The organism is Streptococcus parasanguinis, assembly GCF_015556095.1.
Taxonomy (GTDB): domain Bacteria; phylum Bacillota; class Bacilli; order Lactobacillales; family Streptococcaceae; genus Streptococcus; species Streptococcus parasanguinis_Q.
The window spans coordinates 1-57,546 of sequence record NZ_JADNLT010000006.1; the positions used below are offsets into that span (position 1 = coordinate 1).

The following is a 57,546-nucleotide window of genomic DNA, read 5'->3' on the forward strand; positions in this document are numbered from 1 at the left end:
TCTGGGAGTTTAGCTCAGCTGGGAGAGCATCTGCCTTACAAGCAGAGGGTCAGCGGTTCGATCCCGTTAACTCCCATAGGTCCCGTAGTGTAGCGGTTATCACGTCGCCCTGTCACGGCGAAGATCGCGGGTTCGATTCCCGTCGGGACCGTTAAGATAATGAAAATTATTTTAAGACTCGTTAGCTCAGTTGGTAGAGCAATTGACTTTTAATCAATGGGTCACTGGTTCGAGCCCAGTACGGGTCATATTTTGCGGGTTTGGCGGAATTGGCAGACGCACCAGATTTAGGATCTGGCGCTTTACGGCGTGGGGGTTCAAGTCCCTTAACCCGCATAAGAGAATAATAATGAGCCGGCTTAGCTCAGTTGGTAGAGCATCTGATTTGTAATCAGAGGGTCGCGTGTTCAAGTCATGTAGCCGGCATTTTTTTATATAAAGAAAGCGATGCGAACGTAGTTCAGTGGTAGAACACCACCTTGCCAAGGTGGGGGTCGCGGGTTCGAATCCCGTCGTTCGCTTGAGGAGGCCGGGGTGGCGGAACTGGCAGACGCACAGGACTTAAAATCCTGCGATTGGTAACGATCGTACCGGTTCGATTCCGGTCCTCGGCATAGACAAAGGTTGAAAGAAGCACCCTTAGCTCAACTGGATAGAGTACCTGACTACGAATCAGGCGGTTAGAGGTTCGACTCCTCTAGGGTGCATGGTCGCAAGGCTATGTAATAATTGAATAGGAACGAGCACCCTTAGCTCAACTGGATAGAGTACCTGACTACGAATCAGGCGGTTAGAGGTTCGACTCCTCTAGGGTGCATAAAGCGGTAGCTTTAGATCGGGAAGTAGCTCAGCTTGGTAGAGTACTTGGTTTGGGACCAAGGTGTCGCAGGTTCGAATCCTGTCTTCCCGATATTATGGCGGTGTAGCTCAGCTGGCTAGAGCGTCCGGTTCATACCCGGGAGGTCGGGGGTTCGATCCCCTTCGCCGCTATATTGTTGATCTTGTTGGACCTTTAGCTCAGCTGGTTAGAGCTCTCGGCTCATAACCGAGTGGTCGTAGGTTCAAGTCCTACAAGGTCCATTGTTATCTTGGAGGATTACCCAAGTCCGGCTGAAGGGAACGGTCTTGAAAACCGTCAGGCGTGTAAAAGCGTGCGTGGGTTCGAATCCCACATCCTCCTTAATATTAACGCGGGATGGAGCAGCTCGGTAGCTCGTCGGGCTCATAACCCGAAGGTCGTAGGTTCAAATCCTGCTCCCGCAATTTGGCTCGGTAGCTCAGTTGGTAGAGCAATGGATTGAAGCTCCATGTGTCGGCGGTTCGATTCCGTCTCGCGCCATTTCTTTTAATAATAAGCGGGTGTAGTTTAGTGGTAAAACTACAGCCTTCCAAGCTGTTGTCGCGAGTTCGATTCTCGTCACCCGCTTTGAACATAGGTTCAATTTTTACCAAGTTGTTTAACTTGGGCGCGTAGCTCAGGTGGTTAGAGCGCACGCCTGATAAGCGTGAGGTCGGTGGTTCGAGTCCACTCGTGCCCATTTTGGAGAATTACTCAAGAGGCTGAAGAGGACGGTTTGCTAAATCGTTAGGTCGGGTAACTGGCGCGGGGGTTCGAATCCCCCATTCTCCGTATAATTTCGAAGTTTGAGATATCATCTCAAACTATTTTTTATATTTTTGAAGGTTTTGTCTATGTTCTTGAATCGATTCTTTAAAATTTTTAGTTTTGTGTTTGTTTTAACTGTTTCAGGAATTTTATTTCTTTTTCCATCTGTTAGAACTTCGATTGTTTTAAAATCTTCTGATCTATTAGCTATTGTTGATAAGGCAGTATCGGTACCATTTGTTGTTGTGGAATCTAAGGCAAAGGATTTAAAGGATTTATCTGAATTAAATGATGAAAACCGTTCGTTAAAATCACGTCTTTATCAAAAGGATATAGACCAATCAAAACTTAACCGTTTGGAATCAGAAAATAGAGAATTAAAGGATTTGATGTCAATCAAAAATTCTGTATCGGGTTCTAAACAAATCGTTAGTGAGATTATTGACCGTAAATATGGTTCTTGGGATCAGGAATTTGTTATTGATAAAGGTAGTTCAGATGGAATTTCTGATTCCATGTTTGTTCTTTCATCTGGTGGTGTCATTGGTGTGGTAGAAAGTATAGAGAAAAATTCTAGTAAAGTAAAATTATTAGTCGAAGATACTATTTCTTCACAACACCTGACGTTTAAAATAGAGAGTCAAGGTCAATCTATTTTTGCCTTATTAAATGGTTATGATGAGAAGACGGGTGAGTTTCGGTTGTTGCAAATTGGAGATCCAGTTGAAATTAAAAAAGGATCTCTGGTTTCAACAAGTGGTTTAGGAAAATATAAGAGTAGTGACTTACCTCTTGGTACAGTGACTTCTACTCAAAAGGCATCTGATCAGTTAGGGCAAGAAATTCGTGTGAAACCAAAGGCTAATTTAGATGTCAATCGTTATGTACTATTGATTGGAGAGTAGTGTGAAAGTCATACGTAAGTACCATTTTTTCCCTTTAATCTTATTCTTATCTTTATTTGTTGACGGGCAGATCTCTTTTCTTATTTCTCGTTTCTGTCCAAGCTCCTTTGAATCTACTTCATTTTTATTTCTATATGGTTTTATGTTATTGAGTCTCTATTTCTCTGAGATAGCTAGTATTTGGTGGGGAGTCTTCTTTGGTTTTTGTTTTGATGTGTATTTTTTACACACTCTAGGAATTACCTTCCTAGTATTTCCTTTACTACAGGTGATTTTTTATCAGTGTAATCAGATTATTTTGGTCAATCGCTTGACTCGTTTTTTTACATTTTTATTAACGATTCTATTATCTCAGATTTTAACAAATCTACTTTTGATTCTTTTTGTTGGTATAAAATTTAACTGGATTACACTAATTATTTACCAGATTGCCCCAAGTTTAATTTTGAATGTGCTTCTATTAATAGTATTACAGCCTTTACTTGAAAAGATTTATTTATAAACTCGAAATAAAAATGTAACAATAGCGTAATATAAATTTTTAAAAAATTTGTTATACTAGTTAGTGTCTTATTAGAAAGGGAAAATTTATCTAATGAAGAAAAAATTATTTGCCACAATCTTATTGAGTACAGTTGCTTTATCACAAGGTGCTGTTGTAGCTGGTGTATCAGCTGATTCAACAGATGATAAGATTGCTGCTCAAGATAACAAAATCAATAGTATTAATCAACAACAACAAAGCGCACAAGCTCAGGTAGATCAAATTCAAGGTCAAGTATCTGAAATTAAAAAACAACAAGAAAATCTTCAAGCTGAAAATGACCGTTTGAATGAAGAATCTGAACGATTGTCAGCTGAGATCGATGAGTTGTCAAAAAATATTGTTGCTCGTCAAGAATCACTTGCAAATCAAGCACGTAGTGCTCAAACAACTGGGACTGCAACAAGCTATATTAATGCGATTGTTAGCTCTGGATCTTTGACAGAAGCTATCTCACGTATTTCTGCTATGAACGAAATTGCAGATGCTAACAACAAAATGTTGCAAGAGCAAAAACGTGATAAAGAAGATATTGCACAAAAACAAAAAGAAAACAACGACGCAATCAACACTGTCATTGCAAACAAACAGCAATTAGAAGATGATGCGCAAGCTTTGTCAACTAAAGAAGCTGAGTTGAAAGTGGCACAATTGAATTTGGCAGCTGAAAAATCAACTGCTGAAAACGAAAAGAACGCTTTGTTGCAACAAAAAGCTGAAGCTGAAAAAGCTGCAGCTGCAGCTGCAGCAGCCGAAGCAGCTTACCGTGCAAAACAAAAGGAACAACAAGCAGCTGTGAAAGCTTCTGCAAATACTACCCTTCAAGCACAAGTTCAGGCAGCAGCTCAAACACCTGCTGCAACACCAGCGGCAGCACAAACATCAGCAGCAGCACAAACATCAGCAGTAGCTCAACCTGCTGTTCAAACTCAAGCAGTGGCTGCACCGGTAGCAACTACTTCTCGTCCAACTTATAGTACATCTGCATCATCTTATCCAGTTGGTGAATGTACATGGGGTGCGAAGACATTGGCTCCATGGGCTGGTGATTACTGGGGTAATGGTGGACAATGGGCAGCAAGTGCAGCAGCAGCAGGATTCCGTACAGGATCTCAACCACAAGTTGGTGCCATTGCATGTTGGAATGATGGTGGATATGGACACGTAGCAGTTGTTACAGCCGTTCAATCTACAACAAGCATCCAAGTTTCTGAGTCTAACTATAATGGTATCCGTAGTATTGGTAACTACCGTGGTTGGTTTAACCCAACAACAGCACAAGGTACTGTTACTTATATCTATCCAAACTAAGAATTACACTGAAGCAGAACATTTGTTCTGCTTCTTTTTTTGATAGAATTTAGGTAGTGATAGATTTTGTAGTTTCCATAAATTAATATTTGAATATTTGCTTAAAAAGCGATAAAATGATTACAGGAGAAATTTGTGCTGACTGTACAATATGGTTTTAGATTTTACTGGAGGAAATCATGTCATTTTCTGATTTAATGCTCTTTGCTTTGTCGTCAAATCAAGAATTGGCTCAACGTGTGTCTCGTGAAATGGGACTACCGCTTGGAAAGTCAACGGTTCGTCAATTTTCTGATGGAGAAATTCAGGTTAATATTGAAGAATCAATCCGTGGGAAAGATGTTTATATTTTACAATCCACTAGCTCACCGGTTAACGATAATCTAATGGAAATTTTGATTATGGTAGATGCGTTGAAACGTGCTAGTGCACAATCCATTAATGTGGTGATGCCATATTACGGTTATGCTCGTCAAGACCGGAAGGCTCGAGCTCGTGAACCAATCACTTCTAAGTTGGTAGCCAATATGCTTGAGGTTGCTGGTGTTGATCGCCTCTTGACAATTGATTTGCACGCCGCTCAGATTCAAGGTTTCTTTGATATTCCTGTTGACCACTTGATGGGTGCGCCTTTGATCGCCGACTTTTTTGAACGTCGGGGGATGATTGGGAAAGACTATGTTGTTGTCAGTCCAGACCATGGTGGTGTGACTCGTGCTCGGAAATTAGCTGAATTTTTGAAGACACCGATTGCGATTATTGATAAACGTCGAAGTGTCGATAAGATGAATACGAGTGAAGTGATGAATATCATTGGGAGTGTTGAAGGCAAGACTTGTATTTTGATTGATGATATGATTGATACAGCTGGTACAATTTGTCATGCGGCGGATGCCCTTGCAGAAGCAGGTGCTGTTGAAGTTTATGCGAGCTGTACTCACCCTGTATTATCAGGCCCAGCGATGGATAACATCCAAAAATCAGCCATTAAGAAGTTGGTAGTGTTGGATACGATTTACCTACCGGAAGATCGATTAATTGATAAGATTGAGCAAATTTCGATTGCGAAACTCCTTGCAGAGGCCATTGTTCGCATTCACGAAAATCGTCCTCTTTCCCCTCTGTTTGAAATCGGAAATGCCAAAAAATGTTAATAATAAGGAGGCTGAAAAACAGCCTCTTTTGTTTAGGAGGAAATACAAATGGAAATCAGAAAATGGTTGGAAAATCTAAAAAAAGAAAAGAAACGGAAAAAACTGGTTCGAGCAGCTAAAGAACTAGAAGCAAAGGCTGATCCTAGTTTGCCCAAGAAACGATTACCTAAAAATGGGGTGGTGAAATAGGATTCGTTTAGAAATGTTACGCATTCGTAATTTTATCTTTCAAATAGGTCAAAACCTTAAACTTTTTTTAAAAATTTAAAGAAAAAGTCTTGACATAGGAAGAATATCCTAGTATACTAATTATAGTTACGAAGTAACGAATAATTTTTGAAAAGAAAAAAGGAGATAAAACAATGAAAAAAGTTTTATTATCATCAGTAGCAGCTCTTGCAGTATTTGCTGCAGCAGCACCAGCAGTTTCTGCATATACACGAACAGATCCAGGAATTAAGTATGGACCAGATAACCAAAACGGAAAAGTTTTGGATAAAGATGGAAACGTTGTAGATACTACAGATCCAAAACAATACAGCCATACTGACAATACATCAAAAACTGATAAGTATACACCAGGTACTGCTGCAACAAACCCTTATGATGCTCCAAACGTACCAGGTAACACTTCACGTCCTGTAACTGTTGAAGCTAATGTAACATATGTACGTGTAACTGTTAAAGATGTTCAAGGTAACCCTGTAGCAGGTGTTGTAGTTGACATTTTTGATGGAGAAAACTACCATACAGGTACAACTGATGCAAATGGTGACTTTGCGGTTCGTGCAAAAGCTGGTTTGGTTGCAAAAGCTCGTGTAGCAAATGCTCCTGCTGGATATTTCGTACCAGGTTACTTGTCAGCTCCTAAATCTGCAACTGTTGCCCCAGGACAAATGTTTACAAATATTGAACTTACAGTTGAAAAAACAGCTACTTATAACATTCCTGGTCAAAAGACTGTAACTCCAGGTAGCGATAACGGTTCTTCTGTAGAAGCTAAATCAGAAGCTCAAAAAACTGAAAACAAAGGTGGAGAAGCAGCTAAAGCTGGTAAAGCTGATTCAAAACAAGCTGGTAAAGCTCTTCCAAAAACAAGCGCAGCTAAATAATTTGATTATTAATTAGCTCGTAAAATATCACTGGACCTTCGGGTTCAGTGTTATTTTTTAGAAAAAATCATCAAGAGGAGATCAATCAATGAAAAGAGCTGGGGAAAAAAGTTCAACTAAATTAGGTGTTGTGATTGCTGCTCTTGTTGCAGTTGTTGTGCTTGTTGCTGGATTTATTTTCTTTAATCCTTTTGGAGGAAGTAAGTCATCTAGCACGGCTAAAAAGACAACTGGAACAAGTTCAACCAAGCAAGAAACTAAATATGAACCAAGTCAAGAAGAAAAAGATTACCTGAAAAATCGTTTTGCTCAGTTAACAGCTGTTAACCCTGAAGCAATTGCTTATGTCTACGCACCGGGTACTGAATTGGATGAACCTGTCGTACAAACTACTGATAATGAAACTTATTTGAATAAGACGTTTGATGGTGGGAATGAGCCATACATGGGAACAGTCTTCATGGATATGGACAACAAGAAAGACTTCAGTGATCGTTTGACTTGGCTGTTTGGTCATGCTCGTGGTAGTAAGGTCGGCGATCATCGCATGTTTAATGATGTCAACTACTATGACAAACAAGAGTATTTGGACCAACATCCGTATGTTGTGATTGAGACACCAGAGCGGAAATACTACTATGAAGTAATGGGCTTGGTTATTGTCCCTGAGGATACTGCTTTCTACCGTACAAGCTTTAAAGATGATAAAGATTTCACCACTCAGTTGAAGAATATCTATGAGTCAGCTCGTACGAAGAATCCTAATATCAAGATCAAAGCATCTGATAAGTATTTAGTATTGTCAACTTGTCGTGAAGAGGATGAAACGATTCGTTCTAACCTCTACCTTCGTCGAATTCCTGATTCAGAAATGAAGGATTTTGTGGCAAAACATGCGGATCAATTGAAATATGTGGCAACACGTGGTCAACAATAATGGCTTGAAAGACTTAGCATTGCTAAGTCTTTTTTGTATGGAAGAATTATTGAAATGTCCTTTGATGGTGAACAAAAGATGGGGATCTGGCTTGTTCTTTTGCGATGGGGTCCTATTTATAGTATAATGAATGTAAGTGTTTTTGGAGGTGTTCTATGGATTTAACGAAACGTTTTAATAAAAATCTGAATCGGATTGAAGTTTCTTTGATTCGTCAGTTCGATCAATCAATTTCTTCCATTCCTGGTGTCTTGCGTTTGACGTTGGGGGAACCGGATTTTACAACTCCTGAACATGTAAAAGAAGCAGGAAAGGCTGCTATTGATGCAAATTTTAGCCATTATACTGGGATGAGTGGCTTGCTAGCTCTGCGTGAGGCTGCGAGTCAATTTGTGGCTGATAAATATGGTATTCACTACCGTCCTGAGGATGAGATATTGGTGACGATCGGTGCGACTGAAGCCCTATCTGCAACCTTGACAGCGATCTTGGAACCTGGAGATGTAGTGTTACTCCCAGCACCGGCCTACCCTGGTTATGAACCCATTGTGAATTTGGTTGGGGCGGAGATTGTCGAAATTGATACGACAGCAGATCGTTTTGTCTTGACTCCTGAAAAGTTGGAAAAGGCGATTCTAGAGCAGGGTGAAAAATTGAAGGCTGTTATTCTTAATTATCCAGCTAATCCAACGGGTGTCACTTATTCGCGCGAACAGATGGCAGAATTAGCTGCTGTCTTAAAAAAATATGAAGTCTTTGTGATTTGTGATGAAGTCTATTCAGAGCTGACTTATACTGGAGAAGCGCATGTCTCTATGGCCTCCTTTATTCCTGAGCAGACCATTGTGATTAATGGCTTGTCCAAATCTCATGCCATGACAGGCTGGCGGCTTGGCTTTATCTTTGCTCCGGCTGTATTGACAGCTCAACTCATCAAGAGTCATCAGTATTTGGTAACAGCTGCTGGAACGATGAACCAGTATGCTGCGATTGAGGCCTTGACTGCTGGTCGGGATGATGCAGAGCCGATGAAGAAGGAATATGTGAAACGTCGGGATTATATCATCGAAAAGATGTCTGCGCTTGGATTTGAGATGATTAAGCCAGATGGAGCCTTTTATATTTTTGCTAAAATCCCAGCTGGTTATAATCAAGATTCCTTTGCTTTCTTACAAGATTTTGCGCGTGAAAAAGCGGTTGCTTTCATTCCTGGTGCTGCTTTTGGACAATATGGTGAAGGTTATGTGCGCTTGTCGTATGCAGCCAGCATGGAGGTTATCAAGGAAGCTATGAAACGCTTGAAGGAGTATATGGAAGAACATGCTGGAGTCAATTGAGACCCGGGGAATTGTACTGTATAATCGGGAGTTTCGTGAGGATGACAAGCTGGTCAAAATCTTCACGGAGAAGTCAGGTAAGCGGATGTTTTTTGTGAAACATGCGGGGAAATCACGGTTGAATCCCATGTTACAACCATTGGTAACGGCGAATATGTTGCTGAAAATCAATGATGATGGGTTGAGTTATATTGATGATTTTCAAGATGTGCAGGTTTATAAGAAAATCAATGCAGATCTTTTTGCCCTTTCTTATGCGACCTATGTTTTGGCGCTTGCGGATGCCAGTATTCAGGATAATCAGGTGGATCCGGCCTTGTTTACTTTTTTGGAAAAGACCCTGTCTTTGATGGAAGAAGGCTTGGATTATGAGGTTTTGACCAATATTTTTGAGATTCAGATTCTATCGCGGTTTGGGGTTGTCTTGAATCTGCATGAATGCTGTTTCTGCCATCGGGTTGGCCTTCCTTTTGATTACTCTTTTCGCTATAGTGGGGTCCTTTGTCCGGATCATTATGATCAGGATGAGAGACGCGCTCACTGGCATCCAAATGTTCTCTATTTATTGGATCAGTTTCAAGCAGTGCGATTCAGTGAGCTAGAGACGATTTCTCTACAAGCGGAGATGAAAGCAGCTCTACGTCAGGCAATTGATCAGTTGTATGAGGAGTATGTAGGGATCCATTTAAAAGCTAAAAAGTTTATCGATTCCTTAAGTGATTGGGGAGCGATTATGAAAGATTCATCTGGAGGTGAAACATGAAAAAAATTGCAGTAGATGCAATGGGGGGCGATAATGCACCTCAAGCCTTGGTAGAAGGTGTGAATCAAGCTATTCGTGATTTTGATGATATTGAGATTGTCTTGTATGGTGATGAGGCAAAAATTAAAAACTATTTAACCGCTACAGAGCGTGTATCAATTGTTCATACGGAGGAAAAAATCGATTCAGATGATGAGCCGGCACGTGCTATTCGTCGGAAGAAACAGGCCTCTATGGTCTTGGCTGCCAAGGATGTGAAGGCTGGTGAGGTCGATGCCATGCTTTCTGCAGGGAATACAGGTGCTTTGTTGGCAGCAGGCTTCTTTATTGTTGGCCGTATCAAAGGGGTGGAACGCCCTGGATTGATGTCCACACTTCCGACAGTTGATGGTCGCGGGTATGACATGTTGGACTTAGGTGCCAATGCGGAAAATACACCAGAGCACTTGCATCAGTATGCTGTGATGGGGTCTTACTATGCGGAAAACGTTCGTGGGATTCAAAAACCACGTGTGGGTCTATTGAATAATGGGACAGAAGCTAGTAAGGGAGATCCTTTGCGCAAGGAAGCTTACCAATTGTTATCTGAGGATGCGTCGATTCATTTTGTTGGAAATGTGGAAGCGCGTGATTTGATGGATGGTGTTGCAGATGTTGTTGTGGCGGATGGTTTCACGGGAAACGCTGTTTTGAAAACGATGGAAGGAACAGCTTTTGGAATCTTGAAGCAACTGAAACAAGCGATTGCTACTGGAAACTGGAAGGCGAAACTAGGAGCTTTTCTCCTCAAGGACCGGTTGAAATCATTGAAACAAACCTTGGATTTCTCAGATGTTGGAGGAGCGGTTTTATTTGGCCTTCAAGCACCTGTTGTTAAAACGCATGGTTCGAGTGATGCAAAAGCAGTCTATAGTACCATTCGTCAGATTCGGACTATGTTAGAGACAGATGTTGTTGGAAAATCAGTGAAGGAATTATCGAAGGAAGGGTAATGTATGAGTAAACAAAACGAAATTTTAGTTACAATTGAGGAATTTCTCAAAGATCGCAAGGGTCCAGACTTTCAAGTATCTTTGGAATCTGACTTACGTAAGGATTTACAGGCGGATTCTGTTGAATTGATGGAATTTATTATCAATCTTGAAGATGAATACCAAATTGAGATTCCGGACAAGGCTATTGATGAATTTAACACAGTAGGGGATGTTGTCGACTATATCGAAAAACGAACTGCTGGTCACTAATGAAAAAGAGATCGTTCAGAGATTATTCTGGATGATCTTTTTTTCTGTCCTTTTTATTCGGATTCTGCTTATATTGTACGGAATTTTATTGAAAATACACTTTGTATGTGATAGAATGAAGGTGATAAAATACGAAAGGCGAACAAAGTCATGACCAATCAACTGATTTATACTGGAAAAGCTAAGGATATCTATACTACTGAGGACGAACATGTGATTAAGTCGGTCTATAAGGACCAAGCCACTATGCTAAATGGGGCTCGTAAGGAGACTATTAAAGGAAAAGGTGTGCTAAATAATCAGATTTCGTCTCTTATTTTTGAAAAATTGAATGCTGCGGGTGTTGCGACTCACTTTATAAAACGTATTTCTGATACAGAACAACTCAACAAGAAAGTAAAAATTATTCCTTTGGAGGTGGTTCTTCGTAATGTGACTGCTGGTTCTTTCTCTAAACGTTTTGGCGTTGAAGAAGGTTTGGACTTGAAGACTCCAATCGTTGAATTTTACTACAAGAACGATGATTTGGATGACCCATTCATCAATGATGAGCATGTGAAGTTTTTGGATATTGCCAATGATGAGCAAATTGCCTATATCAAGGAAGAAACACGTCGTATCAATGAATTGCTGAAAGATTGGTTTGCACAAATTGGTCTTCGCTTGATTGACTTCAAATTGGAATTTGGTTTTGATAAGGATGGCAAGATTATCTTGGCGGATGAATTCTCTCCAGATAACTGCCGCCTTTGGGATGCTGAAGGGCACCATATGGACAAGGATGTTTTCCGTAGAGATTTGGGCAGTTTAACGGATGTATATCAGGTTGTGTTGGAGAAATTACAGGGCTTGAAATAAGTTGTTTGAAAGGGAAAACCTTCGTCTTCGATAACATGTTTGAATAGAAATAAAGGAAATAAAATGGATAAACGTATTTTCGTTGAGAAAAAAGCTGATTTTCGTGTGAAATCGGACTCTTTAGTAAAAGAATTACAGCATAATCTTCAGTTGAAAACCTTGAAGGATCTTCGGATTGTTCAGGTTTACGATGTTTTTGGTTTGGCAGAGGACTTGTTTGCGCGTGCGGAAAAACACATCTTCTCTGAGCAAGTGACCGATACTGTTTTGGATGAAGCTGCGGTTAAGGCTGATCTTGAGAAGCATGCTTTCTTTGCGATCGAAAGTTTGCCTGGTCAATTTGACCAACGTGCGGCATCTTCACAAGAAGCTTTGCTTTTGCTTGGTAGTTCAAATGATGTAACGGTGAACACAGCGCAACTGTACTTAGTTAACAAGGATATTGATGCGAATGAGTTGGAAGCTGTCAAAAACTACCTCTTGAACCCAGTGGATTCTCGTTTCAAAGACATCACTGTTGGCATTGCGAAACAGGATTTCTCTGAGTCTGACAAGACCATTCCAAGTTTGAATTTCTTTGAAACTTATACGGCAGAAGATTTTGCACAGTATAAGGCTGAGCAAGGATTGGCCATGGAAGTGGATGACCTTCTTTTCATTCAAGATTACTTCAAGTCTATTGGACGTGTGCCAACTGAGACTGAGTTGAAGGTGTTGGATACTTACTGGTCTGACCACTGCCGTCACACGACTTTCGAGACTGAGTTGAAAAACATCGACTTCTCAGCTTCTAAATTCCAAAAACAATTGCAAGCGACTTATGACAAGTATATTGCCATGCGTGATGAGTTGGGACGTACCGAAAAACCTCAAACCTTGATGGATATGGCGACTATTTTTGGTCGTTATGAGCGTGCCAATGGTCGTTTGGATGACATGGAAGTGTCTGATGAAATCAATGCCTGCTCTGTTGAAATTGAAGTGGATGTCAATGGTGTGAAAGAACCATGGCTTCTCATGTTCAAAAACGAAACTCACAACCACCCAACGGAAATTGAACCATTTGGTGGAGCGGCTACTTGTATCGGTGGTGCCATTCGTGACCCATTGTCAGGTCGTTCCTACGTTTATCAAGCCATGCGTATCTCAGGTGCTGGTGATATCACAGCTCCGATTTCAGCGACTCGCGCTGGTAAATTGCCACAACAAGTGATCTCCAAAACAGCGGCTCATGGTTATTCTTCATATGGTAACCAAATTGGTCTTGCGACAACTTATGTCCGTGAATACTTCCACCCAGGTTTCGTTGCTAAGCGTATGGAGCTAGGTGCTGTTGTCGGTGCGGCTCCTAAGGAAAATGTGGTCCGTGAAAAACCTGAAGCTGGTGATGTGATTATCTTGCTCGGTGGTAAGACTGGACGTGACGGTGTCGGTGGTGCGACAGGTTCTTCTAAAGTTCAAACGGTTGAATCTGTTGAAACAGCTGGTGCTGAAGTTCAAAAAGGGAATGCCATCGAAGAACGTAAGATTCAACGTCTTTTCCGTAATGGTGAAGTAACACGTCTGATCAAGAAATCAAATGACTTTGGTGCTGGTGGTGTCTGTGTGGCCATCGGTGAATTGGCTGATGGACTTGAAATTGATCTGGATAAAGTGCCATTGAAATACCAAGGTTTGAACGGTACAGAAATTGCCATCTCTGAATCTCAAGAACGGATGGCCGTTGTAGTTCGTCCAGAAGATGTAGACGCCTTCGTTGCAGCATGTAATAAAGAAAATATTGATGCTGTGGTTGTTGCAACAGTAACGGAGAAACCAAATCTTGTCATGCACTGGAATGGTGAAACCATCGTTGATTTGGAACGTCGTTTCCTTGATACAAATGGTGTACGTGTGGTTGTAGATGCTAAGGTGGTTGACAAGGATGTCAAGCTTCCAGAAGAACGTCAAACATCTGCCGAAACCCTTGAAGCGGATACGCTTGAAGTCTTGGCTGATCTGAACCATGCTAGTCAAAAAGGGTTACAAACGATCTTTGATAGCTCAGTTGGTCGTTCTACAGTCAATCACCCACTTGGTGGTCGCTACCAAATCACACCAACGGAAGCTTCTGTACAGAAATTGCCAGTTCAACATGGCGTGACAACAACTGCCTCTGTCATGGCGCAAGGCTTCAACCCTCATGTGGCAGAATGGTCTCCATATCATGGTGCTGCCTATGCAGTCATCGAAGCAACAGCTCGTTTGGTTGCTGCTGGTGCCAACTGGTCTAAGGCTCGTTTCTCTTATCAGGAATACTTCGAGCGTATGGATAAACAAGCAGAGCGTTTTGGTCAACCAGTAGCTGCTCTTCTTGGATCCATCGAAGCTCAGATTCAACTTGGTTTACCATCTATCGGTGGTAAAGACTCGATGTCTGGTACCTTTGAAGAATTAACCGTACCACCAACCTTGGTTGCTTTTGGGGTAACAACTGCAGATAGCCGTAAGGTTCTTTCTCCAGAATTCAAAGCTGCTGGTGAAAATATTTACTACATTCCTGGTCAAGCTTTGGCACAAGAAATTGACTTCGATCTTATTAAATCTAACTTTGCTCAATTTGAAGCCATCCAAGCTGACCACAAAGTGACAGCCGCATCAGCTGTTAAATATGGTGGTGTGGTTGAAGCTCTTGCGCTTGCAACATTTGGTAACCATATCGGAGCAAATGTCGAATTAGCGGACCTTGACACTAGCTTGACAGCCCAATTGGGTGGATTCGTCTTCACATCGCCTGAAGAAATTGCAGGTGTTGCTAAGATCGGACAAACAGTAGCTGACTTTACACTTACTGTCAATGGTGTAACGCTTGATGGACACAAACTTGACAGTGCTTTCCAAGGTAAATTGGAAGAAGTTTACCCAACGGAATTTGCACAGGCAACGGAGTTGGAAGAAGTACCAGCTGTGGTATCAGATGCTGTGATCAAAGCTAAAGAAACAGTTGATACACCAGTGGTTTACATCCCAGTATTCCCAGGTACTAACTCTGAGTACGATTCAGCTAAGGCCTTTGAAAAAGAAGGTGCAAAAGTCAACTTGGTACCATTTGTCACACTGAATGAAGAAGCTATTGTCAAGTCTGTTGACACTATGGTTGACAATATCGAAAAAGCTAACATTATCTTCTTTGCAGGTGGCTTCTCAGCAGCGGATGAACCAGATGGATCAGCTAAATTTATCGTTAACATCTTGCTTAATGAAAAAGTACGTGTAGCCATTGATAGCTTCATCGAACGTGGTGGTTTGATTATTGGTATCTGTAACGGATTCCAAGCCCTTGTCAAATCAGGTCTTCTTCCATATGGTAACTTTGAAGATGCAAGTAGCACCAGTCCAACCCTCTTCTACAACGATGCCAACCAACACGTGGCTAAGATGGTAGAAACACGGATTGCCAACACCAACTCACCATGGCTTGCAGGCGTGAAAGTTGGTGATATCCATGCCATCCCAGTATCACACGGTGAAGGGAAGTTTGTCGTGACAGCTGAAGAATTTGCAGAGCTTCGTGACAATGGTCAAATCTTTACCCAATATGTTGACTTCGAAGGTAAACCAAGCATGGATTCAAAATACAATCCAAATGGTTCTGTCCATGCGATTGAAGGGATTACCAGCAAGAACGGTCAAATCATCGGGAAGATGGGACACTCAGAACGTTTCGAAGACGGTCTCTTCCAAAATATTCCAGGAAATAAAGACCAACATCTCTTTGCATCAGCGGTTAAATACTTTACTGGAAAATAAAAGGTATACAAAATGACATACGAAGTTAAATCTCTTAATGAAGAATGTGGTATTTTTGGGATCTGGGGACACCCAGATGCTGCAAAACTGACTTATTTCGGATTACACAGTCTTCAACACCGTGGTCAAGAAGGGGCAGGGATCCTTTCGAATGATGCGGGTCAATTAAAACGGTATCGTGACACGGGGCTTCTCTCAGAAGTATTTCGAAATCCTGCTAACTTGGATAAGTTAACAGGAACGGGAGCGATTGGCCATGTTCGCTATGCGACAGCTGGGGAAGCTTCGGTGGATAACATCCAACCCTTCCTCTTTCGCTTTCATGATACCCAGTTTGGACTGGCCCATAACGGGAATTTGACCAATGCCAAGTCCCTTAAACGGGAGTTGGAAAATAACGGAGCGATCTTTAGCTCAACTTCTGATTCAGAAATCTTGGCCCACTTGATTCGTCGGAGCCACAACCCTTCTTTCATGGGTAAGGTGAAAGAAGCCCTGAATACGGTGAAAGGTGGATTTGCTTACCTTCTCATGCTGGAAGATAAGCTGATTGCGGCCTTGGATCCAAATGGTTTCCGTCCTCTTTCGATTGGGAAAATGGCCAATGGCGCTATCGTAGTTTCCTCTGAAACCTGTGCCTTTGAAGTGGTTGGTGCTGAGTGGATCCGCGATGTGAATCCAGGTGAAGTCGTGATCATCGATGATAACGGCATCACTTACGATAACTATACAACGGACACCCAATTGGCTGTTTGTTCGATGGAGTATATCTACTTTGCCCGCCCGGACTCCAATATTCAAGGGGTCAATGTCCATACAGCTCGTAAACGTATGGGGGCTCAATTGGCACGTGAATTTAAACATGAAGCAGATATTGTGGTCGGTGTACCTAACTCCTCACTTAGTGCAGCTATGGGATTTGCGGAAGAATCCGGCCTACCAAATGAAATGGGCTTGATTAAAAACCAATACACCCAACGGACCTTTATTCAACCGACACAAGAATTACGTGAGCAAGGGGTTCGGATGAAGCTCTCTGCCGTATCCGGTGTCGTGAAAGGCAAACGGGTTGTCATGATTGATGATTCTATCGTACGTGGGACAACATCACGTCGGATTGTGAAGTTATTGAAAGAAGCAGGGGCTACAGAAGTCCATGTGGCAATCGCAAGTCCAGCTCTGGCTTATCCATGTTTCTACGGGATCGATATTCAAACACGTAAGGAATTGATTGCTGCCAATCATACAGTAGAGGAAACACGCGATATCATTGGTGCAGATAGCTTGACGTATTTGTCAATCGATGGCTTGGTTGATTCTATTGGAATTGATACAGATGCCCCAAATGGCGGTCTTTGTGTGGCTTACTTTGATGGAAAATATCCAACGCCTTTGTATGACTACGAAGAACGCTATGTGGAAAGTTTGAAAGAACATACTTCTTTCTATTAAGAGCAGTGCAAAAGAAAAGGAATGAAACAAATGACAAATAAAAATGCTGATGCTCCACGTCTCACTACTGACTAAAAGCTAAAGCATTTGTCAGTAGACGCTTTGCCCTATTGGACCAAAGCTAGAGACCTGACTAGTATTTTTAGATAAAATAATTGTTTATCTAAAAATACGTCGCACTCTTTCTCAAAAAAAGAAAAGGATTAAAAAATGACAAATAAGAATGCATACGCTCAATCTGGTGTAGACGTTGAAGCAGGTTATGAAGTTGTTGAACGAATCAAAAAACACGTGGCTCGTACGGAACGTGCAGGTGTTATGGGAGCTCTCGGTGGCTTCGGTGGTATATTCGATCTTTCAAAAACAGGTGTCAAAGAGCCTGTTTTGATCTCAGGTACAGATGGTGTCGGTACTAAACTCATGCTTGCTATTAAGTACGACAAACACGATACGATCGGTCAAGATTGTGTTGCTATGTGTGTTAACGATATCATCGCTGCAGGTGCTGAGCCCCTTTACTTCCTTGACTATATCGCAACTGGTAAAAATGAACCAGCTAAATTGGAACAGGTCGTTGCTGGTGTTGCAGAAGGTTGTGTGCAGGCTGGTGCAGCCCTTATCGGTGGGGAAACAGCTGAAATGCCTGGTATGTATGGGGAAGATGACTATGATTTGGCTGGATTTGCTGTCGGTGTTGCAGAAAAATCACAAATCATTGATGGTTCAAAAGTAGCTGAAGGGGATGTGATTCTTGGACTTGCTTCAAGCGGTATCCACTCAAATGGTTACTCACTTGTTCGTCGTGTCTTTGCAGATTACACAGGTGAAGAAGTTCTCCCAGAATTGGAAGGCAAAAAACTTAAAGACGTTCTTTTGGAGCCAACTCGTATCTACGTCAAAGCAGCTTTGCCACTCATCAAAGAAGAATTGGTCAACGGAATTGCCCACATCACAGGTGGTGGTTTCATCGAGAATGTACCACGTATGTTCTCAGATGACTTGGCTGCTGAAATTGATGAAAGCAAAGTGCCAGTTCTTCCAATTTTCAAAGCCCTTGAAAAATATGGCCAAATCAAACATGAAGAAATGTTTGAAATCTTCAACATGGGGATTGGTCTCATGCTTGCAGTGAAACCAGAAAATGTGGAACGTGTCAAAGAACTTCTTGACGAACCTGTTTATGAAATCGGTCGGATTGTGAAGAAAGATGGCGCAAGTGTGGTGATTAAATAATGGCTAAAAGGATTGCTGTATTTGCCTCTGGCAACGGCTCAAACTTTCAGGTGATTGCAGAACAATTTCCAGTAGAATTTGTCTTTTCAGATCATCGTGATACCTATGTCTTAGAACGTGCCAAGAACCTTGGTGTGGCTAGTCATGCCTTTGAACTCAAGGAATTTGACAATAAAGCAGCTTATGAAGAAGCTATCGTCAAACTCTTGGATGAATACCAGATTGACTTGGTTTGTTTGGCCGGCTATATGAAAATCGTCGGTCCAACCTTGCTAGCAGCTTTTGAAGGCCGTATCATCAATATTCACCCGGCTTATCTCCCTGAATTTCCAGGTGCTCATGGTATTGAGGATGCTTGGAATGCAGGTGTTGCTGAGAGCGGTGTGACCATTCACTGGGTGGATTCTGGTGTTGATACCGGTAAGGTAATTAAACAAGTCCGTGTGCCGCGCCTTGAAGGGGATACCCTTGATACTTTCGAAACTCGCATCCATGAAACAGAGTACAAACTCTATCCAGAAGTCTTGGAACGTTTGGGAGTAGCACGAAAATAAGGAAGCCATTGATCGGAAAGAACCTTTTCGACTGTAGCTGATAAAGAACTTTTTTAAAAAAGGAAAAGAAAGAAAATGACTAAACGCGCACTAATTAGTGTTTCAGACAAAGCGGGCATCGTTGAATTTGCCCAAGAACTCAAAAAACTCGGTTGGGACATCATCTCGACAGGTGGGACCAAAGTTGCCCTTGATAATGCTGGGGTAGATACCATTGCTATCGACGATGTGACTGGTTTCCCTGAAATGATGGACGGTCGTGTGAAGACTCTCCACCCAAATATCCACGGTGGTCTCCTCGCTCGTCGTGACCTCGATAGCCACCTTCAAGCGGCTAAAGACAATAATATCGAATTGATTGACCTTGTTGTGGTCAACCTTTACCCATTCAAGGAAACCATCCTTAAACCAGACGTGACTTACGCGGATGCGGTTGAAAATATCGATATTGGTGGGCCATCTATGCTTCGTTCAGCAGCTAAAAACCACGCTAGCGTAACAGTTGTGGTAGATCCGGCTGACTATGCTGTTGTGCTTGACGAATTGGCAGCAAACGGCGAAACAAGTTACGAAACTCGTCAACGGTTGGCAGCGAAAGTCTTCCGTCATACAGCAGCCTATGATGCTTTGATCGCAGAATACTTCACTGCTCAAGTGGGTGAAGAAAAACCTGAAAAACTCACATTGACTTATGACCTTAAGCAACCAATGCGTTATGGTGAAAACCCTCAACAAGACGCAGACTTCTACCAAAAAGCTTTGCCAACGGATTACTCCATCGCTTCAGCAAAGCAGCTGAACGGGAAAGAATTGTCCTTCAACAATATCCGTGATGCGGATGCCGCTATCCGGATCATCCGTGATTTCAAAGACCGTCCAACCGTTGTGGCCTTGAAACACATGAACCCATGTGGGATTGGTCAAGCTGACGACATCGAAACTGCTTGGGACTACGCTTATGAGTCTGACCCAGTATCCATCTTCGGTGGGATCGTGGTTCTCAATCGTGAAGTTGACGCTGCGACAGCTAAAAAGATGCACGGTGTTTTCCTTGAAATCATCATTGCACCAAGCTATACAGATGAAGCGCTTGAAATCTTGACAACCAAGAAGAAAAACTTGCGCATCCTTGAATTGCCATTTGACGCTCAAGATGCTAGCGAAGTGGAAGCAGAATACACTGGTGTTGTTGGTGGTCTCCTCGTTCAAAACCAAGACGTGGTGAAAGAAAGTCCAGCTGACTGGCAAGTGGTTACCAAACGCCAACCAACTGAGACAGAAGAGACAGCTCTTGAGTTTGCTTGGAAAGCTATCAAGTACGTCAAATCAAACGGAATCATCGTAACTAATGACCATATGACACTTGGTGTTGGCCCAGGTCAAACCAACCGTGTGGCTTCCGTCCGTATCGCTATTGACCAAGCTAAAGACCGTCTTGACGGCGCTGTTCTTGCTTCCGATGCCTTCTTCCCATTTGCGGATAATGTGGAAGAAATCGCCAAAGCAGGTATTAAAGCGATCATCCAACCAGGTGGATCAGTCCGTGACCAAGAGTCGATCGAGGCTGCTGACAAATATGGCTTGACTATGGTCTTCACAGGCGTGAGACATTTTAGACATTGATGGGTATTTTAAAATTAGCTCATTATCAACTGTGATAAAGGATTTATCGCTAACAAAAAGAGAAGACGTAAGTTGTCTTCTCTTTTTGTATGTCTAAAACAATAAGCATTTTAGTGTTAGAAATTATTAAAATGATTTGTTAGAGCTGTTCATGACGAATCTCGAAAAACTCAGTTTCTCACTTAGCTATTTTTTATACGTTTTATGGTGTTTAAGGTTGTTGTGACTAGCTCGTTAATAGGCATGGCTTTATAATCTCCTTTTAACCATTCATCAAAAATATTGTAGAGACCGCCGGTAATGAATCTAATATCATAGTTGATTTGTCTTTGATCACTATTTGTGATGTGCCAAGGTGCCATGACAGTGGTATAAGTAGCAGTAAGCTTATCGTAAGACCTTTGCAAGATAAGCACGAGTAAGTTTGCGTCTTGCAAAATTTTTAATGGCTCAGTGTACTGGCTCCAATACTGAAAGAAAAGGTTCACTAAATCTTCAAAATTAGTCAGTTTTGCTGTTTGAAGTTCGATAATATAGTATTGGATTAAGCGGTCTAAATAGTTCGTAAGAACTTCCTCTTTTGAATGGTAATAACGATAAAATGTTCGTCTGGCAATCTGAGCATGCTCGCTGAGTTCAGCAATGCTGATATTTTGGAGAGACTTCTTAGTTGCTAATAAATCGAACAAGGCTTCCTCCAGCCATTGTCGCGTTTGATATTCCATGGTATTTTTCCTTTCCTGTCACACTTTTGGTCAAACTGTGCCAATTTATCTTAACCTCTTGTTTTTGTAACAGTTTATCTTTATACTAAAAGTGTTGCGCGTGATATATGATGATCATTTATTCTTAACATTGTACAATTGTTAGTTGTTATTAAGGAGGTAAAGGTATGAGCATTCTTTTTAATGTTTGGATGCTGCCTATTTTATTTATTTTACATGATTTTGAAGAAATAATTTTTATGCCCTTGTGGAAAACACGGTATCATCAAAAGTTAGAAACTTTTAAGAAACCGTTCTTTGGTTCCGTTACGCAAGGTTCCGCTTTTGCAGTGGGTGTGTTCGAAGAATTTATCATCCTGGTGTTTATTTCTGGATTCTGCCAAATAACTCACAACAGTTTACTCTATTTATCTTTTGTAATAGCTTATACAGCTCATTTTATAATCCATTATATCATGTGCCTGAAATTTAGGGGCTATGTTCCTGGAGTCGTCACGGTAACCCTAGAATTGCCAATGGTTCTAATGATTGTTTTCCACTATTGGCCTTCTGACATTTCTTTGTTATCAGTCGTTGTCTATCTTTTATTGGCCATGGTAATAGCTTTTACGAATCTTAAAATCATGCATCTCATCATGCCAAAAATTCAAACACATCTAGAAAAATACGCGAAATGAAAAACGATTAAACGAGAGCTACTTTTTAACCTTTCTGATATAACTGGTTAATGAGCGACCAAGAATCTATCGAAGTAGCGGATAAATACGGTTTAACCATGATCTTTACAGGTGTTCGTCACTTCCGTCATTAATCAAAGAGAGTGGGACAGAAATCGGTAATTCGTTAGAATTCGATTTCGTCGTCCCACCTCCGCACAGTTGAGTAGGGCTGTAAAAGCTGATGAAATCAGCGTAGTAGAGCCCACTCAACCACTGCGTCTTGCTTGACAATTCAACATCAAAAAGAGGCTAGGACTTTTGTCCCAGCCTCTTTGGTTGTCATGAAGACCTTAATCGGGATAGATATAGGTGACGGTTCCCCAGATGGGGTTGGTCGGATCAAACCAGCCACGGAAGTTGTCGATATAGCGATGGCCGTTGTAATTAGCCTCTTGGATCTGAATTTTTTGGTCATGTTCGACATCCGTAACCAAGGCGACATGACCATATCCCCCATTGTCCCAACAGGCGATGGCACCGACCTCTGGGATGTCTCCTGTCCGGAATCCCGCAGTGCGTGCACTAGCTGCCCACATACCACCGTTTCCCCACCAATTGTGGGCCCAAGGGGCTAATTCTTTGGCTCCCCAGGTGCACTCACCAATGGGGTAGGTGTTTCCCGGATGTGTCGCGAGTGGAGTGAGCTTTGGCTTTGCCTTTTCCACTTGAAAGGTAGTGGGGAATAGTCCTTGTAGTTGCCCCTTCTTTTTCTGATAGACGTGGAGATGAAATAGCCCACTTCCCTTGTGTTTTTGAGCCTGAAAGCGCAGTTGGAAATGTCCAGGTGCGATCTTCTTTGCGGGATACCAGACCAGATCATCCTGCCCATTTTCTTCAGACCAGATGGGGAAGACAATCTCGTCAACGTCTTCGAACAACTTTAGGTCTACCTCAAATTCTTGTGAGGAGATGGGTGTGATCGTAATCTTGGGTTGGGAAGAAGCCAGGTCTTTTTGCTGGACGCTGGTCGTGAGAGGGTAAAGACCGGTTAACTGTTCATTTGCCTCCATCCCATAGACATGAACATGATAAAGTCCAGCTTGATCAGAATGGTTGGTCAATGGCACTTGTAGATTAAATCCAGTGTCACTTCGCTCCACAGGATACCAAATCAGGTCATCTTGGCCATTTTGGTCAGACCAGATGGGAACTTGGATCTTATGATACTTATCCGGGACATTTCCAAGATGAATCATCAGCTGCCCTTTTTCGGCATAGATAGCATTGGTCGCTTGATCTGCATGAGCAAAAGAGGTTTGCATCCCCCATGTCGCACAAGTCAGTACGATAATTTTTTTGATCGTTTGCATAATACTCCTTTTCGTCAATTAGTAGGTCTCACCTATACTATTCGGAAAAAAATGAGAAATAGGAGAAAATAGCAAAAAATGTTTGGATTCTACTGAAAATAGGAGACTTTTGCTGAAATCATTAGAATAAAACGAACGATTATGATATAATTTAATAAAATAATTCGCAAAAGAGGTTCAAGATGAAACTTTTGGTTGTTGGTTCTGGTGGTCGTGAACATGCGATTGCCAAGAAATTATTGGAGTCTAAGGACGTTGAGCAGGTTTTTGTGGCTCCTGGTAATGACGGGATGCGATTAGATGGTCTAGATTTGATCAATATCGGAATTTCCGAACATTCTAAGCTGATTGACTTCGCAAAAGCGAACGATATTGCTTGGACCTTTATCGGTCCAGATGATGCCCTTGCAGCTGGTATCGTGGATGATTTCAATGCAGCTGGTCTCAAGGCCTTTGGTCCGACCAAGGCTGCGGCTGAGCTGGAGTGGTCTAAGGATTTTGCTAAGGAAATCATGGTCAAATACGACGTTCCGACAGCAGCCTATGGCACATTTTCAGATTTCGAGGAAGCTAAGGCCTACATCGAAGAAAAAGGCGCTCCAATCGTCGTTAAGGCAGATGGTTTGGCTCTCGGGAAAGGTGTCGTCGTTGCAGAGACGGTTGAGCAAGCAGTAGAAGCCACTCACGAGATGCTTTTAGACAATAAATTCGGTGACTCAGGTGCGCGTGTGGTCATCGAGGAATTCCTTGATGGGGAAGAGTTCTCTCTCTTTGCTTTTGTCAATGGGGACAAGTTCTATATTATGCCAACGGCTCAGGACCACAAACGTGCTTATGATGGTGACAAGGGTCCTAACACTGGTGGGATGGGTGCCTATGCGCCAGTTCCTCATTTGCCACAGAGCGTGGTTGACACGGCGGTTGACACTATTGTCAAGCCAGTTCTTGAAGGCATGATGAAAGAAGGTCGTCCCTACACTGGTGTCCTTTACGCGGGGCTTATCTTGACAGCTGATGGACCGAAAGTCATCGAGTTCAACGCTCGTTTTGGAGATCCTGAAACGCAAATCATCTTGCCTCGTTTGACATCTGACTTTGCACAAAACATCACTGACATTTTGGATGGAAAAGAGCCAGCTATCACTTGGACGGACAAGGGTGTGACATTGGGCGTGGTTGTAACATCAAACGGCTATCCACTCGCTTATGAGAAGGGTGTCAAGCTTCCAGCCAAGACAGAGGGCGACATCATCACTTACTATGCTGGTGCCAGATTTGCTGAAAATGGCCAAGACCTCCTCTCAAACGGCGGACGCGTCTACATGCTGGTTACCACAGCAGACACCGTCAAAGACGGCCAAAACATCATCTACAACGAACTCAACAAACAAAACACAGAAGGCCTGTTCTATCGTACGGATATCGGTAGCAAGGCGATAAAAGATTAACAGATACTATATTTGTCAATGGCGAGCGAAAGCGAGCCAAAGTAAGATAATGGTCGCCGTGGTGAAAAGACCAGAACAGCATCTGTTCTGGTCGGAGGAAACTTTGAGACCTTAGGCTCAAAGTTTAGGAATGAAACCGAAGGTTTGCTTCCGTCCCCACCACTTAAGACCATTATCAAAAAAAGAAAAAGGAAAAATTATGACTAAACCAGTAATTTCCATTATCATGGGCTCAAAATCCGACTGGGCAACCATGCAAAAAGCTGCTGAAGTCCTCGACAACTTCGGCGTCGCTTACGAAAAGAAAGTTGTCTCTGCTCACCGGACACCAGACCTCATGTTCAAACATGCGGAAGAAGCACGTAGCCGTGGCATCAAGGTCATCATCGCGGGTGCGGGTGGCGCTGCTCACTTGCCAGGTATGGTTGCTGCTAAAACAACCCTTCCAGTTATCGGGGTACCCGTCAAATCACGTGCCCTTAGCGGTGTGGATTCGCTCTATTCTATCGTTCAGATGCCGGGTGGCGTGCCTGTGGCAACAATGGCCATTGGTGAAGCAGGAGCGACAAACGCAGCCCTCTTTGCCCTTCGTCTTCTTTCAGTAGAGGACCAGGCTATTGCGACAGCGTTAGCGGATTTCGCAGAAGAACAAGGAAAAATCGCAGAGGAGTCTACCAATGAGCTCAACTAAAACCATTGGCATCATCGGTGGCGGTCAGCTTGGTCAGATGATGGCCATTTCTGCTATTTACATGGGTCACAAGGTCATCGCCTTGGACCCAGCAGCTGATTGTCCAGCCTCCCGCGTGGCGGAAATCATCGTGGCCCCTTACGACGACGTGGATGCCCTTCGTCAGTTGGCAGATTGCTGTGATGTTCTCACTTATGAATTTGAAAATGTGGATGCTGACGGTTTGGATGCTGTTATCAAGGAAGGACAACTCCCTCAAGGAACAGACCTGCTCCGCATTTCTCAAAATCGATTCTTTGAGAAGGATTTTCTTTCTAACAAGGCCCAAGTCACTGTGGCTCCTTACAAGGTCGTGACCTCAAGCAAAGACTTGTCAGCTATCGACCTGTCGAAAAATTATGTCCTCAAGACTGCGACCGGTGGTTACGATGGCCATGGTCAAAAGGTTATTTGTTCAGAAGCAGACTTGGAAGAAGCATACACTTTAGCCGATTCAGCAGACTGTGTCTTGGAAGAATTTGTCAACTTTGATCTTGAAATTTCGGTCATCGTGTCTGGAAATGGCAAGGACGTGACGGTTTTCCCCGTTCAGGAAAATATCCACCGCAACAACATTCTTTCAAAAACCATTGTGCCTGCTCGCATTTCAGAAAGTCTAGCTGAAAAAGCCAAGGCCATGGCAGTGCGAATCGGCGAACAACTGAACCTCTCTGGTACGCTTTGTGTAGAAATGTTTGCGACAGCTGATGACATCATTGTCAATGAAATCGCCCCACGTCCACACAATTCAGGGCACTACTCAATTGAAGCCTGCGACTTCTCTCAGTTTGATACCCACATCTTGGGTGTTCTCGGAGCACCACTCCCAGCAATCCACCTTCATGCGCCTGCTGTCATGCTCAATGTTCTCGGCCAACACGTCGAAGCTGCTGAAACATATGTGACAGAAAATCCAAGCGCTCACCTCCACTTATATGGTAAACTAGAAGCAAAGCACAACCGCAAAATGGGACATGTGACTTTGTTTAGTGATGAACCAGATAAGGTTGAAGAGTTTGGAAAAGGGATTGATTTTTAAAATGGTAGAAGAATTCGATGATGTATTCGAAGATGATATTACTACTCTAACATTTACTTATGCGGACGATGTAGAGATTCCAGAAATTCCTGATACAGAAGGGATTCATGTTGTAGAGATAACAAATAATCGACTAGTTATAAAGCATATCCTCGATGATGATGAGGTCTATGATTATATAAAGACTTGTGGATTAACAAGTCGCCCTATAAAACTTTCGATTGAATTTTGTGTTTACGAAGATTCTGAGGAAGAATAGTATTTATATTGAATGGGGGGGAATATATGATTCAACTCATTTCTTAAACAAGAGAATCCAGACAACTACTGAAGGAAAGGAATTGATTTTTAAGTGAAAATAGCGATTCTAGGACTTGGAGTCATCGGGACCACTTATGCCTACGCCTTTCAAAAAGCAGGCCATCAAGTGGAACACGTACTGAGAGATAGTAAGAAAAGTACAGCTCCGAAGGAGTTGTCGGTTGATCTACTAGATGGTCGCTATCATTCCAAAGGTGAAAACAAACACGACACCTATGAGGTTCATGTGGCAGAAGCTGATTCAGAATATGATTTTATTTTTCTGAGTGTGCGCCATGGGCTTGTCAAAGAAGCTGTGGAGACCTTGCGAAAAAATAATATCAAAGGCACTCTCGTTTTCTTCTGCAATTTCTGGAATACACGAAAAGATGTCCAAGAGTGGGCAGGAGATTACGACTATATTCTGGCTTTTCCAATAGCTGGAGGTCACATGCAGGAGGACCATTTGGATGGTGTCTTGTTTGACCATTTAATGCTAGAAGGTGAGCAAAAAGCACAGATTTCTAACTATACTGATCTGACGACTTTACTGACTTCTGCAGATTTGAAGTGGGAAGTGCCTCATGATATGGTCGAGTGGATTTGGATTCACATGGCGATTAATGCGGGTGTCACTTCGACAGCTGCACGTTCGGGAAATCTGGAAAATCCAGAAGAATTGGCTCTGAACTTGATGAATAGTTCTTCAGAATTATCATTGGCCATCAAGGCCATTCGAGAGGCTTTGAAAGTCGTAGAAGCGCGTGGTGTGAATTTGAAGCTTTACAAAGCAGAACTATTGCCATACAAAATCCCGGCTTGGATAGCAGGAAAAGCCATGAAAGTCATGTTTGCGAAAAATGAGCTGACCCGAAAAATTATGACCTTGCACAATGATAAGCAGGACATTTTCTACTGTTGTCAAAGTGTTTATCAGACAGGTCAGGAGTTAGGTGTTGAGATGCCCATTCTGGAAGCAAATATGAAGGGCATTTCGATTTAGGAGGTTTTATGATTCAACTCATCGTCAACGCATTTGTTGAAAAAGATAAGACGGGGGCAGTCGTCGAAGTTTTGTATGCTAGTAGCGATCACGAAAAAGTGAAAGCGAAGTATGAAGAGCTAACGGCTCAATATCCTGAAAACTATTTAGCTATCTATGATGTCCCACTGGATACGGATTTGAATACGCTGGATCATTATCCATCTGTGTGGATTGGGAAAGAAGAATTTGAATAGGGAGCTTGATATGGTAGATTTTAATAGCCTTGAATATGAACGAATGATTGGTGATTTGATTCACGATACTTTTTATATTGAAAGCTCAAAAAGAGGGAAAATAAGTGGAATTAGGCAGTTTTCAGAAATCTTAGTGAGAAAGATTATTAATGTTGGAAGTGATAGAAAATTAATGTTAGGGACAATTCAAAGAGATTTCAGAGACGAATTAGATAGGCTTCAAGAAAACAGGAAAGAAGATTTACTAAAGATAATTGAAAGAATACGTCCATTAGGAAACGAGGGGACACATACTCAACATACAGAAGAGTTTTCTAATAATGAGCTCAATCAAGTAAAAGATGGCTTATTTGATTTATATGCTTATCTGTTCATTGATTACTTTTTGAAGTATCCTATGAATTTATTATCTCCCTCTCAGGTTATGCGTGAATTTTCGTTGTTGCCCCCAATTATAAGATATAAGACTTTAAAGTATTTGTATGATAGTGAAGCTAATCTACAAATTGCAAATAGATATTGTTTATCAATTATTAAAACTTTTAATAAATCGACTGCTTTGAATTGGTTAGAGAATGAGAAAAGTAAACTTCTCCAACTACATTATCCTAATCAAGAGGAAGCTGAGGAATACTATGTTAAAAGAGGAGTTCCTGTTTCTGCAACCCAATTTACAGTGAGTATTCAATTGTGGAAGTTCGATAATGTTTATGATTTATTACTTGACAAAATTAGTGATAGTAGAACAGATAAAAATGAATCGGGCAAACTATATTCTAATTTCGAACAAGCAAAAAAATATTATGAAAATAATAACGTTCTTACTTCAAGTAATATAGAGGAAGCTAAACAGTATTATAAGGCTGTGAAAAATAAGTTCTCTAACGATATTGAAAAAGTTAAAAAATACTATAGATTAAATAATTTATATTTTCCTGAAAACGATGAGCGTACTTTTGATGAATTCAGAGATTTTGGAGAATTAATGGAATTCGTATTTATGGGAAGGAGTAGAAATAACTAAGGAATCGTTAGCTCATTTATTGGAATAGTTCGATGAATACAAGTTTCGATACCTGAATATTCGGAAATTATTTAGACATCTATAATATATCTATGGATACGGATTTAAATACAGTAGAAACTCTTCATCTTTTTTGATTAGGAGAGAGGATATTGAGTGAGAAAAAATAATGGCTAAGTGTGTAGTTTGTGGGGAAAAAGGAATATTCTTAAGAGTCAATCAAGAAGGTATTTGTTTTACTTGTGAGTCAAAAAATTCTTCTTTATTGTATAGAAATAATATTCAAATTGAAGAAACGGACAGAAACAATCCGCTAACTTCTTTTAATAACGAGTATTATGTTTATGCCTGGAAAATCAAGGATACTGGAGAAATATTCTATATTGGTAAAGGGAAAGGCGATAGAGCATACGGCAAACACGATAGAGCGTACGAAGCAGAGAAAATAAGATCTCAGTATGAGACAGTTGTAGAAATTCTAAAAGATAATTTATCAGAAGAAGAGGCTCTTGAGTACGAGTCTACAGAAATCAAAAGAATCTTAAATGAAACAACGCATAGATTAACAAATAGAATTATTCCGTTTGATACTAAACGTGATAATGGATACGGACCTGCTTTGTCAACGCCGCCTTATAAATTTGAGACATCGCCTGTACTATTTGCAAGCGAAATTGATGAACATTATTTTAAAGCCCAGTACAGGCCTTTTGATGAAGTTGAACTAGCTATGCTACAAAAAGTATATTTTGTTGAAGGAAGTATTTCACAACAAGAGGCTACAATTGTTTATGGCGGAGAATTCAATAAATATTTATCAGATGTCCAAAGATGGTTAAAACAAATTAATTCAACTATTTTGAAAACTCGCTTTGCTAAATCAGTTACTTCTTGGATTTATCTATCTGATGACTCTGTTGTCAATTATGAAGTAAATATGAAAAATGCAGAGGAAAGAATTGGTTGCAAAATCCCATGTTATCATTTAATTGATGTATGGAAATATTTAAAACAATTAAGTTTACCTAGTCATGAGGGTTTGTCGTATAGTTTTAATTCTTTACGTAGTTCATATAATAGAATTCCAATTGAGAAAATTAATAATTTGAATGATTTTGATAAGGCATTTGACCAAGGATTCCCTTTGTTTCAGAAAGGTCAAAAACTAAGAAAACAAGGTGAAATAGAGCAGGCTATAGCTTTATATGATAGAGCTCGAGTTTTAGGATATGACGCGCCAGCCTTATATAATGAATATTCAAAAGCTTTTCGTAGTTTGAAACAATATGCAGATGAGATTTTAATTTTAGAAGAAGCAATCTTAAGGAGTTCACAAGAGGATAAAAAAGCAAGTTGGCAATTGAGGATAGAGAAAGCTAAAGAGCTTTTGAATAGAAGTAGATAATATTTGTAAATTTTTTAAAAAGAAAGGAAAATAATAATATGATCGAACGTTACTCTCGCCCAGAAATGGCGAACATTTGGACTGAAGAAAATAAATACCGTGCTTGGCTTGAGGTGGAAATCTTGGCTGACGAAGCCTGGGCTGAGTTGGGGGAAATCCCTAAGGAAGATGTGGCTTTGATTCGCGAAAAAGCGGACTTTAACATCGACCGTATTCTTGAAATCGAGCAGCAAACGCGTCACGATGTGGTGGCCTTCACACGTGCGGTTTCTGAAACGCTTGGTGAAGAACGTAAGTGGGTTCACTATGGTTTGACTTCTACTGACGTGGTAGATACGGCCTATGGTTACCTATACAAACAAGCCAACGACATCATCCGCAAGGACCTTGAAAACTTCCTCAACATCATCGCTGACAAAGCGAAAGAACACAAGTTCACTATCATGATGGGTCGTACCCACGGTGTGCACGCTGAGCCGACAACATTTGGTTTGAAATTGGCGACTTGGTACAGCGAAATGAAGCGCAACATCGAGCGTTTCGAGCATGCGGCTGCTGGCGTGGAAGCTGGTAAGATTTCTGGTGCGGTTGGGAACTTTGCCAACATCCCACCATTCGTTGAAAAATACGTCTGCGATAAATTGGGTATCCGTGCTCAAGAAATCTCTACACAGGTCCTTCCTCGTGACCTTCATACTGAGTACTTTGCAGTTCTTGCGAGCATCGCAACTTCTATCGAGCGGATGGCAACTGAAATCCGTGGTCTTCAAAAATCTGAACAACGTGAAGTGGAAGAATTCTTTGCCAAAGGTCAAAAAGGATCTTCAGCAATGCCTCACAAACGGAATCCTATCGGTTCTGAAAACATGACCGGTCTTGCGCGTGTGATCCGTGGTCACATGGTCACAGCTTATGAAAACGTAGCCCTTTGGCATGAACGTGATATCTCTCACTCATCAGCTGAGCGTATCATTGCACCAGACACAACCATCTTGATTGACTACATGCTCAACCGTTTCGGAAATATCGTTAAGAACTTGACGGTCTTCCCAGAAAACATGATCCGCAACATGAACTCTACATTTGGTTTGATCTTCAGCCAACGTGCCATGTTGACTTTGATTGAAAAAGGGATGACACGTGAGCAAGCTTACGACCTTGTTCAACCGAAGACTGCTCAATCATGGGATAACCAAGTAGACTTCAAACCACTTCTTGAAGCAGATCCAGAAGTGACTTCTCGTCTCACTCAAGAAGAAATCGACGAAATCTTCAACCCAAGCTACTACACCAAACGGGTGGATGAAATTTTTGAACGCATCGGTTTGGGTGACTAATCGCAACGAAAAAGGGAATTTGAAAAATAGACGAAAGAGGCTGGGACAAAAGTCCTAGCCTCTCAATTATTTTTGGATTGTCGAGCAAGACGCAGTGGTTGAGTGGGCTCTACTACGCTGATTTCATCAGCTTTTACAGCCCTACTCAACTGTGCGGGGGTGGGGAAGACGAACTCTTTTTAACTAGTCGGAGTTCTTTCCCACTCCCTTTTTAAACTTTTTATAGCTAAACTATCACTAATTATATATATTTTTAAAGAGGTCTTTAGAAATCGTTTTCAACATGCTATACTGGAGCTATAAAAAAGACCGAGATGTCTCAGTCTTTTTGGTTCTTAGTGATCGCGGTCACAGGAGATAAATTTAATCTTGTAGTAGTCACCGCGTTTATAGGTTTCCGTGTATTCAAGGATTTGGCCAGTCGCTTCTAGCTTGGTCGTCTTCACTTGTTTGACCGTTGGGAAATTTTCGTCGATCTTCAATACTTTAGCAACCTTGCTTGGTGTAGGAAAGACGATTTCGTTGACTTCTTCGAAGTGCTCGTCATTCATATGAATGTGGTAGTCTTCTTTGAAGCGATCATAGATAGAGCTGTAGTATTCCAAATTTGGATAGTTTGGATTGATGTATTGTTCAGGAACATAGGTTTGGTGGAAGATATAGGTATCATCCCCTGTCTGGCGAGTCCGTTCGATCTTATAGTAGAATTGCGTTGGGTTGAGGCCTAGTTTGTCTAGGATGCTTAAGGTATTTCCACGTTTAATAGAGAGAACTTTGACTTTGGCCTTTTGGATTGGGAAGGTTTCAACATCTGAAAATTCAACCAGTTTGTGTTTTCGAGCACGAGAAACAAAGGTTCCTTTTCCTTGCTGGCGGACAATGTAACCATCAGCAGCGAGGTCGTTCAAAGCACGGACAACGGTGATAGAGCTGACATCATAAATTTTAATGAGTTCAGCTTCAGTATAAAATTTATCTCCATTTTCAAATTTTCCGGAGATAATTTGCTGCTTCAATTCATCTTTGATGTGTTGGTACTTTGGAATTGCCATAGTGCTACCTCTCTTTAGATTTCTCTTATTTAACCCTATTTTAACATATTTTTTATAAAAGTGTTGACATTTTTTAAATAATTTATTATATTAATAAATGAAAAGGGTTACATATAAGAAAGGGGGGCGTTTATGGGAGTTTTTGAGATTCGCGATGCTTTCTATTTAAAAGATCAACCCTTCAAGATTTTATCCGGAGCGATCCATTATTTCCGAATTGACCCAGCAGACTGGTATCATTCCTTGTATAATCTAAAGGCATTGGGGTTCAACACGGTTGAGACCTATGTTCCTTGGAATGCGCATGAACCCCGCAAAGGGCAGTTTGACTTTAGTGGCCGATTGGATCTAGAGCGTTTCATTCAAACAGCCCAGTCCCTAGGACTTTACATGATTGTAAGGCCGTCGCCCTTTATCTGTGCAGAGTGGGAATTTGGTGGATTGCCAGCTTGGCTCTTAGAAGAAGACCTGCGAATCCGCTCATCAGACCCAGCCTTTATCGAAGCGGTGGATCGTTATTATGATCGCTTGCTTGGGTTGTTGACACCCTACCAAGTGGATCGGGGTGGTCCAATCCTTATGATGCAGGTGGAAAATGAGTACGGCTCTTATGGAGAAGATAAGGATTATCTTCGTGCCATTCGGGATTTGATGAAGGGAAAAGGCGTGACCTGTCCTCTCTTTACATCAGATGGTCCATGGCGAGCAACGCTAAGAGCAGGAACCTTGATCGAAGAAGACCTCTTCGTGACAGGAAACTTCGGTTCCAAAGCAGCCTATAACTTTGGTCAGATGAAAGAATTCTTTGACGAATACGGCAAGAAATGGCCCTTGATGTGTATGGAATTCTGGGATGGCTGGTTTACCCGCTGGAAGGAACCCGTGATTCAAAGGGACCCAGAGGAGTTGGCAGAAGCTGTCCATGAGGTCTTGGAGCTCGGCTCCATCAATCTCTATATGTTTCATGGCGGAACCAATTTCGGCTTCATGAATGGTTGCTCAGCTCGGGGAACGCTCGATTTGCCACAGGTGACATCCTATGACTATGGGGCTTTGCTCAATGAGCAGGGCAATCCGACAGAGAAGTATTATGCTATTCAAAAAATGATGGCGACCTATTATCCGGAATACCCACAGCAGGAACCGCTCATCAAAGAGTGTTTGCCAGAGCAAACCTTGCAATTGGTAGCCAAGACTAGTCTTTTTGGGAATCTGGACAATCTGGCTCAGGTCAAAACCAGTCTCTATCCGGAAAAGATGGAAGGGTTGGGGCAAACCACAGGTTATCTCCTATATGAGACAGACCTTGAGTTGGATGCGGAAGAAGAAAAATTGCGCATCATTGATGGTCGGGATCGGGTACAGATTTACCTGGATGATCAACATGTAGCAACACAATACCAAACAGAGATCGGTGAAGATCTTTTTATCAAAGGAAAAAAGAAAGCGGTTACGAATTTAAAAATCTTGCTTGAGAATATGGGACGTGTCAACTACGGGCACAAGCTCTTAGCTGATAGCCAGCACAAGGGCATTCGCACAGGTGTCTGTGTGGATTTGCATTTCCACCTTCATTGGAAGCAGTACCCACTGGATTTACAAGATCTCAGTCAGCTCGATTTTTCAAAGGAATGGCAGGCAGGTGCTCCAGCCTTTTACCGATATGATTTTCAGCTGGATCACACCCTTGACACTTATCTGGATATGACAGGATTTGGGAAAGGGGTCGTCTTTGTCAACGGCCACAACCTTGGCCGCTTCTGGGAGGTCGGACCGACCACTTCACTTTACGTGCCTCATGGTTTCCTCAAAGAAGGAGCCAATAGCCTGATCGTCTTTGAGACAGAAGGGCGTTACCAAGAGACACTTGAACTTGTTCAACAACCTACATTCAAAGAAGTAAAGGGGGAAAATTTATGACTATTGTAGGATGCCGTATCGATGGACGTTTGATCCACGGGCAGGTAGCCAATCTTTGGACTACCAAACTAAATGTTTCACGTATCATGGTGATCGATGATGAAGTCGCTCAAAATGATATCGAAAAAAGTGGCTTGAAACTAGCGACACCACCTGGTGTTAAGCTCAGTATCTTGCCAGTCGCAAAGGCTGCGGAAAATATCTTGGCTGGAAAATATGATAGCCAACGACTCTTTATCGTAGCTCGCAAACCTGATCGTTTCCTTCGTTTGATCGAAGCAGGCGTTCAGCTTGAAACGCTGAATGTCGGCAATATGTCTCAATCTGATGAGACACGTGCGATTACCCGCTCGATCAATGTGGTGGACGCGGATGTGGAAGACTTCAACAAGATCCACGAAAAAGGTGTAAAGATTACGTCTCAGATGGTGCCAAACGACACTGCAGAAGACTTTATGAAGTTATTAAAGTAAAAGAAAATTTTTAGGAGGAAATTGTCATGATACAATGGTGGCAAATTTTACTACTTACTTTGTACTCAGCTTATCAAATCTGTGATGAGTTGACGATTGTTTCATCAGCAGGATCACCAGTCTTTGCTGGTTTCATTACAGGACTTGTCATGGGGGATTTAAAGACAGGTCTCTTTATCGGAGCTTCTCTTCAATTGACAGTGCTCGGTGTAGGTACTTTCGGTGGAGCTTCTCGTATTGACGCAACATCTGGTGCCGTTCTTGCGACTGCCTTCTCAGTAGCAAAAGGGATTGATCCAGAGATTGCTATTGCTACAATCGCTGTGCCGGTAGCAACTTTGTTGACCTACTTTGATATTCTTGGTCGTATGACTACAACTTACTTCGCTCACCGTGTAGATGCTGCGATCGAACGTTACGACTATAAAGGAATTGAACGCAACTACCTTCTTGGTGCTGTTCCTTGGGCTCTTTCTCGTGCCCTTCCAGTCTTCTTCGCTCTTGCCTTTGGTGGTTCTTTCGTAGAAACTGTTGTTACAGGTCTTGCTAATGTACAATGGTTGGCAAACGGTCTGAAACTCGCAGGTCAAATGCTTCCAGGTCTTGGATTTGCGATCTTGCTTCGTTACCTTCCTGTTCGTCGTAACCTTCACTACTTAGCACTTGGCTTTGGCTTAACAGCAATGTTGACAGTGCTTTATAGCAATGTTCAAAGCCTTGGTGCTGCAGTGTCTAGCATTGTTGGTTCTGATGTGTTCGCTAAACTTCCAAAAGAACAAGCTATTACTTTTGTTAACAACTTCAAGAGTGTATCTATGATTGGTATTGCCATTATCGGTATCTTCCTTGCAGTACAACACTTCAAAAACAGTCAACGTACAGTCGTAGCTGCTCCAGCAAGCAATGTAGAAAGCGGGGAAATTGAAGATGACGAATTCTAATTACAAACTAACAAAAGAAGATTTTAAACAAATCAACAAACGTAGCCTCTTCACCTTCCAATTGGGTTGGAACTACGAACGGATGCAGGCTTCTGGTTACCTTTATATGCTTTTACCTCAGTTGCGTAAAATGTATGGTGATGGCACTCCAGAATTGAAAGAAATGATGAAATTGCATACGCAATTCTTCAATACTTCACCATTCTTCCACACCATTATCACTGGTTTTGACCTTGCTCTGGAAGAAAAAGATGGTGTCAAATCAAAAGATGCGGTGAACGGGATCAAGACAGGTCTCATGGGACCATTCGCTCCTCTTGGGGACTCAATCTTTGGATCATTGGTACCAGCTATTATGGGTTCAATCGCAGCAACTTTGGCTATTGCAGGAAACCCAGCCGGTATCTTCTTGTGGATCGCTGTGGCAGTTGCTTATGACATTTTCCGTTGGAAACAGTTGGAATTTGCCTATAAAGAAGGGGTTAACCTCATCAACAATATGCAAAGTACCTTGACAGCTTTGATCGACGCAGCTGCCGTTCTGGGTATCTTCATGGTTGGTGCCTTGATTGCCAGCATGATTGGTGTTGAAGTTTCTTGGACTCCACACATTGGGGACAAAGCGATTGAAATTCAAGATATGCTCAACCTTATCTTCCCATGTTTGGTACCAGCTATCATCACAGGTGTAATCTACTGGTTGCTTGGACGTAAGGGTATGAACTCTACAAAAGCTATCTTGCTCATCATCCTTGCAGCAATCGCATTCTCAGCATTTGGCCACTTCTTCTTTGGAATGGCATAATGGAGTAAGGTATGGCAAAAGAGTTAGTATTGGTCAGCCATGGTCGCTTTTGTGAAGAGCTCAAAGCGAGCACAGAGATGATTATGGGGCCACAAGAATCCATCCATACGGTTGCACTCTTACCAGAAGAAGGGCCAGAAGACTTTACCGCTAAATTTGAAGCAACAGTCCAAGGTCTAGAAGACTATATTGTATTTGCCGATCTCTTGGGAGGAACTCCTTGCAACACTGTGAGTCGCTTGATCCTTGAAGGACGTGCGATTGACTTATACGCAGGGATGAATCTTCCGATGGTCATCGAATTCATCAATAGTAGCCTGACTGGTAATGAAGGGGACTACCCTGAACGTGCAAAAGAAAGTATTGTCAAGGTCAATGACCTCTTGTCAAACCTTGATGATGATGAAGATGAGTAGGTTGGTAGGGAGTCTGGGAGTATCATCTCAGGCTCCTTTCCCATTTATCAATGTTAGATTGTAGAAAGGAACAACAGTTTCTATGTTAGACTATACAAAAGAAGACTTGCAGGAGCTAGGAGCAGAGATCACAACACGTGAGATTTACCAACAACCAAGGGTTTGGAAAGAAACGGCTCGCTTGTACCAAGAAAGAAAAGCGGAAATAAAAGCTTTCTTAGAAAAGATTGGACAAGAGCATGACTATATCAAGGTCATCTTGACAGGGGCAGGGACCTCAGCCTATGTGGGGGATACCTTGGTTCCTTACTTGCAGGAAGTGCATGATGAACGCCACTGGAATTTCCAATCCATTGCGACGACGGATATCGTAGCTCATCCTCAAACCTATTTGAAAAAAGAGGTTCCGACGGTTTTAGTATCCTTTGCACGAAGTGGCAACTCGCCTGAAAGTGTTGCGACAGTTGAGTTAGCTCAAGACTTGGTCGATGAACTCTATCAGATCACCATTACTTGTGCGGAAGAAGGGAAGCTGGCCCAGCAGGCCTACGGAGATGAGCGCAATCTCTTGCTTCTCCAACCTAAAGAAACCAACGATGCTGGCTTTGCCATGACTTCGAGCTTTACCTCTATGCTCCTGACAGCTCTCTTGGTCTTTGATCCAAGTGAGGAAAAAATCAAAGAAAAACGGGTGGAAGAATTGATTTATCTGTCAGAGCAGATCTTGGAGAAGGATCGTGAGGTCAAGGAAGTGGTCGATCTAGACTTTGAGCGCGTGATCTATCTAGGAGCGGGACCTTTCTTTGGGCTAGCTCATGAAGCCCAGCTCAAGATTTTGGAATTGACTGCAGGTAAAATCGCGACCATGTACGAGAGTCCTGTCGGCTTCCGTCACGGTCCAAAATCCCTCATCAATGAGCAGACTCTGGTCTTGGTCTTTGGCTCCATTGATCCTTATACGCGCCAATACGATTTGGATTTGGTTGGAGAAGTGGCTGGGGATCAGATTGCCCGTCAGGTCGTTCTCTTGTCCGATCAAGCTGCAGGCATTGAGCATGTACGAGAAGTGTTGGTGGAAGCATCAGCAGACTCTCTAGATATCTACCGTGCCTTCCCATACATTATCTACGGTCAGTTGATTTCTCTCTTGACTTCGCTCAAGGTTCAAAATCGCCCAGACACACCTTCACCGACTGGTACCGTCAATCGGGTTGTACAAGGGGTGATCATTCATCCATTTGATAAAGAATAGCCATTAATTTTCTATAAAAAGTGGAGTGTTTCATCTTGTGAAACTGATATAATGGAGAAAAACAGTGAGAGGAGAAGATTTGTGAAACAGTATCAAGAAAGCGTGTTTGGGGAATGGAAGAATCAGGAAGTTCGTGCTTATCGCTTCGAAAATGACAAGGGCTACCAATTGTCTGTCATGACTTATGGTGCGACGATTTTAGAATATGTGACACCTGATAAAGAAGACCGGTTTGCTAATATTATCCTAGGCTTTGATCGCTTTGAGGACTATGTAGGCAACAGCCCTAAATATGGGGCTAGTATTGGTCCAGTAGCAGGTCGGATTGCAGGGGCCAATTTTGAACTCAATGGAGAGACCTACCACTTGGAAGCCAATAACGGTGCCAACTGCAACCACAGTGGACCGACGGGTTGGGACAGCGCTTTGTTTAGCGTGGAGTCGGTAACGGACCAAGAAATCACTCTCTACACAGAGCGGGCGGATGGGACCGGCGGTTTCCCTGGAAATCTCAAGATCTGGGTGACCTATGGTTTAACGGAAGATGGTGAATTCGAGATTGCTTATCGGGCAGAAACGGATCAAGACACCTTGGTCAACCCGACCAACCACAGCTATTTCAACCTATCAGGTAACTTCACTCAGCCGATAAATGACCATGTCTTTCAGATCAATCATCAGGGGCTTTACCCTATCCACCCAGATGGCGTCCCTCTTCAGACCTTGGATAGAGAAAGTCCGATCGTTCAGCATCTTTACCAAGCTATGCTGTTAGAGGATCTCTTTAAGGATGCTGATCCACAAATTCGCCTGGTAGAAGGATTAGATCATCCATTTGCTCTTCCAGAAGGGCATGAAAATGCCGGCTTTCTTTACCATCAGCCATCTGGACGCTTTTTGACCTTCAAGTCAGAAGCTCCAGCCTTGGTGGTGTATTCAGCTAATTTCGTAGATGAAACCGTTCGTCTGCAAGGCCAACCAATGGTTCAACACAATGGCTTGGCCCTCGAATTTCAAACAGTGCCAGATGCCATTCATAGCGACCAAGATGAAAAAGTCATCTTGAGAGCAGGTCAAGTCTTCACTAGCAAGACTAGCTACCATGCTATCGCTAAGAAATAAAGAGGAAAGGGGAGAGGCCAAACAAGGATGTGAAATTCTTGCTTGGGACCTCCTCTTTTCCACGAAAAAAATTTTTTAGAAAAACTATAAGGAAATTTTAAGCTTCCTATCGTATACTAATACCATCATCAAAGACCTCCTAACTTTGAATGATAAAACTCCTAAAACTTTTTCATAATAATCTCCCTATAAGAGCCACCAAAACCGGTGGCTTTTTCTATATCTCTTAATGAGGTGAATTCAGAGAGTTCAACCGAATTTAGAGATATTGACGCAGTTTGAGCGAAGCGAAAACTACGTTCCTTATTTTTTACAAACGTTAGTGAGTTTAGGTACGTTGACGCAGTTCGACCGCTAGTGAGAACTACGTTCCTTCCTAACCGAACCAAAGGTACTGAAGTATTTTAATAGAGCGTAAGCTCTTAAATTAATTTTTTGCACACACAAAAAGAGGCTGGGACAAAAGTCCTAGCCTCTCAATTGTCTTTGGATTGTCGAGCAAGACGCAGTGGTTGAGTGGACTCTACTAGGCTGATTTCATCGGCTTTTACAGCCCTACTCAACTGTGCGGAGGTGGGAGACTAATTGCTCGTTTTATCAGATACTTTTTTGAATTTTGCTGAAATAATGGTATTTACATTATTCTTTGCATCGCTTTGCTCAATCGTTAACGTTAAAATATCTCCATCAATAGAGTATTTATACGTCGTTTCCTCATTGGCAGGACCAATGGACATGATTACAAGATCCACAATATTGATCGCTTCTGGGAAGACAATCGTTTGGTTTGTTGTATCTAATTTACCATTTTTCAATACAGAATGAATTTTGTAATTATCTTTATCAAATTCATAAGTTATATTTTGGGAGTCTTTAGCGCCAGCTTGTAGAGTTGATGATAATTTAGTAAATTGATTTTTAATAAATTCATCTTTTGTTTCCGTCAATTTAGATGCATCTAGTTGTTTTAAGTAATCGTAGAATCTTCCAAAACCATCTGCTAGAGATACAGTATAGTCGAATTCAACAGATGTACCCGTAATGTTCAACGTTGGTTTCAAATCTTTCCATGCCTCAGGATAGAGATGCTTGAAAGCCGAATCATCATAGTCGAAATCTTTATAGGCTAAGCTACGTTCAAGAGTTGGTCTGAAGTCGATAGCTTGCCACTTTCCTTCAATTGGAACAGGGTCTTTTTGAGTAGTGCTTCCTTTACGTTTGAAGTGTAGTTCATAGTGAACGGGAAGGTTATCTCTTTTCGATTTCCCTTCAATCGTAATATAAAGCATGTCATCTTTTAGTTCGTAATGATAGGTGTTTGGCGACAAGTTGTTTTCACTGAGTGGGAAGAAGAATGAGTTTGTTACTGAAATTCCTTCTTCAAAAGTCATGGTTTTCGCATCTTGATCAATAGAACCTGTCGCTTCATAGCTAAATACGCCTGTATCTTTATTCATGCTGACTTTGTATTTCTTAAAGTCACCTGCAAATTTTTCGTGAGAGTCATATAGGGCTTTTTTGAACTCTTCTTCAGTCTTTCCTTTAGCGGATTGTGAAAACTTATAGAAAGCTTTACTAAAGTTATCAATATTATAATCGTATTTAATCGTTGCCGTATTGTTTTCAATCTTCAAGTCCATTTTGAAGTCTTTGACAGAGTCAAGCAAGCGTGCAAAGTTGAGTGCGTTAAGGGGATAAGCTCCGATGGAGTCCGATAACGCATCGACAGCATTGACTAATTCCCATTCGCCATCAATCGTTTCGACTTTTGCTGTTTCTGTTTTAGCAGCATTTTTAGAGCCACTTTGTTTTTGAGAACAAGAAGCTAGTAGGAAGACTGAGAACAGAGCAACGAATGCTAAAAATAATTTTTTATAACGTCTAATCATCGCTAGACCTCCTTAAAATAGATGATTGTATTACGCTTATATTATACGTGCAACACAATTGTTTTGCAAGGGCTTTCAAACGAATCACAATTTTGTTTTGTAACTTGACCGATTATTCAACATAAGAAACGGGAAAATTGTATGTAGCAGAGTCCCCAATAGATGAGATTCTCAAGGCTTCCTAAATTATTTTTTTGCACAGAAAAGAGGCTGGGACAAAAGTCCTAGCCTCTCAATTATTTTTGGATTGTCGAGCAAGACGCAGTGGTTGAGTGGGCTCTACTACGCTGATTTCATCAGCTTTTACAGCCCTACTCAACTGTGCGGAGGTGGGACGACGAAATCGAATTCTAACGAATTACCGATTTCTGTCTCACTCTCAGTGAGTTATTTAATTAGTTTTAGGATCTGAAACTTTCTTGAATTTCATCGGATAAACGAGATGTGCTCCTGTTTCTTCGAATGTTTTTTCAGCGTAAATTGTAAGGATGTCACCATTCAATTCGTAGTGATAAGTAATTGGTACGTCTGTAGAATTAATATAAAGAGGTAGAACTCCAAAGATGTTTGGAACTTCAGGGAATACGATCGTTTTTGCTTTCTCGTTTAAAACCCCATCATTTAACGTTGCAGTTAACACTTTTGTATTGTTATCAAACGTTCCAGTTTGATGTTTAAAGCTTTCAAATTTCTTTTCTCTTACGCCTAGAAGGATGGCAGTAGCTTCTTCTTTTGTAGGATATTTATCTTTATTCTGTTCAGCATAAAAATCAATATACTTATTCATATCTGCACTATAAGAATAAGTTACATCTGTTCCTGTAATTTTTAGAGTCGGAACGATATCTTGGAAGGCTTCAGTAACCTTTAATCGACTATTAGCATCATCATAATAAATTAAGAAAGTACGTTCCACTGTATCTCTAAAATCTACAGCTTTCCAGTCTCCTTCGAGTGAGACTGGGGTAGGTGCTACTGTGGTAGTTTCTGCAACTGTTGTAGTCTCAGCGGTTGTTTGTTGTTTCTGTTGCTGTTGTTTCTGTTGTTGCCCACATCCTGATACAAATAGAAGAGCAAGAAGGGAAAACATCCATAGGGAACTTTTTTTCATATTGTTCATGATTGATCACTCCTTCTAATGATTGTCTCCTACGTAATTGAAACGAAGACGTATTACTCTAAAATGACTTTGTTCATCTTGACCTTCAGCATAAAGTGTTAGTTGGTTACCTTCAACGGTGTAAGTATAAGTAATTGGTACAAGTGAGTTATACGTGGTTCCCATAACAATTCTACTTAAAAATGTAGGTGTTTCAGGGAACGTAATAGTATGTTTCTGCGTATCGATTTCTCCAGTTAGAGAATAATCATAGGCATAATTAGGTTCGTCAAGAGTAATCTTTGTATGTTTCAAATTTGGAATATAATTCTTAAATTCAGCAGTTTTATTTTTTAAATACGATTCATAATTCGCTTTGTTCTCTCCTGTTGCAAATGCTTGATCCTCATACAGTTCTCTGTAATCAAAATGGTACTTCAATTCAACGGTTTTATCTTTAATGGTCATTGTCATCTTAACCTTATCGAAGTCATCAAGCATTAGTACGGCGGCTAGTTTTTTGATATTAGAAGCTAGGAATACTTTCTGAATGGTCATTTGTTGGTCAGTCCATTTCCAAGTTCCTTGTTGATCCTTTGTAAGATCTTGTGGTGCTTTTATTGTTTGAGGAGATTTATTTGTTTGAGAAGACTTATTTGTTTTAGAAGACTGCGATGGAGAAGACTGACATCCTGCAATAAGGAGCACTGCAAAGAATGCCAAGAAACCGAAAAGGATCTTCTTTGTTTTAGTAAACATAAATTTACCTCCTAAACGTTGTTGCTTTAATTTTATCATTAAAGGAAATAATTATAAAGTGAAATGGTGAGCGATAGAAGAAGAAGGGACTGTATAATAAAAAGAAAGGTTGGCGATGAGGGCAACCATTCAACTTATTCTAACGAACGCTAGTGAGAACCAGGATCTTTAAAAAACACATTCTATTTATGGTACCGAAGGTATCATTTTTTGCTATAATAGACTGTATGAGTAGAATTTTAGACAATGAAATCATGGGCGATGAAGAGGCCGTTGAACGGACGTTGCGCCCGCAATATTTACATGAATATATCGGTCAAGATAAGGTCAAGGACCAGCTGAAAATCTTTATTGAGGCGGCTAAGCTTCGGGATGAGGCGCTGGATCATGTCCTTCTTTTTGGCCCTCCGGGGCTTGGGAAAACCACCATGGCCTTTGTCATCGCTAATGAACTGGGCGTCAATCTCAAGCAGACTTCTGGTCCTGTCATTGAAAAGGCCGGTGACTTGGTAGCTATCCTCAATGATCTAGAACCGGGGGATGTCCTCTTTATCGATGAGATCCACCGTCTTCCTATGTCAGTCGAAGAAGTGCTTTACAGCGCCATGGAAGATTTTTACATCGACATTATGATTGGCGCTGGGGAGAGCAGCCGGAGTGTCCATCTGGACCTTCCTCCTTTCACTTTGATTGGGGCGACAACGCGAGCTGGTATGCTGTCCAATCCCTTGCGTGCTCGCTTTGGAATTACGGGGCACATGGAATACTATGAGCAAGATGATTTGACAGAGATTGTCGAGCGGACCGCCGAAATCTTTGAGATGGAAATTACCCACGAAGCTGCCGAAGAGCTTTCTCTTCGTAGTCGTGGGACCCCTCGGATTGCTAACCGGTTGCTCAAACGGGTGCGCGATTTTGCCCAGATTATGGGCGACGGCTTGATTGACGATACCATTACCGACAAGGCTCTCTCTATGCTAGATGTGGACCATGAAGGACTGGACTATGTCGATCAAAAGATCCTGCGTACCATGATTGAAATGTACGGCGGTGGCCCGGTCGGGCTTGGGACTCTATCGGTCAATATTGCTGAAGAACGGGAGACCGTAGAAGACATGTATGAGCCTTACCTGATTCAAAAAGGCTTTATCATGCGGACCCGGACAGGGCGCGTGGCAACCCGCAAGGCCTATGAACACCTGGGTTATCCCTATAATGGAGACTAGAAGAAGATGCTGACGGAAGAAGCAATAGTGGAACAAATCCAAGCGGATCCGGAGATGATGACTGTCTTGGCCATTATTCGAGATCTCAACTTGGCAGATGCCTGGTTGGCAGCAGGTGCGGTGCGCAATTTCGTCTGGAACCAGCTTTCTGGCAGACCAGGGTTTGATGCGACGACAGATCTGGATCTGGTCTTTTATGACCCTACGATCAGTTATGAGGAGACTCTGCAGATCGAGCAAGAATTAAAGAAGACCTATCCCCAGTACGCTTGGGAAGTGAAAAATCAAGTCTATATGCACCAGCATAGCCCGGGGACAGCTCCATATCATAGTGCCTGTGATGCGGTTTCCAAATACCCCGAACAGTGTACGGCACTTGCAGTTCGCCTAAGGAAAGATGGTCAGCTAGAGCTCTTTCTCCCTTATGGGACAAAGGATATCTAAGACTTCATCGTTCAGCCGACTCCACATTTTTTAGCCAGCCCAGAGCGTTTGGCGGTTTATACAGAGCGGATGAAAAAGAAGGATTGGCAGAGTAAATGGCCTCCATTAGAGGTTCGTTTTCCAAAATAGAGAAACAGATCAGATTTGAAAAAGGAATCTGATTTTTCTTTAAAATGATGGAGCCCCTTTGTCATCTTTCTGTCACATTTTTGTTATAATAGTAATAGTATGCTGGTTTTCCATAGTGGAAAGCCAAGAGCTCAGCTAGGTTGGGCAGTCCGAACAAGGAGTTAGGTGGAATCATGAAAAAAATCGTCTTTGTCTGCTTAGGAAATATTTGTCGGAGCCCCATGGCGGAGTTTGTCATGAAGGACTTGACGGATCAGTATGAGATTGAAAGTCGGGCTACCTCGAGCTGGGAACATGGCAATCCCATCCATCAGGGAACCCAGAAAATCTTTCAACAATACCAAGTCCCTTATGATCCAGCCAAGACTTCCTTACAGATCAAGGAAGAGGATTTTTACAACTTTGATTTGATCCTAGGGATGGACGAAAACAATGTAGCAGATCTGAAGCGAATGGCTCCTGCAGGGACAGAACACAAGATTCATCTTTTTGCTGCTGAAAGTGTGCCAGATCCGTGGTATACCGGTGATTTTGAGGAGACCTATTCCAGAGTCCTGAGCGGCTGTAAGGCTTGGTTAGATCAGTTAGCAACTTCTTAAGAGTTTGATATGTGAGAGAATACAGAATATGAAAGAATTTTATGAGACTTATAAGGTCTATCTGACGCGAAAAAATTTAGAAATAGCAGCATTAGTCGTGATTATTCTATCTGCTTTGATGGTTTTCCTTTCAGCCATTCCAGGTCAGGGCGTCTTGACCTTGGATAAGGGGGCGATCCGTTACGACGGAAGTTTGGTCCGTGGCAAGATGAATGGCAAGGGAACCGTCACCTTTAAAAATGGGGATACCTATACAGGTAACCTCGTCAACGGCTCTTTTAGCGGCTATGGTAAGTTTAAGTCCAAGGATGGTTGGACCTATGAAGGGCAGTTTGTTAACGGCCAGCCGGAGGGTAAAGGCACCTTAACCACAGAAGCCAACGTCGTATACAAAGGAACATTCAAGCAGGGGATTTATCAAAATGCGCATTAAATGGTTTTCACTAGTCCGTGTTACAGGACTCTTATTGGTATTGCTTTACCATTTCTTCCAAAAAGCCTTTCCTGGAGGCTTCATTGGGGTAGATATTTTCTTCACCTTCTCAGGATTTTTGATTACAGCGCTCTTGATCGATGAATTTGCGCGCAAGCAAGGAATCGACTACTTGGCATTCTTGAAACGGCGCTTTTACCGGATCGTACCACCCCTTGTCTTTATGGTCTTGGTCGTGATGCCCTTTACCTTTATGGTCCAACGGGACTACGTGGCTGGTATTGGGACTCAAATTGCGGCGGTCTTTGGTTTTGTGACCAATTTCTTTGAGATGGCAACGGGTGGTAGTTACGAAAGTAACTTCATTCCGCATCTCTTCCTTCATACCTGGAGTTTGGCTCTAGAAGTGCATTACTATGTGCTCTGGGCACTTTTGGCATGGTTCTTGGCTAAGCGGGCTAAGACGGTTGGAAAATACCGAGGCATGCTCTTCCTAGCATCCAGCGGGCTCTTTCTCTTCACCTTCTTGTCCATGTTCATCCGCGCCTTTCTGACAGCTAATTTCTCTACTATCTATTTTTCTAGCTTCACTCACATCTTCCCCTTCTTTGCGGGATCATGCCTAGCAACGGTGACAGGGATTGCCAATGTCAGCCCGAACTTTACAAAGCTGGTGCAGTCTTGGAGCATGAAAAAGACCTTATCGGTCTTGGGTGGAAGCTTTGCCTTCTTGTTTGTGCTCAGTCTTTTCTTGCCATTTGATAGCTTGTGGACCTATCTATTTGGCTTTTTAGCAGCGACAATCGCAGCTTGTGCCATGATTCTGTCGGCCCGCATTCTCCATGAGAAGACGCCGGATAAAAAGGAACCAGCCATCCTCAATTTCTTGGCAGATACCAGTTATGGCGTTTACCTTTTCCACTGGCCTTTCTTTATCATCTTCTCTCAACATTTAGGGAATATGATGGCAGCCCTTGTGACGACGATCGTTTCCTTGATTCTAACAGCTCTGTCCTTCTATATTTTGGAGCCAACCATTGCAGGCAAGGAACCTCGGGTCTTTGGTATGAAGATGGATCTCAGTTTTTTGACCAAGCCGATCTTTTACTTCATGATTCCTCTGGCTCTCTTGATGATTGGAATCTCCGCCTTTGCACCAACCGTTGGAGCTTTTGATGAGAGTTTGGTAGTGAGTGGGCTCAATCAAGCAGACAGCAAAATGCAGGTCACACGGACGCAGGTGGACAATGCGACTGCAACAGACTATAACGTCTCAAATGGTGTGACCATGATCGGTGATTCGGTTAACTTGCGAGCACAGGACTACCTGACTAAAGCCATCCCTGGCATCCAGATCGATGCAGTGGTGAGCCGTCAGTTGGAAAATGGAATGAAGGTCTTTGAGACCGATATCTCCAATAAAGTTCTCCTAAAAAATGTGGTCATTGCCCTAGGAACCAATACTGTAAGCAACTACAAAGAATTGCTGGATCAGTATGTTGAGAAACTTCCAAAAGGCCGTCGCTTGATCCTTGTGACACCATATGATGGTCGCTATGCCAACGATCCGTCCAGTGAATCGGTTCAAACCCGTCTTTATGAATTGGAACTGGCCAAGAAATACGACTTTATCACGATTGCGGACTGGTACCAAGTAGCAATTGAAAATCCAAACATTTGGGTGGGCACAGACTCTGTTCACTTCAATATGGAAACCAATGGTGGGGAACTCTATGCTCAAACAGTCAAAGAAGCTCTTGATAAGGCCGAAAAGGGTCCGGTCAAGAAGTAAAAATGCTTCTCTGAAACTGAAACAAAACAAATCCTAACAAAATAAAACAAAAAGCAACTTTTTACTTGTAAAAAGCTGCTTTTTTTAGTAAGATCAAGAAAACGCCTACATAAATCAATTGAAAATATCACTTTGTGAAGAAAAAAATTTTTTAATTATTTTTTCACAATTTTGCTAAAGAATTGCTTTCACAGCAATAGGATTGACAAAGTTTTCACAAACTTCAAAAAAATCTTTGTGAAAGTTGCTTGGAAGTGTTTACAAAAATCTCAAAATAGAGTACAATTATATTGTGAAAAAATTAACAAATCGAAATTTCTTACACTATTCTTGAAAGTTTCTGAAAACAGGAAAAAGTTCTAGAAAAGGATAAGGGTTTCAAACATTGGAGGAAAGCATCAAATGGCTGATAAAAAAACTCTCTCACCTGAAGAAAAGAAACTCGCTGCTGAAAAACACGTAGACGAGTTGGTGCAAAAAGCGCTGGTGGCGCTTGAAGAAATGCACAAATTGAACCAGGAGCAAGTGGACTACATTGTAGCGAAAGCATCTGTAGCTGCTCTTGACGCACACGGTGAGCTTGCTCTTCATGCTTATGAAGAAACTGGTCGTGGAGTCTTTGAAGACAAGGCGACGAAGAACTTGTTCGCTTGTGAACACGTAGTAAATAACATGCGTCATACGAAAACAGTTGGTGTCATTTCAGAAGATGACGTCACTGGTTTAACGCTGATTGCAGAGCCAGTCGGAGTTGTCTGCGGGATCACTCCTACAACCAACCCTACTTCAACAGCAATCTTTAAAGCTTTGATTTCCTTGAAGACACGGAACCCTATCGTCTTTGCCTTCCACCCATCTGCTCAAGAATCATCAGCTCATGCAGCACAAATCGTACGCGATGCAGCAATTGCAGCTGGAGCACCTGAGAACTGTGTGCAATGGATTACCCAACCTTCTATGGAAGCAACCAGTGCCCTGATGAACCACGAGGGAGTTGCTACGATCCTTGCGACCGGTGGGAACGCCATGGTGAAAGCAGCTTATTCTTGTGGAAAACCAGCTCTTGGGGTTGGTGCCGGAAACGTACCTGCTTATGTTGAAAAATCAGCCAACATCCGCCAAGCAGCCCACGATATCGTCATGTCTAAGTCATTTGACAACGGGATGGTCTGTGCGTCTGAACAAGCGGTCATCATCGATAAAGAAATCTACGATGAGTTTGTTGAAGAATTCAAATCTTACCACACTTACTTTGTTAACAAAAAAGAAAAAGCCCTTCTTGAAGAGTTCTGCTTCGGCGTAAAAGCCAACAGCAAGAACTGCGCGGGTGCGAAATTGAATGCGGACATCGTTGGGAAACCAGCAGCATGGATCGCTGAACAAGCTGGCTTCTCAGTTCCAGAAGGAACCAATATCCTTGCGGCAGAATGTAAAGAAGTTGGTGAAAAAGAGCCGTTGACTCGTGAAAAATTGTCACCAGTTATCGCTGTCTTGAAATCTGAAAGCCGTGAAGACGGAATTAACAAAGCACGCCAAATGGTTGAATTCAACGGTCTTGGTCACTCAGCTGCTATCCATACAGCTGACGAAGAATTGACCAAAGAATTTGGTAAAGCAGTTAAAGCCATTCGTGTGATCTGCAACTCTCCTTCGACTTTCGGTGGTATCGGGGATGTTTACAATGCCTTCTTGCCATCATTGACACTTGGATGTGGTTCTTACGGACGCAACTCTGTTGGGGACAACGTTAGTGCCATCAACCTCTTGAATATCAAAAAAGTCGGACGCCGGAGAAATAACATGCAATGGATGAAACTTCCTTCAAAAACATACTTTGAACGTGATTCAATTGAATACCTACAAAAATGTCGTGACGTTGAACGTGTCATGATCGTTACAGACCACGCTATGGTAGAGCTTGGTTTCCTTGATCGTATCATCGAACAGCTTGACCTTCGTCGCAATAAGGTAGTTTACCAAATCTTTGCAGACGTTGAACCAGATCCAGATATCACAACTGTTGAACGTGGTACAGAGATCATGCGTGCCTTCAAACCAGATACTATCGTCGCTCTCGGTGGTGGATCTCCAATGGATGCGGCTAAAGTAATGTGGCTCTTCTATGAACAACCAGAAGTGGACTTCCGTGACCTTGTACAAAAATTCATGGATATCCGTAAACGTGCCTTCAAGTTCCCATTGCTTGGTAAGAAGACTAAATTTATTGCAATCCCAACTACATCTGGTACAGGATCTGAAGTAACTCCATTTGCCGTTATCTCTGATAAAGCAAACAACCGTAAATACCCAATCGCTGACTACTCATTGACACCAACTGTGGCAATCGTAGACCCTGCCTTGGTATTGACAGTTCCTGGATTTGTTGCTGCTGATACTGGTATGGACGTATTGACTCACGCGACTGAAGCTTACGTATCGCAAATGGCTAGCGACTACACTGATGGTCTTGCTCTTCAAGCCATCAAACTTGTCTTTGAAAACTTGGAAAGCTCAGTGAAGAATGCAGACTTCCACTCACGTGAGAAAATGCATAACGCTTCAACTATTGCTGGTATGGCCTTCGCCAATGCCTTCCTAGGTATTTCTCACTCAATGGCTCACAAGATTGGTGCGCAATTCCACACCATTCACGGACGGACCAATGCGATCTTGCTTCCATACGTGATCCGCTACAACGGTACACGCCCAGCTAAGACAGCAACATGGCCTAAGTACAACTACTACCGTGCAGATGAGAAGTATCAAGACATCGCTCGTATGCTTGGCCTTCCATGCTCTACACCAGAAGAAGCAGTTGAAGCTTACGCGAAAGCTGTTTACGAACTCGGTGAGCGCGTAGGAATCGAAATGAACTTCAAAGCACAAGGAATCGATGAAAAAGAATGGAAGAAACATTCTCGTGAATTGGCCTTCCTTGCTTACGAAGATCAATGTTCACCAGCTAACCCACGTCTTCCAATGGTAGACCATATGCAAGAAATCATCGAAGATGCTTACTATGGTTACAAGGAACGCCCAGGACGTCGTAAATAAGACGCCAAGGAAGAACTGATGTTTATCAGCTATCCCTCGCTCAAAAGAGCGGGGGATTTTTGATGGCCTTTTCAGGTTTCAATCGAAAAAAGGGAGCTGAGGAATTGCCTGTCTTTTTTTGCTTTTCAGACCTCCGAACCATTTTTTCATAAAAATTAGACTTTTTTTCAGAAATTGTGTTATTTTTATAGCATTCCGGGCTAATTTATGTTACCCTATAGTGTGTGAATCTGCCTGTAGCTGAAGGGTTATGATCCTTTTTCAGTTATAGGAAACGAAAAAACAAATCCAAGAAAGGAGGCCATCTCAAATGGAGTTAGAAGGTGAAGTGCAAGATCAGGCGCAGAAAATTATTGAAATGCCCCAACGAGATCGGGCAACGTCCGCTTCAGAAAATCAGCCATCATCTGCCTCGGTGGTCTCCATGTATGGACAGGAAAGGCCAAGTATTCCGAGCCTCCATCAGCAATTGGCAGGGGCATCTGGTACCCAGACCATTCAATTACGAGAGGAATTGGTACTGGCAGTAGCACAAAATGCTTCAGCGCAAGCGACGGTTTTTGAGGCCGAGCTCAAAGATCAGCTAGAAGTGGCCAAGGAGACGGTTTCCCATAAGGTTGCGGAGGTGTCACAAATGGCCCACAGCATGGCTCAGTTTTTAACAGATGCAGAAGTGGAGCAACTATTAGGAGAGTTCTCCATGGATACTTGCTGGGACCAAGCGGTCGAGGCGGAAAACCTGGCTCAAGCAAAGGCCTACTCGACACGTCTGTCAGATTTGGCAGGGCAACTGGAGGCTGCATCAGCCCAATTGGTGGACTTGGACAAGGGACAAGCAGTGGCCTTTGATTTTCATAAGTAGGAGAAAAAGATGTTAGAGATCCTGGGAGAGGATAGAGAACGCATTGAGGAGCTCCATCGAGAGATTAAAAAGGAGCAAGAGCGGATTGCAATTCGGAGTTTGATTGCAACGCAAAAAGCCTTGATGATGTTGGAAGGGATGAGTTTGCAGGTGACTTTGAGCGGTCAATCCGAAAAAATGCGCTCTTTTGCCACAACAACTCTAGTTAATGATTTGAAAGATGGATTTACAGGAGGAGCAGCGGACGCGGCAGAAGCAGCACTGAAATCAGTGAAAAAGCCGATTTTATTGAGTCCGATTAAAGGAGGTATGTGATGTACCATTCAGGAAATAGTGAATTAGAACAACTAGAAGATCGACATTACCGCTTCAACCAGAAACTTAGCGAGTTGGAGTGGGATTATGCGGATATGCGTATGGATGTCCGCCAACATACAGAAAATTTAGTAGACTGGCTGAGTGCCCTGCATTTTCAATCCCCAAGTGCGGAGGCTCAAAGTGGTTTGGAGCGTTTATTTGCCTTGCAAGAAGAGTTTGAGGCAGAACTCAAGCGCTATGAAGAGCGTTTAGAAGAAGAGCGTGAGCGCGAGCAGCAAGAGTACTATAAGCAGCGCCAACAATTAGAACAAGGTGATTGAAACATTCCTCTGGTAGAGATAAGAGGAATGTTTTTGTTTGCTCAAAAAACTTTTAAAAATGTGCTCATAAAATCTTGTAAGCGTTTACTTAATATGTTATAATATTCACAAAGAAACGAAAATAAAATGGTTTTATCAAACCAACAAAGAAAAGGAGTCGCTTATGAAAGCTGCAACTTATGTATCTGCAGGCAATCTGCAACTGCTGGATCAACCAAAACCAATGATCAAAAATCCAACGGATGCCATTGTGCGTGTCTTGAAGACAACCATCTGTGGGACAGACCTTCACATCCTAGGAGGAGATGTGCCAGCTTGTAAAGAAGGCACGATTTTAGGCCACGAAGGAATCGGGATCGTCGAAGAAGTCGGCGATGCAGTGAATAACTTCAAGGTAGGCGACAAGGTCATCATCTCTTGTGTCACAGCTTGTAATACCTGCTACTACTGTAAACGTAATTTGCCTTCTCACTGTGAAGATGGTGGTTGGATTTTGGGTCACTTGATCAACGGAACCCAAGCAGAGTATGTCCACATTCCACATGCGGATGGTAGTCTTTATCATGCGCCTGAAACTGTGGATGACGAAGCCTTGGTCATGCTCTCAGATATTCTCCCAACCTCTTATGAAATCGGGGTCCTCCCATCTCATGTAAAACCTGGGGACAATGTCTGTATCGTTGGAGCTGGTCCGATCGGTCTTGCAGCTCTCTTGACTGTGCAGTTCTTCTCACCAGCTACGATTATCATGGTGGACTTGTCTGAATCTCGTCTTGAAGCGGCTAAGAAATTTGGAGCAACTCACACCATCTGCTCCAGCGATATCGCTGAAATCAAGGCCTTTATCAATGAAGTGACCGAAGGTCGTGGTGTCGATATCTCCATGGAATGTGTGGGCTATCCTGCTACCTTTGATGTCTGCCAAAACGTCATCTCTGTCGGCGGTCACATCGCCAATGTCGGTGTTCACGGAAAACCAGTTAGCTTCAATTTGGACGAATTGTGGATCAAGAACATTACCCTCAACACCGGTCTCGTCAATGCCAACACCACTGAAATGTTGCTCAATGTCCTAAAATCTGGTAAGATCGATGCAACCAAGCTCATTACCCACCACTTCAAACTCTCAGAAGTCGAAAAGGCCTATGATGTCTTTAAACATGCGGGTGAAAACAATGCACTCAAGGTTATTATCGAAAATGACATCAGTGAATGATGTGCTCATTACTCTTTGTTCATAGTTTTTTTAGTAGGGCCAGAGATATTCTGGTCCTATTTTCAGTTCCAGCTAACCGATTTCTCCTTGCAAAAAAATTTCTTTGTCTTATAATATAAGTGTAGAAAACGATTATATGGATAGAAAGGTGTGATCTTATGAAGGGCTTTCGTTACCATCGTGAATTCTGGTTGGACTTTCATTTCTGGATCTTGGTCTTGCTTTTAGCGGCTGTAGCTTTGACGATGCGGGCTCCGCTTTCGGTAGTTAGCCTCGCTTATCTTGCTTTTGTTGGGATTTTGATTCTGTTGCAGGTCTTTCAACCGCCTGTATCGACACGGAAGTACACGGAAGGTAGCTACCATTTCAATTGGACCTTCTATCGGGATATCAGACTCTATATCGATCTCTTTTTATTAGCAGGTCTCTTGGCAGGCCCAATTGCGTCATCAGATATGGCCTATTGGATCTTGCTTGGAGCTGTCGTTGGCTCTATCGGCTTTGTATTTGTCGTAAAGGAAAAAGCGACTCAAAAGATGGCCTAGTGAATCCTCACCATGTCGATCTCTGAAACTAGTTTCAGAGATCTTTTTATTTTTCCCAAAATGCGAAACTATAAACCAATTGCAAGAATAATATTGTAAGCGCTTTAAAAAAGAGCTATAATCAATTTACAAGTACTCGAGTTGCCTTAGTATCAAAGGAGAAGGAGTTATGTCAAAGATTACAAAAGATGAATTGATCCAGCAAATCAAAGATGGCATCATTGTTTCTTGTCAGGCTCTCCCTCACGAACCGCTCTATACAGAAACTGGAGGAGTCATTCCTCTCTTGGTTAAAGCGGCTGAGCAGGGTGGAGCTGTCGGGATCCGAGCCAATAGTGTCCGGGATATCAAGGAAATCAAGGAAGTGACCAAGTTACCGATCATTGGGATTATCAAGCGTGACTACCCACCGGAAGAACCCTTTATCACGGCTACCATGAAAGAAGTCGATGAATTAGCAGCTTTGGATATCGCGGTCATTGCTCTGGATTGTACCCAACGTCCCCGTCATGATGGCCTTTCGATCAGTGACTTTATCCATCAGGTCAAAGAAAAATATCCCGATCAGCTTTTGATGGCCGATATCTCGACCTTGGAAGAAGGATTGACGGCTGTTGAAGCGGGGGTAGACTTTGTCGGAACGACCTTATCTGGCTATACAGACTACAGTCCAAAGGTCGATGGACCAGATTTTGAACTGATCCATAGCCTCTGCCAAGCAGAAGTGGATGTCATCGCAGAAGGCAAGATCCACTCTCCTGATCAGGCCAAGAAAATCCATGATCTCGGGGTGCGCGGTATCGTCGTAGGTGGCGCTATTACCCGACCAAAAGAGATCACCGAGCGCTTTGTCGCAGCTTTAAATTGAGAAAACAAAACAGAAGATTGAAGGAGGAGACCCAATAGAGACTAGTCGAATTCATTTAATGAGAATGTTTCAGTGAAGGATAACGATGAAGATTTCAAGAAGGGAGTCATATTTGCTTAACTTTCTGCAACATAAATCTAGTGTAAAAGGAGAAATAGATGATATTTGATGATTTAACAAACATAAAATTGTACAAAGGGATTCATCCTAATCTGGATCAAGCGATTGATTTTCTCTATGAACACCGGAAAGATTCTTTTGAGCTAGGGAGATATGATATCGACGGTGACAAGGTCTTTCTCGTTGTTCAAGAAAACACCCTTAACAAAGATGAAAATGATCGCTTTGAACATCATCGCCGTTATGCCGACCTTCATTTATTAGTTGAAGGGCATGAATTCTCTAGCTACGGTTCCCGTATCCTAGATGAAGCTATTCCATTTGATGAAGCAAGTGATATTGGCTTTGTTCATTGTGAGAAATTCTATCCACTTCATTTGGGTTATCATAATTTTGCAGTCTTCTTCCCTGGGGAACCTCACCAACCAAATGGTTATTCAGGTCAGGAAGAAACAGTCAGAAAATATTTATTCAAAATTGCGATTGATTAGATGTCTTAAATAGAAAATGGAGGAGATAGGCAATATAGTTAGTTTTTTCGGAGAAGTTAAGTCTTCAAAGCGCTGATTACATATTTTGTATTTAAAACAGAAAGAGGAAAACAATGAAAAATAGTAAGAAAATTCTTTTCGCTTTGGTTCTCGCGTTATTCGCCTTGTTTGTCACTGCATGTTCATCTTCAAAAAATGATGCAGAAGGAAGTAATAAATCTGGAGAATTATCTGGTGAAATTGTAATGTGGCATTCATTTACTCAGGGACCTCGGTTAGAAAGTATTCAAAAATCAGCTGATGAGTTCATGAAGAAGCATCCAAAGGTTAAAATCAAGATTGAGACATTTTCATGGAATGACTTCTATACAAAATGGACGACTGGATTAGCAAATGGCAATGTTCCAGATATTAGTACAGCTTTGCCAAACCAAGTTATGGAAATGGTGAATTCAGATGCTTTGGTTCCATTGAATGATACTATTAAGACAATTGGAGAAGACAAATTTAATAAAACAGCATTAGATGAAGCGAAGGTTGATGGCAATTTTTATTCCGTGCCTTTGTACTCACATGCTCAAGTTATGTGGGTTCGCACTGATTTATTGAAACAATATAATATTGAAGTTCCAAAAACATGGGATCAGTTGTATGAAGCTTCTAAAAAATTAAAAGAAAATGGAGTTTATGGATTGTCTGTTCCTTTCGGGACAAATGATATGATGGGGACACGCTTCTTGAATTTCTATGTACGAAGTGGCGGTGGTAGCCTGTTGACTAAAGATTTGAAAGCTAACTTGACAAGCAAACTGGCTCAAGATGGAATTAAATATTGGGTGAAGATGTACAAAGAATTTTCTCCGAAAGACTCATTGAACTTTAATGTCTTGCAGCAAGCTACTTTGTTCTATCAAGGAAAGACAGCATTTGACTTTAACTCAGGCTTCCATGTAGGTGGTATTCAAGCAAATAGTCCTCAATTGATTGATGCGATTGACGCCTACCCTATTCCAAAAATAAAAGAATCAGATAAAGATTATGGTATTGAAACTTCTAATATTCCATTGGTAGTTTGGAAGAATTCCAAACATCCAGAAGTAGCGAAAGCATTCTTAGAATCTTTGTATGAAAAGAAAGATTATATTAGCTTCTTAGATTCAACTCCTGTTGGAATGTTGCCTGCCATCAAAGGAATTAGTGATGATCCAGCCTATAAAGATAATGACATCCGCAAGAAATTCCAACATGCAGAAGAAGTTATTACAAAAGCAGCGGAAAAAGGTACAGCTATTGGATATGAAAATGGTCCAAGTGTTCAAGCTGGAATGTTAACAAACCAACATATCATTGAACAAATGTTCCAAGATATTATTACAAATGGTAAAGACCCAATGGAGGCTGCTAAGGATGCAGAAAAACAATTGAACGATTTATTCGAAACTGTAGCAGTTGATGTTAAATAATAATAGCAGAGGCTACAATAATGTAGCCTCTGTTTTTAGAGAGGAAAAAGCATATGGTCAAAAATAGAAATTTGACTCGATGGGTGTTTGTGTTACCTGCTATTATCATTGTTGGACTATTATTTGTTTACCCATTTTTCTCCAGCATTTATTTTAGCTTTACAAACAAACATTTGATCATGCCGCGGTATAAATTTGTAGGATTAGCAAATTATAAAGCAGTTTTATCGGATCCTAATT

The 57,546-nt window shown here is 42.0% G+C and carries 54 protein-coding genes, 18 tRNA genes and 2 pseudogenes (1 of these 74 only partly in view); 68 read left to right on the forward strand and 6 right to left on the reverse strand.

Features of this window, described 5'->3' with window-relative positions; translation table 11 throughout:
* Positions 1-3 precede the first annotated feature (3 nt).
* The 35 genes from I2E70_RS06980 (at position 4) to purH (ending at position 20,422) form a co-directional block, all read left to right on the forward strand.
* Positions 4-76 (forward strand) — tRNA-Val (locus tag I2E70_RS06980).
* 2 nt (positions 77-78) lie between these two features.
* Positions 79-151, forward strand: a tRNA-Asp gene (locus I2E70_RS06985).
* A 24-nt stretch (positions 152-175) separates the two neighbouring features.
* Positions 176-248 (forward strand) — tRNA-Lys (locus I2E70_RS06990).
* Between the two features lie 6 nt (positions 249-254).
* Positions 255-336, forward strand: a tRNA-Leu gene (locus tag I2E70_RS06995).
* A gap of 17 nt (positions 337-353) precedes the next feature.
* A tRNA-Thr gene (locus tag I2E70_RS07000) sits at positions 354-426 on the forward strand.
* Between the two features lie 23 nt (positions 427-449).
* Positions 450-521: transfer RNA gene (locus tag I2E70_RS07005), tRNA-Gly, on the forward strand.
* 7 nt (positions 522-528) lie between these two features.
* Positions 529-614 (forward strand) — tRNA-Leu (locus I2E70_RS07010).
* Between the two features lie 19 nt (positions 615-633).
* Positions 634-707: transfer RNA gene (locus tag I2E70_RS07015), tRNA-Arg, on the forward strand.
* A gap of 36 nt (positions 708-743) precedes the next feature.
* Positions 744-817 (forward strand) — tRNA-Arg (locus I2E70_RS07020).
* Between the two features lie 19 nt (positions 818-836).
* Positions 837-910: transfer RNA gene (locus I2E70_RS07025), tRNA-Pro, on the forward strand.
* Between the two features lie 6 nt (positions 911-916).
* Positions 917-990, forward strand: a tRNA-Met gene (locus I2E70_RS07030).
* Between the two features lie 16 nt (positions 991-1,006).
* Positions 1,007-1,080, forward strand: a tRNA-Ile gene (locus I2E70_RS07035).
* Positions 1,081-1,090: 10 nt separating this feature from the next.
* Positions 1,091-1,180, forward strand: a tRNA-Ser gene (locus I2E70_RS07040).
* A 9-nt stretch (positions 1,181-1,189) separates the two neighbouring features.
* Positions 1,190-1,263, forward strand: a tRNA-Met gene (locus I2E70_RS07045).
* Between the two features lie 3 nt (positions 1,264-1,266).
* Positions 1,267-1,339, forward strand: a tRNA-Phe gene (locus I2E70_RS07050).
* 16 nt (positions 1,340-1,355) lie between these two features.
* Positions 1,356-1,426: transfer RNA gene (locus I2E70_RS07055), tRNA-Gly, on the forward strand.
* 38 nt (positions 1,427-1,464) lie between these two features.
* Positions 1,465-1,538 (forward strand) — tRNA-Ile (locus I2E70_RS07060).
* A gap of 4 nt (positions 1,539-1,542) precedes the next feature.
* Positions 1,543-1,630, forward strand: a tRNA-Ser gene (locus tag I2E70_RS07065).
* Positions 1,631-1,692: 62 nt separating this feature from the next.
* The gene (gene mreC, locus I2E70_RS07070) at positions 1,693-2,511 is read left to right on the forward strand and encodes a rod shape-determining protein MreC (RefSeq protein ID WP_195424187.1); all 819 of its coding nucleotides are present in this window, start codon (positions 1,693-1,695) and stop codon (positions 2,509-2,511) included.
* A gap of 1 nt (position 2,512) precedes the next feature.
* A complete protein-coding gene (mreD, locus tag I2E70_RS07075; RefSeq protein ID WP_195424190.1) occupies positions 2,513-3,013 on the forward strand; it encodes a rod shape-determining protein MreD in 501 nt (166 codons plus the stop codon).
* Positions 3,014-3,106: 93 nt separating this feature from the next.
* Positions 3,107-4,366 (forward strand): peptidoglycan hydrolase PcsB, encoded by a 1,260-nt coding sequence (pcsB, locus tag I2E70_RS07080; protein ID WP_195424193.1) that lies wholly within the window; start codon positions 3,107-3,109, stop codon positions 4,364-4,366.
* 179 nt (positions 4,367-4,545) lie between these two features.
* Positions 4,546-5,520 carry a ribose-phosphate diphosphokinase gene (locus I2E70_RS07085; RefSeq protein ID WP_049490632.1) on the forward strand — a complete coding sequence of 325 codons (975 nt, stop codon included), beginning with the start codon at positions 4,546-4,548 and terminating at the stop codon, positions 5,518-5,520.
* 48 nt (positions 5,521-5,568) lie between these two features.
* Positions 5,569-5,709: a hypothetical protein gene (locus tag I2E70_RS07090; protein WP_176744607.1), complete on the forward strand. Its 141-nt coding sequence runs from the start codon at positions 5,569-5,571 to the stop codon at positions 5,707-5,709.
* A 173-nt stretch (positions 5,710-5,882) separates the two neighbouring features.
* Positions 5,883-6,632: a hypothetical protein gene (locus tag I2E70_RS07095; RefSeq protein ID WP_195424339.1), complete on the forward strand. Its 750-nt coding sequence runs from the start codon at positions 5,883-5,885 to the stop codon at positions 6,630-6,632.
* Between the two features lie 88 nt (positions 6,633-6,720).
* The gene (gene srtB / locus I2E70_RS07100) at positions 6,721-7,569 is read left to right on the forward strand and encodes a class B sortase, LPKTxAVK-specific (RefSeq protein WP_195424196.1); all 849 of its coding nucleotides are present in this window, start codon (positions 6,721-6,723) and stop codon (positions 7,567-7,569) included.
* A 155-nt stretch (positions 7,570-7,724) separates the two neighbouring features.
* Positions 7,725-8,906 (forward strand): pyridoxal phosphate-dependent aminotransferase, encoded by a 1,182-nt coding sequence (locus I2E70_RS07105; protein ID WP_195424199.1) that lies wholly within the window; start codon positions 7,725-7,727, stop codon positions 8,904-8,906.
* Positions 8,890-9,669 (forward strand): DNA repair protein RecO, encoded by a 780-nt coding sequence (recO, locus tag I2E70_RS07110; RefSeq protein WP_195424202.1) that lies wholly within the window; start codon positions 8,890-8,892, stop codon positions 9,667-9,669. The genes I2E70_RS07105 and recO overlap by 17 nt, the downstream gene beginning before the upstream one ends.
* Complete coding sequence (plsX, locus tag I2E70_RS07115; protein ID WP_023920023.1) at positions 9,666-10,661, forward strand: phosphate acyltransferase PlsX; 996 nt, start codon at positions 9,666-9,668, stop codon at positions 10,659-10,661. The genes recO and plsX overlap by 4 nt, the downstream gene beginning before the upstream one ends.
* Positions 10,662-10,664: 3 nt before the next feature.
* On the forward strand, positions 10,665-10,913 hold the full coding sequence (locus I2E70_RS07120) for an acyl carrier protein (protein WP_021154192.1): 249 nt from the start codon (positions 10,665-10,667) through the stop codon (positions 10,911-10,913).
* Between the two features lie 150 nt (positions 10,914-11,063).
* Positions 11,064-11,771 (forward strand): phosphoribosylaminoimidazolesuccinocarboxamide synthase, encoded by a 708-nt coding sequence (gene purC, locus I2E70_RS07125; protein WP_195424205.1) that lies wholly within the window; start codon positions 11,064-11,066, stop codon positions 11,769-11,771.
* A 63-nt stretch (positions 11,772-11,834) separates the two neighbouring features.
* The gene (locus I2E70_RS07130) at positions 11,835-15,560 is read left to right on the forward strand and encodes a phosphoribosylformylglycinamidine synthase (RefSeq protein ID WP_195424208.1); all 3,726 of its coding nucleotides are present in this window, start codon (positions 11,835-11,837) and stop codon (positions 15,558-15,560) included.
* A 12-nt stretch (positions 15,561-15,572) separates the two neighbouring features.
* Positions 15,573-17,012 (forward strand): amidophosphoribosyltransferase, encoded by a 1,440-nt coding sequence (gene purF / locus I2E70_RS07135; RefSeq protein WP_021154195.1) that lies wholly within the window; start codon positions 15,573-15,575, stop codon positions 17,010-17,012.
* A 210-nt stretch (positions 17,013-17,222) separates the two neighbouring features.
* The gene (gene purM / locus I2E70_RS07140; RefSeq protein WP_195424210.1) at positions 17,223-18,245 is read left to right on the forward strand and encodes a phosphoribosylformylglycinamidine cyclo-ligase; all 1,023 of its coding nucleotides are present in this window, start codon (positions 17,223-17,225) and stop codon (positions 18,243-18,245) included.
* Positions 18,245-18,799, forward strand: a complete 555-nt coding sequence (gene purN, locus I2E70_RS07145) for a phosphoribosylglycinamide formyltransferase (RefSeq protein WP_195424213.1) — start codon at positions 18,245-18,247, stop codon at positions 18,797-18,799. Before purM ends, purN begins: the two co-directional genes overlap by 1 nt.
* Positions 18,800-18,874: 75 nt before the next feature.
* The gene (gene purH / locus I2E70_RS07150) at positions 18,875-20,422 is read left to right on the forward strand and encodes a bifunctional phosphoribosylaminoimidazolecarboxamide formyltransferase/IMP cyclohydrolase (RefSeq protein ID WP_195424216.1); all 1,548 of its coding nucleotides are present in this window, start codon (positions 18,875-18,877) and stop codon (positions 20,420-20,422) included.
* A 182-nt stretch (positions 20,423-20,604) separates the two neighbouring features.
* On the opposite strand, the gene I2E70_RS07155 is transcribed toward purH, so the two are convergent.
* A complete protein-coding gene (locus I2E70_RS07155; RefSeq protein WP_195327288.1) occupies positions 20,605-21,147 on the reverse strand; it encodes a TetR/AcrR family transcriptional regulator in 543 nt (180 codons plus the stop codon).
* Positions 21,148-21,314: 167 nt separating this feature from the next.
* On the opposite strand from I2E70_RS07155, the gene I2E70_RS07160 reads away from it, so the two are divergent.
* Positions 21,315-21,824 carry an HXXEE domain-containing protein gene (locus I2E70_RS07160; protein WP_195424218.1) on the forward strand — a complete coding sequence of 170 codons (510 nt, stop codon included), beginning with the start codon at positions 21,315-21,317 and terminating at the stop codon, positions 21,822-21,824.
* Between the two features lie 56 nt (positions 21,825-21,880).
* Positions 21,881-21,958, forward strand: a pseudogene (locus tag I2E70_RS10715) (IMP cyclohydrolase); the annotation flags it as partial.
* A gap of 198 nt (positions 21,959-22,156) precedes the next feature.
* Here I2E70_RS10715 and I2E70_RS07165 read toward each other — a convergent pair.
* On the reverse strand, positions 22,157-23,176 hold the full coding sequence (locus tag I2E70_RS07165; protein WP_195424221.1) for a GBS Bsp-like repeat-containing protein: 1,020 nt from the start codon (positions 23,174-23,176) through the stop codon (positions 22,157-22,159).
* A 182-nt stretch (positions 23,177-23,358) separates the two neighbouring features.
* On the opposite strand from I2E70_RS07165, the gene purD reads away from it, so the two are divergent.
* From purD to purB, 9 genes are all read left to right on the forward strand, one after another.
* Positions 23,359-24,624, forward strand: a complete 1,266-nt coding sequence (purD, locus tag I2E70_RS07170) for a phosphoribosylamine--glycine ligase (protein ID WP_195424224.1) — start codon at positions 23,359-23,361, stop codon at positions 24,622-24,624.
* Positions 24,625-24,823: 199 nt separating this feature from the next.
* On the forward strand, positions 24,824-25,315 hold the full coding sequence (purE, locus tag I2E70_RS07175; protein ID WP_013904394.1) for a 5-(carboxyamino)imidazole ribonucleotide mutase: 492 nt from the start codon (positions 24,824-24,826) through the stop codon (positions 25,313-25,315).
* Complete coding sequence (purK, locus tag I2E70_RS07180; RefSeq protein ID WP_195424227.1) at positions 25,302-26,393, forward strand: 5-(carboxyamino)imidazole ribonucleotide synthase; 1,092 nt, start codon at positions 25,302-25,304, stop codon at positions 26,391-26,393. The genes purE and purK overlap by 14 nt, the downstream gene beginning before the upstream one ends.
* 1 nt (position 26,394) lies before the next feature.
* Positions 26,395-26,652: a hypothetical protein gene (locus I2E70_RS07185; RefSeq protein ID WP_070675970.1), complete on the forward strand. Its 258-nt coding sequence runs from the start codon at positions 26,395-26,397 to the stop codon at positions 26,650-26,652.
* Between the two features lie 93 nt (positions 26,653-26,745).
* Positions 26,746-27,696, forward strand: coding sequence for a ketopantoate reductase family protein (locus tag I2E70_RS07190; protein WP_070675969.1), 951 nt, complete (start codon positions 26,746-26,748; stop codon positions 27,694-27,696).
* Between the two features lie 8 nt (positions 27,697-27,704).
* On the forward strand, positions 27,705-27,932 hold the full coding sequence (locus tag I2E70_RS07195) for a hypothetical protein (RefSeq protein WP_045613324.1): 228 nt from the start codon (positions 27,705-27,707) through the stop codon (positions 27,930-27,932).
* A gap of 10 nt (positions 27,933-27,942) precedes the next feature.
* Positions 27,943-28,956: a hypothetical protein gene (locus tag I2E70_RS07200; protein ID WP_070675966.1), complete on the forward strand. Its 1,014-nt coding sequence runs from the start codon at positions 27,943-27,945 to the stop codon at positions 28,954-28,956.
* A 169-nt stretch (positions 28,957-29,125) separates the two neighbouring features.
* Positions 29,126-30,361: a hypothetical protein gene (locus I2E70_RS07205; RefSeq protein ID WP_070675962.1), complete on the forward strand. Its 1,236-nt coding sequence runs from the start codon at positions 29,126-29,128 to the stop codon at positions 30,359-30,361.
* Between the two features lie 38 nt (positions 30,362-30,399).
* Entirely contained in the window at positions 30,400-31,698 is a 1,299-nt protein-coding gene (purB, locus tag I2E70_RS07210; protein WP_070675961.1) for an adenylosuccinate lyase, read from the forward strand.
* A 335-nt stretch (positions 31,699-32,033) separates the two neighbouring features.
* Here the strand turns inward: purB and I2E70_RS07215 are convergent, their stop codons facing one another.
* Positions 32,034-32,750 (reverse strand): GntR family transcriptional regulator, encoded by a 717-nt coding sequence (locus I2E70_RS07215; RefSeq protein ID WP_049472675.1) that lies wholly within the window; start codon positions 32,748-32,750, stop codon positions 32,034-32,036.
* 132 nt (positions 32,751-32,882) lie between these two features.
* Here I2E70_RS07215 and I2E70_RS07220 point away from each other — a divergent pair, with 132 nt between their 5' ends.
* The 7 genes from I2E70_RS07220 (at position 32,883) to I2E70_RS07250 (ending at position 39,679) form a co-directional block, all read left to right on the forward strand.
* Positions 32,883-34,670, forward strand: coding sequence for a glycoside hydrolase family 35 protein (locus tag I2E70_RS07220; protein WP_155200033.1), 1,788 nt, complete (start codon positions 32,883-32,885; stop codon positions 34,668-34,670).
* The gene (locus I2E70_RS07225) at positions 34,667-35,143 is read left to right on the forward strand and encodes a PTS system mannose/fructose/N-acetylgalactosamine-transporter subunit IIB (protein WP_003009322.1); all 477 of its coding nucleotides are present in this window, start codon (positions 34,667-34,669) and stop codon (positions 35,141-35,143) included. The genes I2E70_RS07220 and I2E70_RS07225 overlap by 4 nt, the downstream gene beginning before the upstream one ends.
* A 26-nt stretch (positions 35,144-35,169) precedes the next feature.
* Entirely contained in the window at positions 35,170-36,084 is a 915-nt protein-coding gene (locus tag I2E70_RS07230; protein WP_049483971.1) for a PTS mannose/fructose/sorbose/N-acetylgalactosamine transporter subunit IIC, read from the forward strand.
* Complete coding sequence (locus tag I2E70_RS07235; protein WP_195424230.1) at positions 36,071-36,889, forward strand: PTS system mannose/fructose/sorbose family transporter subunit IID; 819 nt, start codon at positions 36,071-36,073, stop codon at positions 36,887-36,889. The genes I2E70_RS07230 and I2E70_RS07235 overlap by 14 nt, the downstream gene beginning before the upstream one ends.
* Positions 36,890-36,900: 11 nt before the next feature.
* A complete protein-coding gene (locus I2E70_RS07240) occupies positions 36,901-37,305 on the forward strand; it encodes a PTS sugar transporter subunit IIA (RefSeq protein WP_003002366.1) in 405 nt (134 codons plus the stop codon).
* An 82-nt stretch (positions 37,306-37,387) separates the two neighbouring features.
* Complete coding sequence (locus I2E70_RS07245; RefSeq protein ID WP_195424233.1) at positions 37,388-38,557, forward strand: SIS domain-containing protein; 1,170 nt, start codon at positions 37,388-37,390, stop codon at positions 38,555-38,557.
* Between the two features lie 81 nt (positions 38,558-38,638).
* Complete coding sequence (locus I2E70_RS07250) at positions 38,639-39,679, forward strand: aldose epimerase family protein (RefSeq protein WP_129299693.1); 1,041 nt, start codon at positions 38,639-38,641, stop codon at positions 39,677-39,679.
* Positions 39,680-40,260: 581 nt separating this feature from the next.
* Here I2E70_RS07250 and I2E70_RS07255 read toward each other — a convergent pair.
* The 3 genes from I2E70_RS07255 to I2E70_RS07265 form a co-directional block, all read right to left on the reverse strand.
* The gene (locus tag I2E70_RS07255) at positions 40,261-41,568 is read right to left on the reverse strand and encodes a hypothetical protein (protein ID WP_195424235.1); all 1,308 of its coding nucleotides are present in this window, start codon (positions 41,566-41,568) and stop codon (positions 40,261-40,263) included.
* A 391-nt stretch (positions 41,569-41,959) separates the two neighbouring features.
* A complete protein-coding gene (locus I2E70_RS07260; RefSeq protein WP_049523790.1) occupies positions 41,960-42,688 on the reverse strand; it encodes a hypothetical protein in 729 nt (242 codons plus the stop codon).
* A 15-nt stretch (positions 42,689-42,703) separates the two neighbouring features.
* The gene (locus tag I2E70_RS07265) at positions 42,704-43,426 is read right to left on the reverse strand and encodes a hypothetical protein (protein WP_229060285.1); all 723 of its coding nucleotides are present in this window, start codon (positions 43,424-43,426) and stop codon (positions 42,704-42,706) included.
* A gap of 227 nt (positions 43,427-43,653) precedes the next feature.
* Here I2E70_RS07265 and ruvB point away from each other — a divergent pair, with 227 nt between their 5' ends.
* The 15 genes and pseudogenes from ruvB to I2E70_RS07340 all read left to right on the forward strand — a co-directional run.
* On the forward strand, positions 43,654-44,652 hold the full coding sequence (gene ruvB / locus I2E70_RS07270; protein ID WP_021154208.1) for a Holliday junction branch migration DNA helicase RuvB: 999 nt from the start codon (positions 43,654-43,656) through the stop codon (positions 44,650-44,652).
* A 6-nt stretch (positions 44,653-44,658) separates the two neighbouring features.
* Positions 44,659-45,225, forward strand: a pseudogene (locus I2E70_RS07275) (nucleotidyltransferase family protein).
* Positions 45,226-45,398: 173 nt separating this feature from the next.
* Complete coding sequence (locus I2E70_RS07280) at positions 45,399-45,824, forward strand: low molecular weight protein-tyrosine-phosphatase (protein WP_195424241.1); 426 nt, start codon at positions 45,399-45,401, stop codon at positions 45,822-45,824.
* Between the two features lie 28 nt (positions 45,825-45,852).
* Entirely contained in the window at positions 45,853-46,257 is a 405-nt protein-coding gene (locus tag I2E70_RS07285) for a hypothetical protein (RefSeq protein WP_004219557.1), read from the forward strand.
* Complete coding sequence (locus I2E70_RS07290; protein ID WP_195424244.1) at positions 46,247-48,049, forward strand: acyltransferase family protein; 1,803 nt, start codon at positions 46,247-46,249, stop codon at positions 48,047-48,049. The genes I2E70_RS07285 and I2E70_RS07290 overlap by 11 nt, the downstream gene beginning before the upstream one ends.
* Positions 48,050-48,451: 402 nt before the next feature.
* Positions 48,452-51,103 carry a bifunctional acetaldehyde-CoA/alcohol dehydrogenase gene (adhE, locus tag I2E70_RS07295; protein WP_195424247.1) on the forward strand — a complete coding sequence of 884 codons (2,652 nt, stop codon included), beginning with the start codon at positions 48,452-48,454 and terminating at the stop codon, positions 51,101-51,103.
* 310 nt (positions 51,104-51,413) lie between these two features.
* Positions 51,414-51,965, forward strand: coding sequence for a hypothetical protein (locus I2E70_RS07300; RefSeq protein ID WP_049475235.1), 552 nt, complete (start codon positions 51,414-51,416; stop codon positions 51,963-51,965).
* A 9-nt stretch (positions 51,966-51,974) separates the two neighbouring features.
* Positions 51,975-52,280 (forward strand): hypothetical protein, encoded by a 306-nt coding sequence (locus I2E70_RS07305; protein ID WP_023920072.1) that lies wholly within the window; start codon positions 51,975-51,977, stop codon positions 52,278-52,280.
* Complete coding sequence (locus I2E70_RS07310) at positions 52,280-52,603, forward strand: hypothetical protein (RefSeq protein ID WP_195424250.1); 324 nt, start codon at positions 52,280-52,282, stop codon at positions 52,601-52,603. Before I2E70_RS07305 ends, I2E70_RS07310 begins: the two co-directional genes overlap by 1 nt.
* Before the next feature lie 163 nt (positions 52,604-52,766).
* On the forward strand, positions 52,767-53,819 hold the full coding sequence (locus I2E70_RS07315) for a zinc-dependent alcohol dehydrogenase family protein (protein ID WP_155169884.1): 1,053 nt from the start codon (positions 52,767-52,769) through the stop codon (positions 53,817-53,819).
* A 158-nt stretch (positions 53,820-53,977) separates the two neighbouring features.
* Positions 53,978-54,364: an ABC transporter permease gene (locus tag I2E70_RS07320; protein WP_154859253.1), complete on the forward strand. Its 387-nt coding sequence runs from the start codon at positions 53,978-53,980 to the stop codon at positions 54,362-54,364.
* A 169-nt stretch (positions 54,365-54,533) separates the two neighbouring features.
* Positions 54,534-55,232, forward strand: a complete 699-nt coding sequence (locus tag I2E70_RS07325; protein ID WP_155169881.1) for an N-acetylmannosamine-6-phosphate 2-epimerase — start codon at positions 54,534-54,536, stop codon at positions 55,230-55,232.
* Between the two features lie 158 nt (positions 55,233-55,390).
* Positions 55,391-55,843, forward strand: a complete 453-nt coding sequence (locus I2E70_RS07330; protein ID WP_155169878.1) for a YhcH/YjgK/YiaL family protein — start codon at positions 55,391-55,393, stop codon at positions 55,841-55,843.
* A gap of 113 nt (positions 55,844-55,956) precedes the next feature.
* Complete coding sequence (locus I2E70_RS07335) at positions 55,957-57,306, forward strand: ABC transporter substrate-binding protein (protein ID WP_154859259.1); 1,350 nt, start codon at positions 55,957-55,959, stop codon at positions 57,304-57,306.
* A 53-nt stretch (positions 57,307-57,359) separates the two neighbouring features.
* Positions 57,360-57,546 carry the 5' end (the start) of a carbohydrate ABC transporter permease gene (locus I2E70_RS07340; protein WP_006595263.1) on the forward strand. Its footprint extends 698 nt past the window's final position, so only the first 187 of its 885 coding nucleotides appear in the window; its start codon is at positions 57,360-57,362; its stop codon lies beyond the right edge, outside the window.

Bases quoted from the DNA above. Each gene is read 5' to 3' on its own strand.
- I2E70_RS07245 (WP_195424233.1), top strand. From the start codon at position 37,388: ATGTTAGACTATACAAAAGAAGACTTGCAGGAGCTAGGAGCAGAGATC.
- I2E70_RS07120 (WP_021154192.1), top strand. From the start codon at position 10,665: ATGAGTAAACAAAACGAAATTTTAGTTACAATTGAGGAATTTCTCAAA.
- I2E70_RS07195 (WP_045613324.1), top strand. From the start codon at position 27,705: ATGATTCAACTCATCGTCAACGCATTTGTTGAAAAAGATAAGACGGGG.
- I2E70_RS07255 (WP_195424235.1), bottom strand. From the start codon at position 41,568: ATGATTAGACGTTATAAAAAATTATTTTTAGCATTCGTTGCTCTGTTC.
- recO (WP_195424202.1), top strand. From the start codon at position 8,890: ATGCTGGAGTCAATTGAGACCCGGGGAATTGTACTGTATAATCGGGAG.
- pcsB (WP_195424193.1), top strand. From the start codon at position 3,107: ATGAAGAAAAAATTATTTGCCACAATCTTATTGAGTACAGTTGCTTTA.
- I2E70_RS07105 (WP_195424199.1), top strand. From the start codon at position 7,725: ATGGATTTAACGAAACGTTTTAATAAAAATCTGAATCGGATTGAAGTT.
- I2E70_RS07160 (WP_195424218.1), top strand. From the start codon at position 21,315: ATGAGCATTCTTTTTAATGTTTGGATGCTGCCTATTTTATTTATTTTA.
- mreC (WP_195424187.1), top strand. From the start codon at position 1,693: ATGTTCTTGAATCGATTCTTTAAAATTTTTAGTTTTGTGTTTGTTTTA.
- I2E70_RS07235 (WP_195424230.1), top strand. From the start codon at position 36,071: ATGACGAATTCTAATTACAAACTAACAAAAGAAGATTTTAAACAAATC.
- adhE (WP_195424247.1), top strand. From the start codon at position 48,452: ATGGCTGATAAAAAAACTCTCTCACCTGAAGAAAAGAAACTCGCTGCT.
- I2E70_RS07300 (WP_049475235.1), top strand. From the start codon at position 51,414: ATGGAGTTAGAAGGTGAAGTGCAAGATCAGGCGCAGAAAATTATTGAA.
- purE (WP_013904394.1), top strand. From the start codon at position 24,824: ATGACTAAACCAGTAATTTCCATTATCATGGGCTCAAAATCCGACTGG.
- I2E70_RS07185 (WP_070675970.1), top strand. From the start codon at position 26,395: ATGGTAGAAGAATTCGATGATGTATTCGAAGATGATATTACTACTCTA.
- purB (WP_070675961.1), top strand. From the start codon at position 30,400: ATGATCGAACGTTACTCTCGCCCAGAAATGGCGAACATTTGGACTGAA.
- I2E70_RS07315 (WP_155169884.1), top strand. From the start codon at position 52,767: ATGAAAGCTGCAACTTATGTATCTGCAGGCAATCTGCAACTGCTGGAT.
- srtB (WP_195424196.1), top strand. From the start codon at position 6,721: ATGAAAAGAGCTGGGGAAAAAAGTTCAACTAAATTAGGTGTTGTGATT.
- I2E70_RS07205 (WP_070675962.1), top strand. From the start codon at position 29,126: ATGGCTAAGTGTGTAGTTTGTGGGGAAAAAGGAATATTCTTAAGAGTC.
- purD (WP_195424224.1), top strand. From the start codon at position 23,359: ATGAAACTTTTGGTTGTTGGTTCTGGTGGTCGTGAACATGCGATTGCC.
- plsX (WP_023920023.1), top strand. From the start codon at position 9,666: ATGAAAAAAATTGCAGTAGATGCAATGGGGGGCGATAATGCACCTCAA.
- I2E70_RS07200 (WP_070675966.1), top strand. From the start codon at position 27,943: ATGGTAGATTTTAATAGCCTTGAATATGAACGAATGATTGGTGATTTG.
- I2E70_RS07305 (WP_023920072.1), top strand. From the start codon at position 51,975: ATGTTAGAGATCCTGGGAGAGGATAGAGAACGCATTGAGGAGCTCCAT.
- I2E70_RS07215 (WP_049472675.1), bottom strand. From the start codon at position 32,750: ATGGCAATTCCAAAGTACCAACACATCAAAGATGAATTGAAGCAGCAA.
- I2E70_RS07085 (WP_049490632.1), top strand. From the start codon at position 4,546: ATGTCATTTTCTGATTTAATGCTCTTTGCTTTGTCGTCAAATCAAGAA.
- I2E70_RS07335 (WP_154859259.1), top strand. From the start codon at position 55,957: ATGAAAAATAGTAAGAAAATTCTTTTCGCTTTGGTTCTCGCGTTATTC.
- I2E70_RS07285 (WP_004219557.1), top strand. From the start codon at position 45,853: ATGAAAGAATTTTATGAGACTTATAAGGTCTATCTGACGCGAAAAAAT.
- I2E70_RS07225 (WP_003009322.1), top strand. From the start codon at position 34,667: ATGACTATTGTAGGATGCCGTATCGATGGACGTTTGATCCACGGGCAG.
- I2E70_RS07325 (WP_155169881.1), top strand. From the start codon at position 54,534: ATGTCAAAGATTACAAAAGATGAATTGATCCAGCAAATCAAAGATGGC.
- purC (WP_195424205.1), top strand. From the start codon at position 11,064: ATGACCAATCAACTGATTTATACTGGAAAAGCTAAGGATATCTATACT.
- I2E70_RS07230 (WP_049483971.1), top strand. From the start codon at position 35,170: ATGATACAATGGTGGCAAATTTTACTACTTACTTTGTACTCAGCTTAT.
- I2E70_RS07090 (WP_176744607.1), top strand. From the start codon at position 5,569: ATGGAAATCAGAAAATGGTTGGAAAATCTAAAAAAAGAAAAGAAACGG.
- I2E70_RS07220 (WP_155200033.1), top strand. From the start codon at position 32,883: ATGGGAGTTTTTGAGATTCGCGATGCTTTCTATTTAAAAGATCAACCC.
- I2E70_RS07265 (WP_229060285.1), bottom strand. From the start codon at position 43,426: ATGTTTACTAAAACAAAGAAGATCCTTTTCGGTTTCTTGGCATTCTTT.
- purF (WP_021154195.1), top strand. From the start codon at position 15,573: ATGACATACGAAGTTAAATCTCTTAATGAAGAATGTGGTATTTTTGGG.
- I2E70_RS07320 (WP_154859253.1), top strand. From the start codon at position 53,978: ATGAAGGGCTTTCGTTACCATCGTGAATTCTGGTTGGACTTTCATTTC.
- purK (WP_195424227.1), top strand. From the start codon at position 25,302: ATGAGCTCAACTAAAACCATTGGCATCATCGGTGGCGGTCAGCTTGGT.
- I2E70_RS07130 (WP_195424208.1), top strand. From the start codon at position 11,835: ATGGATAAACGTATTTTCGTTGAGAAAAAAGCTGATTTTCGTGTGAAA.
- purH (WP_195424216.1), top strand. From the start codon at position 18,875: ATGACTAAACGCGCACTAATTAGTGTTTCAGACAAAGCGGGCATCGTT.
- I2E70_RS07095 (WP_195424339.1), top strand. From the start codon at position 5,883: ATGAAAAAAGTTTTATTATCATCAGTAGCAGCTCTTGCAGTATTTGCT.
- I2E70_RS07330 (WP_155169878.1), top strand. From the start codon at position 55,391: ATGATATTTGATGATTTAACAAACATAAAATTGTACAAAGGGATTCAT.
- I2E70_RS07280 (WP_195424241.1), top strand. From the start codon at position 45,399: ATGAAAAAAATCGTCTTTGTCTGCTTAGGAAATATTTGTCGGAGCCCC.
- I2E70_RS07260 (WP_049523790.1), bottom strand. From the start codon at position 42,688: ATGAACAATATGAAAAAAAGTTCCCTATGGATGTTTTCCCTTCTTGCT.
- I2E70_RS07165 (WP_195424221.1), bottom strand. From the start codon at position 23,176: ATGCAAACGATCAAAAAAATTATCGTACTGACTTGTGCGACATGGGGG.
- purM (WP_195424210.1), top strand. From the start codon at position 17,223: ATGACAAATAAGAATGCATACGCTCAATCTGGTGTAGACGTTGAAGCA.
- I2E70_RS07155 (WP_195327288.1), bottom strand. From the start codon at position 21,147: ATGGAATATCAAACGCGACAATGGCTGGAGGAAGCCTTGTTCGATTTA.
- ruvB (WP_021154208.1), top strand. From the start codon at position 43,654: ATGAGTAGAATTTTAGACAATGAAATCATGGGCGATGAAGAGGCCGTT.
- I2E70_RS07290 (WP_195424244.1), top strand. From the start codon at position 46,247: ATGCGCATTAAATGGTTTTCACTAGTCCGTGTTACAGGACTCTTATTG.
- I2E70_RS07310 (WP_195424250.1), top strand. From the start codon at position 52,280: ATGTACCATTCAGGAAATAGTGAATTAGAACAACTAGAAGATCGACAT.
- purN (WP_195424213.1), top strand. From the start codon at position 18,245: ATGGCTAAAAGGATTGCTGTATTTGCCTCTGGCAACGGCTCAAACTTT.
- I2E70_RS07240 (WP_003002366.1), top strand. From the start codon at position 36,901: ATGGCAAAAGAGTTAGTATTGGTCAGCCATGGTCGCTTTTGTGAAGAG.